Raw genomic sequence first — 57,671 nt, 5'->3', positions numbered from 1 at the left:
CCGGGGTAAGAAAACGCAGCCAACGCATCACCAGCGCGAAGTATGACGCGCATTTACCATTCGGCTACGCTGCCGTCCTCATGACGCCACAGTGGGTTACGCCAGTCCGGCGCGTTTTTACTCAGCTCAATGACTTTGGCTTCGTCAATTTCCACGCCAAGGCCCGGCTTCGTTAACGGTTTAAAGAAACCGCCTTCCATGCAGAAGTCTTCTTTATTTTTCACAAAATCGAGCAGTTCCGCACCCTTGTTGTAGTGAATCCCCATGCTCTGTTCCTGGAACACGGCGTTGCGGGAGACAAAGTCGACGTGCAGACAGGCAGCAAGCGCGATCGGTCCGAGCGGGCAGTGCGGCGCCAGCGCCACATCGTAAGCTTCGGCCATCCCGGCAATTTTGTAGCATTCGGTGATGCCGCCCGCGTGAGAGAGGTCCGGCTGCAGGATGGCAATGCCGCCCGCTTCCAGCACGCGTTTGAACTCGAAGCGCGAGAACATGCGTTCACCCGCCGCGATAGGAATGTGGGTCTGTTCAGCCAGTTTAGGATAGTACTCGGCCTGCTCGGCCAGCACCGGCTCTTCGATAAACAGCGGACGATACGGCTCCAGCTCTTTAATCAGCACTTTGGCCATCGGCGCGCTGACGCGGCCGTGGAAATCCAGGCCAAACTCAATCTCGTTGCCAAAGGCTTCACGGATTTGCGCCACGGTATTCACCGCGCGATCCACCGCGCGCGAGTTGTCGATAATGCCCATCTCTTCGCAGCCGTTGAGCTTGAAGGTATCAAAGCCAATGTTGCGCAGCTGCGTGATGCCGTCGATCACTTCCGCAGGACGGTCGCCGCCGACCCAGCTGTAGGCTTTAATTTTGTCGCGCACCAGGCCGCCCATCAGCTGCCAGACCGGCGCGTTCAGCACTTTGCCTTTGATATCCCACAGCGCCTGGTCGATACCGGCGATGGCGCTCATCAGAATCGGCCCCCCGCGGTAGAAGCCCGCACGGTACATTACCTGCCACAGGTCGTTGATGCGTGCCGGATCCTGACCAATCAGGTATTCACCCAGCTCGTGCACCGCCGCTTCTACGGTGCGCGCGCGTCCTTCAATCACCGGTTCGCCCCAGCCCACAACCCCTTCATCGGTTTCGATTTTCAGGAACATCCAGCGAGGGGGTAAACGGTACGTGGTGAGTTTGGTTATTTTCATTTCACTGCCTCTCGATACGCTTTCACAAATGCTGCCGCCTGCTGTGCGGTACGTTCCACGGACTGCCCGGCGCGATAGAGATCGCTGCCCAGCCCCGCGCCCACACAGCCCGCGCTCATCCACTGGCCCAGGTTTTCTGGCGTTACGCCGCCCACGGCAAAGACCGGCACGCTGGCAGGCAATACCGCTTTCAGCGCTTTGATGTAGTCCGGTCCAAAAGCCGATGACGGGAAAATTTTGAGCGACTGTGCGCCCGCATCCAGGGCAGCAAAGGCTTCCGTAGCGGTGGCGCATCCCGGGCAGACGGTCATGCCGTAACCCACCGCGCGGCGGATCACCTCAGGCTGAATGTTGGGCGTGACGATAAGCTTGCAGCCCATTTTCGCCAGTTCATCCACCTGCTCCGGGTGCAGCACGGTGCCTGCGCCAATCAGCGCCTTATCGCCGAAGGCCTCCACCACGGCCGGAATGCTTTTTTCCCACTCCGGAGAGTTAAGCGGAATTTCCACCGCGTCGAACCCGGCGTCGATAACCGCGCCGACGTGGGCTAACGCCTCATCGGGCGTGATGCCGCGCAAAATTGCGATAAGGGGAAGATCAGTTTGCCACTGCATGAGCGATGCTCCTTATTCCTGCCTGAAATGCCGTGTCGCCGGATACCGTTGCAACATCACGCCCAACGGCGCGGAACGCCTGCTCGTAGCGCGACGTCAGCGATGCGCCGGCGACAATGGTAATGGCCTGCTCGTGCGCGATGAAATCACGCATGCTGGCGACCTCTGCGCCAATCAGCAGGCCGGAGAGAAATTCGCTGACCTGTTCGCGCGGGAGATTTCCCAGCACGTGCGAGGCGCGAACCTCAAAAAGCTGTGGCAAAACGGCAGGGGAAGCGATCCCACGTTCAAGCCCGGCAGCAAACGCCTCTGACGAGGCTTCTTGCTCCGGCAAACCGGCTCCCACCAGTGAATGGTTGAGCAGCAAATGATGCAGCTCGCCGGTCATCACGGTGCGAAAATCGTGGATTTGCTCAGCGTCAGCCTGGACCCACTTGCAGTGCGTTCCGGGCATGACGTAGACAGAAGAAGGAGAAAGCGTGCGCGCGCCAAGCAGCTGCGTCTCTTCGCCGCGCATCACGTTGTGGTTATCGTCGCGAGAGACGCACAAGCCGGGAATAATCCAGATATTGTCGCCAACGGACGTTAACTGCTCGCCAATAGCGGAGAAATGGGCGGGAACCGGCAGATAAGGCGCAACTTTCCAGCCTACGTTACTGCCGACCATACCCGCCATGACCACCGGCGTGGCGCTATCGCGCCAGTTTTGTGTGACCTCTGCTAACACCGCCTCGGGGGATTTACCGTTCAGGCGCGTCACGCCTGCTTCTGATTGCCTGCTCTCCAGGCACTGCTCGCCCTTATAAAGCCAGGCGCGAAGATTGGTCGATCCCCAGTCAATTGCGATGTAGCGAGATGTCATGTGATTTCCTTCAGCCTTCGTGTCGAGCTGGCGATCATGGTAAGTGCCGCCTGCTCTGCCGCATCGCCATCCTGATGCCGTATCGCATCGAACAGCGCTTTATGTTCCTGGAGCGTTTTCGGCATGTTGGCCTCATCGCCCATCCAGGTACGTTCAAATACTGCTCGCTGTAGCGAGCTGATCGCCACGCTAAGCTGCTGTAATACCGGGTTATGCACCGACTGCAGCACCGCTTCGTGGTAGCGAATGTCCGCCTCGTTAAACGCCTCCCGGTTCTGGTTATTGGCGATCATGTCGTTTAAAGCCGACTCAATCTGCGCCAAATCGCCGGACGTTGCGCGCTCCGCCGCCCAGCGGGCGATGGCCGGTTCAACCAGGTTTCGTACCTCGCTCATCGCGCCGATAAGCCGTGGGTCGTAGTCGTTTTCCAGCACCCACTGCAGAACGTCGGTATCGAGGTAGTTCCACTGGTTGCGCGGGGCAACAAACGCGCCGCGGTACCGTTTCATTTCAATCAGCCGTTTCGCCATCAGCGAGCGGAACACTTCCCGGATGATGTTGCGCGAGGTTTCAAACTCCTCACACAGTTCAGCCTCTGCTGGCAGCGGCGAACCGGGAACGTATTTGCCCCCCACAATCTGGGTGCCCAGCGTGATGACGATGCGATCGGTTTTATTGAGAGTCATGGAGAGTCCTTGTGCTCTGTATGTCCATCACTACTTTACCGCGACCGCTGAATTTCACCTCACTTTTGCAGTACAAACGTGAGGGCGTTCGTCTTTGCTGTGGTGGTAATGTAGTACAATCATTTAATGTTGTACTACAATCCAGATCACAAAAAGAACAATTCAATAAATTCAGCGCAAAAAAAAGCCCCGGTTGATAACCGAGGCTGATGATTAAAAATAAGCGTTACTGAAGCACAAACTTCTCGATAGCGTAGGCAACGCCGTCTTCCAGGTTGGATTTGGTCACGAAGTTGGCCACTTCTTTCACCGACGGAATGGCGTTATCCATCGCCACGCCCATGCCCGCGAACTCAATCATCGCGATGTCGTTTTCCTGGTCGCCCAGCGCCATGATCTCTTCCGGCTTGATACCCAGCGCATCAGCAAGCGATTTTACGCCTGTGCCTTTATTGACGCGTTTATCGAGGATTTCGAGGAAGTACGGCGCGCTTTTGAGCACGGTGTACTTCTCTTTTACCTCCGCCGGAATGCGTGCGATGGCTTTATCCAGGATTTCCGGCTCGTCGATCATCATCACTTTCAGGAACTGGGTCGCCGGGTCCATCTTCTCGGCTTCACAGAACACCAGCGGGATCGTCGCGACAAAGGATTCATGCACCGTGTAGTAGCTGATGTCGCGGTTAGCGGTGTACAGCGTGTTACGATCCAGCGCGTGGAAGTGCGACCCCACTTCGCGGGACAGTTTTTCCAGGAACAGGTAGTCATCATAGTTCAGCGCGGTTTGCGCCACCGTGCTGCCGTCTGCCGCTTTCTGCACCAGCGCACCGTTGTAGGTGATGCAGTAGTCGCCAGGCTGATTCATGTGCAGCTCTTTCAGGTAGCTGTGTACGCCCGCATACGGACGGCCCGTGGTCAGGACCACATTCACGCCCTTCGCGCGGGCGGCGGCGATCGCGTTTTTAACGGCTGGAGAGATGGTGTGGTCTGGCAGCAGCAGCGTGCCGTCCATGTCGATTGCAATGAGTTTGATAGCCATGAGATCCCCGGGATAAATGAGTGCTGCCTCATGCTAACGCGATTAAGCCCACAAAAATAGAGCTACATTGCGCAACAGAAACACCCCTTTTACGCAAATCCCGGGGAGCGCTGACTTACTCGCGGGTAAGGACGATTTTGCCAAACGCGCCGCGATCGAGGTGTTCAAACGCCTGTTCAAGCTCGTTAAAACGGTAGCGATGTTCGATCACAGGTTTCAGTCCGGTCACATCCACGGCGCGGACGAAATCTTCCAGCGCCCGGCGGTGTCCTACGCCAATCCCCTGAATGACGGGGGATTTCAGCAGCAGTTCGCCAGCTGGGAGCGTAATCTCCGTCCCGGCCAGCACGCCAATCACGGAGATACGCCCGTGAACGGCAACGGCGCGCAGGGAATGCTTCAGGTTCTCTCCCCCTACGGTTTCGATAATATGGTCGATGCCGCGATCCTGCGTGAGCGCCAGCGTATTTTCAGCCCAGTCGCCCTTCAGACGGTTGATGCCCTGATTAGCCCCCAGTTTTTTGGCCTGCGCCAGTTTTTCATCGCTTCCCGAGGTGACAAACACCTCCGCGCCGTGCGCTTTTGCGATTTGCAAAGCAAAGAGCGCCACGCCGCCCGTGCCCTGCACCAGCACCGATTGCCCGGCGCGCAGCTGGCCGCGCTCCACCAGCGCAAACCAGGCGGTAAGTCCTGCGCAGGGCAGCGTGCTGGCCTCGGCGTCATCCAGGGTCTCCGGAGAGGCCACCAGCGCGTCTTCCTTCACAATCACATACTCGGCCAGCATACCCTGGAAGTATCCGCCGGACGTTTTATAGGGGAGATTGCGCGCGTCCGCCTGCGGTTTACCGTCAATCCACTCAGGGAAGAAGGTTGAGATGACCCGCGCGCCGGGTTTGAAGCGCGTAACACCTTCACCAATGCTGTCCACCACGCCCGCCATGTCAGACGCCGGGGTAAACGGGAAGGAAAGCGGGATCGGCATTGTGCCTTCAACAACCATTTTATCGCGATAGTTAAGCGCAACGGCATTCACCCGCACGCGGATCTCACCCGGGCCGGGCTGTGGAACGGGTTCCTTTATGAGCTTGAGGCTCTCGCGCCCGAGGGCGTCCATAGACCAGCGTTGCATTGTCTCTGTCATTGTCTGTCTCCTGCCATCAGTTGAACTTTAGTAACGACAGTCTACCGTTGACTAAGCGTCGCCAGTGGCGATAAGTTTTCTCTTCATTGACGCCACAATAGATACAATCCATGACCGATACGCTGAAGGATATTCCTGTTTTTGTGGCCGCCGTTGAGGCGGGAAGTTTCGCGCAGGCCGCCATTCGTCTGCATTTGTCACGCTCGGCGGTAGGAAAAAGCATTGCCCGCCTTGAAGAGCGGCTGGGGGTACGTCTTTTTCACCGCACCACCCGCAGCCAGAGTCTGACCGATAACGGCGCGCTTTTTTATGAACGCTGCCTGCGGGCGCTTGAGGAGATTCGGGGTGCGGAATCGCTGCTTGAAACTGGAAAACAGCAGGTTAGCGGCCGCCTGCGCGTTGCCATGCCGGTGCTGTTTGGTCGCCAGTGCGTCGCCCCGCTGCTGATCGCACTGGCGCAGGAACACCCCGGGCTTGAGCTTGAAATGTCATTCAGCGACCGTGTGGTGGATCTGGTGGAGGAAGGGTTTGATATGGCGGTGCGTAACGGCACGCTTCAGGACAGCAGCGTTCTGGTCGCCAGAAGGCTGGGGGAACACCGCATGGTGCTGTGCGCCGCGCCGGAGTATCTGCTGAAGAAAGGCCAGCCACAAAGCGTTGATGATTTACCCCAGCATACGGCAATTAATTATCTGCGCGCAGGCAGAGTATTGCCCTGGCAGCTGATGGATAGCGAAGGAACGTCGCGCACCTTTACACCCCGATCGTCGCTCAACATGGATGATTTGCAGGCGATCTGCGACGCTGCGCTGGCCGGACACGGCATTGCATGGCTGCCCTGCTGGATGGTCGTCAAAGATATTCACCAGGGTAAGCTCGTCCCGCTCCTGAAGCAGGCACCGGATGTGCATTTCGACGTTCATGCGGTGTGGCAGCAGACGCCGCATCTGCCGCTGAGGGTCAGAATTGCCGTCGATACGCTAGCCAGCCGTTTACCGTCAATGCTGTCGCTGGATATGCCTGCGCCCACAAAAAAGCCGCGCTAAAAGCGCGGCCTGTTTTTTTCCGTGTAACGGCATTAAATATCGATGTTCGCCGCTTTCAGGGCGTTCTCTTCGATGAAGGCACGACGTGGTTCAACCGCATCGCCCATCAGGGTCGTGAACAGCTGGTCCGCAGCAATCGCGTCTTTAACGGTCACGCGCAGCATGCGGCGGCTTTCCGGATCCATGGTGGTTTCCCACAGCTGGTCCGGGTTCATTTCGCCCAGACCTTTATAGCGCTGGATCGCGAGGCCACGACGGGACTCTTTCACCAGCCAGTCCAGCGCCTGCTCGAAGCTGGCTACCGGCTGACGACGTTCGCCACGTTCGATGAACGCATCGTCTTCGATCAGCCCGCGCAGCGTCTCGCCGAGCGAGCAGATACGGCGGTATTCCGGACCGGTCACAAACTCGTGTTCCAGCGGGTAGTCGGTATCAACGCCGTGGGTACGCACGCGAATAATTGGCTCGAATTGATGATCGGCGTTCTGCTGAATATCGCATTTCCACATGCTGCCGTGCTGCTCTTTCTCGTTCAGATCGGTCACCAGAGCGTTCACCCAGCGTGTCACGGTCTGCTCGTCGCTAAGATCGGCTTCGGTCAGGGTTGGCTGATAAACCAGCTCCTTCAGCAGCGTTTTCGGATAACGGCGTTCCATACGCGTGATCATTTTCTGCGTGGCGTTGAACTCGGACACCAGACGCTCCAGCGGCTCACCGGCCAGTGCAGGGGCGTGAGAGTTCGCATGCAGGGTCGCACCATCAAGCGCGATCGCGATTTGGTACTGATCCATCGCTTCGTCGTCTTTAATGTACTGTTCCTGCTTGCCTTTCTTCACTTTGTACAGCGGCGGCTGTGCAATGTAGACATGGCCACGCTCAACGATCTCAGGCATCTGACGATAGAAGAAGGTCAACAGCAGCGTACGGATGTGCGAGCCGTCGACGTCCGCATCGGTCATGATGATGATGCTGTGGTAGCGCAGCTTGTCCGGGTTGTACTCATCACGGCCGATGCCGCAGCCCAGCGCGGTGATAAGCGTCGCCACTTCCTGAGAAGAGAGCATCTTGTCGAAACGGGCTTTCTCAACGTTGAGGATTTTACCCTTCAGCGGCAGAATCGCCTGGTTCTTACGGTTACGGCCCTGCTTCGCAGAACCGCCCGCGGAGTCCCCTTCCACGAGGTACAGTTCAGACAGCGCCGGGTCGCGTTCCTGGCAGTCGGCCAGTTTGCCCGGCAGGCCTGCTAAGTCCAGCGCGCCTTTACGACGGGTCATTTCACGGGCTTTACGCGCCGCTTCACGGGCACGCGCCGCATCAATAATTTTGCCCACCACGATTTTCGCGTCGGACGGGTTTTCCAGCAGGTATTCGCTCAGCAGTTCGTTCATCTGCTGTTCAACCGCCGATTTCACCTCAGAAGAGACCAGCTTGTCTTTGGTCTGTGAGGAGAACTTCGGATCCGGCACCTTCACGGAAACCACGGCAATCAGGCCTTCACGGGCGTCGTCACCGGTGGCGCTGACTTTCGCTTTCTTGCTGTAGCCTTCTTTGTCCATGTAGGCGTTCAGGGTACGGGTCATCGCCGCACGGAAGCCTGCAAGGTGCGTACCGCCGTCACGCTGTGGAATGTTGTTGGTGAAGCAGTAGATGTTTTCCTGGAACCCGTCGTTCCACTGCAGCGCCACTTCCACGCCGATACCGTCTTTTTCGGTGGAGAAATAGAAGATATTTGGGTGAATTGGCGTTTTGTTCTTGTTCAGATACTCAACAAACGCTTTGATACCACCTTCGTAATGGAAGTGGTCTTCTTTGCCGTCACGCTTATCTTTCAGGCGAATAGACACGCCGGAGTTCAGGAACGACAGTTCGCGCAGGCGTTTCGCCAGGATGTCGTACTCGAATTCGGTGACGTTGGTGAAGGTTTCATGGCTCGGCCAGAAACGTACCAGGGTACCGGTTTTGTCGGTATCGCCGGTGACGGCCAGCGGTGCCTGCGGCACGCCGTGCGTATACAGCTGACGGTGAATTTTGCCTTCGCGCTGAATAACCAGCTCCAGCTTCTGCGACAGGGCGTTAACCACGGAGACACCTACGCCGTGCAGGCCGCCGGAAACTTTATAGGAGTTATCGTCGAATTTACCGCCTGCATGCAGGACGGTCATGATCACTTCCGCAGCAGATACGCCCTCTTCCGGGTGAATACCGGTTGGGATGCCACGACCATCATCGGTGACGGAGACGGAGTTGTCCGCATGGATGGTGACCACGATGTCTTTACAGTGACCCGCGAGCGCTTCGTCGATAGCGTTATCTACCACCTCGAATACCATGTGGTGCAGACCGGTGCCGTCATCCGTGTCGCCGATATACATACCCGGGCGCTTACGCACCGCATCCAGTCCTTTCAGGACTTTGATACTGGAGGAGTCATAAGAATTCGACATCAACGTTTCTCGCTCATTTCAACTTGGGTTAATCCGTTATTTTACCCTTTTCCACGGTAAACATCTTCGAATTTTCGTCCGACATGTCTATAACGTGTTCAGCGCTAATGGCGCTGACGAAAACCTGCGACTGCGTGGCTTTTAAGCGGCTGGCAAGCAGTCCGCGCCGCGCGTCGTCGAGTTCCGAGGCAAAATCATCTATCAGGTACAGGCAGCGTCTTCCGCTCTCGCGGGTGAGAAACTCGCCCTGTGCCAGGCGCAGCGCACACATCAGGAGCTTGAGCTGCCCGCGCGACAGCGTGTCTTCCACCGGCGCACCGTCGGCACGAATGCGGAAATCCGCCTTGTGCGGGCCGTGCGCGGTGTAGGTCAGCATGCGGTCGCGCTCGAAGTTTCTCTCTAACACCTCGGCATAATCCGTCTCTTTCTCCCAGCCGCGCTGGAAGGAGAAGGTGAGAGAGAATTCGGGTAAAAACTGTTTGCAGGTGTCGGCCATGTCTTCGGCGATACCTGCGCTGTATTCGGCACGCCAGTTGCTGATTTGTTCCGCGAGAGGGATTAATTCCCTATCCCACGGACGCAGCTGGGCGTAGCGTGTAACCTGGCGCAACGCGGCGTTACGCTGCTTTAGCAGGCGCTTCAGGTTGCTCCAGGCGTTAAAGAAACCGGCTTCGTTGTGAAAGCATCCCCAGTCGAGGAACGCTCTTCTGTATTTGGGGCCGCCGTTGAGTAAAGTAAACCCCTCCGGCGTAATCAGCTGCATTGGCATCAGCAGCGCCAGCTCTGCCACTTTATGGCCGTCGGTGCCGTCGATGCGCACCTTGCTGTCGCCCTGCTTGTCTTTGGTCAAGCCAATGGCGGTTTCCCGCTCCGCCCCCTGCAAACGACCGTGCAGAACAAAGGATTCCTGCTCGTGGCGAATGACGCGACCAATCTGCAAACTGCGAAACGCCCGACCGTGGCCGAGCGTATAGATGGCTTCCAGCACGCTGGTTTTGCCGCTGCCGTTTGCGCCAACCAGGAAGTTAAAGCCAGGGGATAAAGCGAGATCCGCGCTTTCGATATTGCGAAAGTCGCGGATCAACAGACGGGTGAGCGACATTACAGTCTCATTGGCATGACAACATAAGCCGCGCTTTGGCTGGCCGCATCTTCAATCTGTACGCTTGAAACGGAGTCGGTCAGCAGAATACGCACGTTCTCGCATTTCAGTGCATTGAGCACATCCAGCACGTAGCTGACGTTAAAGCCGATTTCCATCTCGGTTCCGGCGTAGGTGACGTCCAGAATTTCTTCTGCCTCTTCCTGCTCCGGGTTGTTAGCGGTGATTTTGATCTGGTTTTCACTCACGTACAGGCGCACGCCGCGGAATTTCTCGTTAGAGAGGATCGCGGCACGGGCAAAGGCCTGCTTGAGGCTGTCGCAGCCTGCTTCCAGCGTTTTGTCCGGGTTCTTCGGCAATACGCGGCGATAATCAGGGAAACGACCGTCAACCAGCTTCGAGGTGAAGACAAAATCACCCACGTGTGCGCGGATGTTGTTGCTGCCGATCTGCACGCGCAGCGGCGTGTCGCCACCGTCGAGCATACGCATCAGCTCAATCACCCCTTTACGCGGCACGATCACCGAATGGTTTGGCAGTGAGTCGCCAATCGGCATAGAACAGACCGCCAGACGGTGGCCGTCGGTGGCTACGGTACGCAGCTCTTCACCTTCGGTTTCGAACAGCATGCCGTTTAAATAGTAACGAACGTCCTGATGCGCCATGGAGAACTGCGTGGCTTCAATCAGACGCTTCATCGTCGCCTGTGGCAGGGTGAATTCAACTTCGCTCTGCCAGTCGTCCAGGTTCGGGAAGTCTGCAGCAGGCAGCGTGGAGAGCGAGAAACGGCTGCGGCCAGAACGCACCAGCATGCGGTCGCCTTCCAGCTGCACGGCGATTTCAGCGCCTTCCGGCAGCCCACGGCAGATATCAAAGAATTTACGTGCCGGAACCGTGGTCGCGCCCGCGTCGTGCGGCTGAGTCAGCGTAACGCGTGCGATCATTTCCATTTCCAGATCCGTGCCGGTCAGCGACAGCGTACCGTCCGCGACCTGAAGCAGCAGGTTTCCGAGAATAGGCAGCGTTGGGCGGCCACCTAATGGGCCACTCACCTGTTGCAGCGGTTTTAATAAATGTTCACGTTCAACGGTAAATTTCATAGCGTCACGATGATAATGTTCTGATTAAATTGGAAAAATCTTCTTTTATGTCGTGGCTTTCTTCGCGTAACTGCTCAATCTTACGACAAGCGTGCAGCACGGTCGTATGGTCACGGCCACCAAACGCATCCCCGATTTCCGGCAGACTGTGGTTGGTTAACTCCTTTGCCAGCGCCATCGCCATCTGACGCGGACGCGCCACCGAGCGGGAACGACGTTTAGACAGTAAATCTGCCACTTTGATCTTGTAGTACTCAGCCACCGTCTTTTGAATATTGTCGATGGTGACCAGTTTTTCCTGCAATGCCAGCAAATCGCGCAGCGCTTCACGCACAAAATCGATGGTGATCGCACGACCGGTGAAGTTGGCGTTGGCAATCACACGGTTCAGCGCGCCTTCCAGCTCGCGCACGTTGGAGCGCAGACGCTTGGCAATAAAGAACGCCACTTCACCCGGCAGGCGAATGTCGTTTTCATCGGCTTTCTTCATCAGGATCGCGACGCGGGTTTCCAGCTCCGGTGGCTCGATCGCCACGGTCAGGCCCCAGCCGAAGCGGGATTTTAGACGATCTTCAACGCCGTTGATCTCTTTTGGATAACGATCCGAGGTCAAAATGATCTGCTGATTGCCTTCCAGCAGGGCGTTGAAGGTATGGAAAAATTCTTCCTGCGATCGTTCTTTATTAGCAAAGAACTGGATGTCATCGATCAGCAGCGCGTCAACGGAACGATAGTAGCGTTTAAACTCTTCGATCGCATTGTTTTGCAGGGCTTTTACCATGTCCTGAACGAAGCGCTCGGAGTGCATATACACCACTTTCGCATTAGGCTTGCGCGCCATAATGCCGTTACCCACCGCATGCAGCAGGTGCGTTTTACCCAGACCCGTGCCGCCATAAAGGAACAGCGGGTTATAAGCACCACCGGGGTTATCAGCAACCTGACGGGCCGCCGCGCGCGCCAGCTGGTTCGACTTACCTTCAACGAAGTTATCGAAGGTGTGCTTAACGTTAACGTTAGAGCGATAGGTTGGCTCAGCGGGCGCAGGGACGTTATCCCAGCCCTGACGAGCAGGTGCGACGCGAGGGGCCGGAGCAGGAGCGGCCTGAGCAGGCGCGGCTACGTTCACGGTTTCACGTACGGTTTGGGTGACCGGCTTTGTGCCCACTTCAAAGCGCAGCTGTGGGGCATCTGACCCGCAGAAATCGTTCAGCAGCCCATTGATGTTATTAAGGTACTTGTCCCTTACCCAATCGAGCACAAAACGGTTTGGCGCATACAAAGCCAGCGTGTTATCGCTCAGTTCCGCCTGCAACGGGCGGATCCACATACTGAATTCTGTGGCTGGTAACTCATCCTGCAATCGGGCAAGACACTGCTGCCAAAGCGAAAGTGACACGGCGGACTCCACTCGAACAATAAAAGAAAACTATTGAATATTCATGATTGTTGGCGCACATCGACATGACCCTGTGCAAAAGGGGGATGTGCGAATTGCTATCTGCAATTTAATCCTGACCAGGATCCTGGGATCCCGATCGGGACCGCGGATCATAGCCTAAACTGAGCCAGAGATCTTCTGTTTCTCACAGATTCTTCCCGATTTATCCACAGGAAGATCCGAAACCGGGTAAGTGTAAACGATCCTGACGCGAGTGCCCCACGATTTAGCCCGCATATTGGAAAAATTAATGAGCACAGACAATTTATTGCTTAAATGATCTAACGAAGATCCGGGACGATCCTTGCGCTTTGTTCGGGAGCCCGTATAATCCTCGACCCGGCGCGTGATGCTCATCTTCCTGCGTCGTCCGTTGCTCATTTTCCACGCGAAAACGTGCGGAAATACGCGGGAAATAAGGAAAGAGAATTGACTCCGGAGTGTACAATTATTACAATCCGGCCTCTTTAATCACCCACGCTGAGGCGTTAGTCGTTCGAAACTCGTTCGGGTATACGCAAAAGTCAGTGAATTTATTCAAGTTTAGGTAGAAATCGCCATGAAACGCACTTTTCAACCGTCTGTACTGAAGCGCAACCGTTCTCACGGCTTCCGTGCTCGTATGGCTACTAAAAATGGTCGTCAGGTTCTGGCACGTCGTCGTGCTAAAGGCCGCGCTCGTCTGACCGTTTCCAAGTAATAAAGCTAACCCCTGAGTGGTTAAGCTAGCATTTCCCAGGGAGTTACGTTTGTTAACTCCCACTCATTTCACTTTCGTCTTCCAGCAGCCACAACGGGCTGGCACGCCGCAAATCACCATCCTCGGCCGCCAAAATTCGCTGGGGCATCCCCGCATCGGTCTCACAGTCGCCAAGAAAAATGTTAAGCGTGCGCATGAACGCAATCGGATTAAACGTCTGACGCGTGAAAGCTTCCGTTTACGTCAACACGAACTGCCTTCTATGGATTTCGTGGTGGTGGCGAAAAGGGGGGTTGCCGACCTCGATAACCGTGCTCTCTCGGAAGCGTTGGAAAAATTATGGCGCCGCCACTGTCGCCTGGCTCACGGGTCCTGATAGCCCTCATTCGGGTCTATCAGCGCCTGATTAGTCCGCTACTCGGGCCACATTGCCGTTTCACGCCAACATGCTCAAGCTACGGAATTGAGGCATTGCGCAGGTTTGGAGTGATAAAAGGCAGTTGGTTGACGGTGAAACGCGTATTAAAATGCCACCCTTTACACCCAGGTGGAGACGACCCCGTCCCTCCAGGACCCTTTGATACCAGAGAACACTAACGATGGATTCGCAACGCAATCTTCTTATCATCGCTTTGTTGTTCGTGTCTTTCATGATCTGGCAAGCATGGGAACAGGATAAAAATCCTCAACCCCAGCAGCAGACCACGCAGACGACGAGCAGCCAGGGGAGTGCCGCCGACCAGGGCGTACCGGCCAGTGGCCAGGGGAAACAGATTACGGTTAAGACCGATGTGCTTGAGCTGACTATCAACACCCGTGGTGGTGATGTTGAGCAGGCGCTGCTGTTGACCTACCCGAAAGAGCTGAAGTCTACCGAACCGTTCCAGTTACTGGAAACCACACCTGAGTTCCTGTATCAGGCTCAGAGTGGCCTGACCGGTCGTGATGGCCCGGATAACCCGGCTAACGGTGCGCGTCCGCTGTATACCGTCGAGAGTGATACCTTTGTGCTGGCCGATGGTCAGAACGAACTCGCTATCCCGATGACCTACACCGACGCCGCGGGCAACACCTTCACCAAAACCTTCACCCTGAAACGCGGTGAATATGCGGTGAACGTGGGCTACAGCGTACAGAACGCCGGTGAGAAACCGCTGGAAATCTCGACCTTTGGTCAGCTGAAGCAGTCCATCAATCTGCCGTCCCACCGTGACACTGGAAGCAGCAACTTTGCGCTGCATACCTTCCGCGGCGCGGCGTACTCCACGCCTGATGCGAAGTACGAGAAATACAAATTCGACACCATTGCCGATAACGAAAACCTGAACGTCAGCTCCAAAGGCGGTTGGGTGGCCATGCTGCAGCAGTATTTCGCGACCGCGTGGATCCCGAATAACGACGGTACGAATAACTTCTACACCGCGAACCTGGGCAACGGTATTGCAGCTATCGGCTACAAGTCTCAGCCGGTTCTGGTGCAGCCGGGTCAAACCGGTAAGCTGGCAAGCACCCTGTGGGTCGGCCCGGAAATCCAGGACAAAATGGCTGCTGTTGCGCCGCACCTGGATCTGACCGTCGATTACGGCTGGTTGTGGTTCATCTCTCAGCCGCTGTTTAAGCTGCTGAAGTTCATCCACAGCTTCCTGGGTAACTGGGGCTTCTCCATCATCGTTATCACCTTCATCGTTCGTGGCATCATGTACCCGCTGACTAAAGCGCAGTACACCTCCATGGCGAAGATGCGCATGCTGCAGCCGAAGATTCAGGCTATGCGTGAGCGTCTGGGCGATGACAAACAGCGTCAGAGCCAGGAAATGATGGCCCTGTATAAAGCAGAGAAAGTGAACCCACTGGGTGGTTGCTTCCCGCTGCTGATTCAGATGCCAATCTTCCTTGCGCTGTACTACATGCTGATGGGCTCCGTTGAGCTGCGCCATGCGCCGTTCGCACTGTGGATCCATGACCTGTCTGCACAGGACCCGTACTACATCCTGCCGATCCTGATGGGCGTGACGATGTTCTTCATCCAGAAGATGTCACCGACCACCGTGACCGACCCGATGCAGCAGAAGATCATGACCTTTATGCCGGTCATCTTCACCGTGTTCTTCCTGTGGTTCCCGTCAGGTCTGGTGCTGTACTATATCGTCAGCAACCTGGTGACCATCATCCAGCAGCAGCTGATTTACCGTGGTCTGGAAAAACGTGGCCTGCATAGCCGCGAAAAGAAAAAGTCCTGATTCGGTAAGTTAACGCTAAAATAAGGGCGGTCGATTGACCGCCTTTTTTATTTGTATTGAACGAGACCAACCATGAGCCATAACGACACTATCGTCGCCCAGGCAACCCCACCGGGACGCGGTGGTGTAGGCATTCTGCGCATCTCCGGCCTGAAGGCGCGCGAGGTGGCCGAAGCGGTGCTGGGTAAACTGCCAAAGCCGCGCTACGCTGATTACCTGCCGTTTAAAGATACCGACGGCACGCCGCTGGACCAGGGCATTGCGCTGTGGTTCCCCGGCCCGAACTCCTTTACCGGCGAAGACGTGCTGGAGCTGCAGGGCCACGGCGGCCCGGTTATCCTCGACCTGCTGTTAAAACGTATTCTGACCCTGCCGGGCCTGCGCATTGCGAAGCCGGGCGAGTTTTCCGAGCGTGCTTTCCTCAACGACAAGCTCGACCTGGCGCAGGCCGAGGCGATTGCTGACCTGATCGACGCCAGTTCTGAACAGGCGGCCCGCTCCGCCCTGAACTCGCTGCAGGGGGCATTCTCCGCGCGCGTGAATCACCTAGTGGAAGCACTTACTCACCTGCGCATCTACGTCGAAGCGGCTATCGACTTCCCGGATGAGGAGATCGACTTCCTCTCTGACGGTAAAATCGAAGCCCAGCTCAACCAGGTGATGAACGATCTCGACGCCGTGCGTGCCGAAGCGCGCCAGGGTAGCCTGCTGCGTGAAGGGATGAAGGTGGTGATTGCCGGACGCCCTAACGCCGGGAAATCGAGCCTGCTGAACGCCCTGGCGGGCCGTGAAGCGGCAATCGTCACCGACATTGCCGGAACCACCCGCGACGTGCTGCGCGAGCATATCCACATCGACGGGATGCCGCTGCATATCATCGACACCGCCGGTCTGCGCGACGCGAGCGACGAGGTCGAACGCATCGGTATCGAACGCGCCTGGCAGGAGATCGAGCAGGCCGACCGCGTGCTGTTTATGGTGGACGGCACCACGACCGACGCCGTCGACCCGGCTGACATCTGGCCAGACTTTATCGCCCGTCTTCCGGCCAAGCTGCCGATCACCGTGGTGCGTAACAAAGCGGACGTCACCGGCGAAACGCTGGGCATCAGCGATGTGAACGGTCACTCACTGATTCGCCTGTCGGCGCGTACCGGTGAAGGCGTTGACGACCTGCGTAACCATCTCAAGCAGAGCATGGGCTTTGACACCAGCATGGAAGGCGGCTTCCTGGCGCGTCGCCGTCACCTGCAGGCGCTGGAAGAGGCGGCGAACCACCTTGTTCAGGGTAAAGCGCAGCTGATCGGCGCGTGGGCGGGCGAACTGCTTGCGGAAGAACTGCGCCTGGCGCAGCAGAATCTGAGCGAGATCACCGGGGAGTTTACGTCGGACGATCTGCTGGGAAGGATTTTCTCAAGCTTCTGTATCGGTAAGTAATACCCGCTCAGTCATGGTGATTTCCTCCAGGGAAATCACCATTGTCCAAATGGCAACTCGCCTAATCCCTTTTCACCCCCTATCCTGCATGCCTGCATTTATGGGGGGTTTATGGCTCGTTTTCTGTTTTGTAGTTTCGCGTTGGTTCTGCTTTATCCGTCGGGCATTGATATGTATCTGGTGGGACTCCCCCACATCGCCCGCGATCTGGGTGCCAGCGAAGCGCAACTGCACATCGCGTTTTCGGCCTACCTCGCGGGGATGGCGTCGTCGATGGTGTTTGCCGGGAAGATTGCGGATAAAGCAGGCCGTCAGCCTGTCGCGATAACAGGTGCCATCATTTTTGCCATGGCGTCCATTCTCTGCTCACAGGCGCAAAACAGCACCCTGTTCCTGTCGGGCCGCTTCATTCAGGGCATTGGAGCCGGTGGCTGTTACGTCGTCGCCTTTGCGATTTTGCGTGACACCTTAAGCGCCCAGCGCCGCGCCAAAGTGCTGTCGATGCTGAACGGTATTACCTGCATCATCCCGGTGCTGGCACCCGTAGTGGGCTACCTGATCATGCTGAAATTCCCGTGGCAGAGCCTGTTCTGGACCATGGCGGCGATGGGTGCGCTGGTCTTTATTTTGTCTATCACCGTACTGAAAGAGACCCATCCCGGCTCGCAGAATACGGGCCACACCGCAACCCTTCACCCAGCTGAAAAGCTGCTTAACCGCTTTTTCCTCAGCCGACTGGCCGTGACCACGTTAAGCGTGGCGGTGATCCTGACCTATGTAAACGTTTCCCCTGTCTTGCTGATGGAAACCATGGGCTTCGATCGCGGTCAGTATTCAACGGTGATGGCACTGACCGCGATGGTCAGTATGGCTGTCTCATTTTCTACCCCGTTTGCGCTGAATATCTTTCGCCAGCGCACGCTGATGCTGGCCTCACAGGCATTGTTCCTTGCCGCAGGCGTGATTCTGGCGACCGCGAGTTCGCACGCGGTGATGCTGGTGGGCATCACGCTCATCTGCGCCGGTTTTTCCGTCGGCTTTGGCGTGGCGATGAGCCAGGCGCTCGGGCCGTTCTCGCTGCGCGCGGGTGTAGCTAGTTCGGTATTGGGCATTGCGCAGGTCTGTGGTTCATCGCTGTGGATTTGGCTGGCAGCCGTTCTTGGTCTTAACGCGCTGAATATGCTGATCGGGATTCTGATTGGCTGTAGCATTGTCTGCATTACCTTACTTATGGTCATCCAGCCCGCGGCGCATTATGAAGAAGCCCATCAGCAGTCTCGATCTTAATCTCCTGCTTTGCCTGCAGCTTTTGCTGCAGGAGCGCAGCGTCACCAAAGCCGCGAAGCGGATGAACGTGACGCCGTCTGCGGTGAGTAAATCACTGGCCAAGCTGCGCGACTGGTTCGAAGACCCGCTGTTTGTGAAAACGCCGTTAGGGCTGCTGCCTACCCCGCTGACGGTAAGCCTGGAGCAGGATCTGGCCGACTGGATGCAGATTGGCAATCAGATCCTCGATAAATTTCACCATGACTCCCCGGGCGGGCTGACGTTCGTGCTGGCCGCCGAAACGCCGTTGATGCTGATCCGCTTTAACGCCCTGCTGGAGCAGGTGAACCAGCGCTATCCGCAGGCTACGGTGAAGATGCGCCACTGGGATTACGATTCGCTGGACGCTATTACGCGTGGAGAGGTGGATCTGGGATTCACCGGGCGCGAAACGCACCCGCGATCGCGTGAATTGCTGAAGCTAATGCCGTGGTTTATCGACTACGAGATCCTGTTTAGCGACCGTCCGTGCGTGTATCTGCGTGAGGATCATCCGGCGCTCCAGGAGGAGTGGAACCTGGAGACCTTTCTGCGCTACCCGCATATCAGCATTTTCTGGGAACGCAGCGACACCTGGGCGCTCGACGAGGTGCTAAGAGAGATGGGGCGCGAGCGTAATATCGCCATGAGCCTGCCCGGCTTCGAGCAGTCGATGTTTATGGCTGCACAGCCCGGCCATAACTATATCGCCACCGCACCTTACTACTGCCATCACTACAATCAGCTCCACCAGCGAAAACTGATCGCACTTCCTATTCCCATTGACGAAGCGCAGGCTGAAAAGCTGACCGTGCCCTTCACCATGATTTGGCATAAACGGAACAGCCATAACCCCAAAATCCTTTGGCTGCGTGAAACAATCAAAGCGCTGTACGCCGCTCCAGGTCCTGTTTTTGCCTAAGAAAATGTAAAGTTCGGTCCTAAGTCTTCTCTTACGCCGATTTACTGATTAAAACAGGAGTCAAGTTAAGCGATAATCATGTAACCGTTTAACCGATTACGACCATTATCAAGGAGCGAAAAATGGCAACGCACTTTGCAAGAGGGATACTTACAGACGGACATCTCGTATCGGCCAGAATTTCTTCAGCCTGTCACAGTGAAGCGCTCACGCTTCCGGAGCACCGCAGGACGCGGTTTTTAGCCTCCAGAGCACTTCTCGCTGAGCTTATGTTCATGCTCTACGGCACCAGTGAGCTACCGGACATTATTATCCAGCCAGAAGGCCGTCCGGTCTTCGCTGACCCGGAACTCCCCCGGTTTTCCATCGCCTATACTGGCAACATTATTGGTGTCGCACTCACTACCGAAGGCGACTGTGGACTGGATATGGAACTTCAGCGCGCGACGCGCAGCTTCCACGGTGCTAACGCGCATAACGACTACCCGCTTTCCAGCAATGAAAAGCTGTGGGTACGCAATCAAAACGATCCTGTTGAAGCCAGAGCCCAACTCATTACCCTGCGTCAGAGCATTCGTAAGCTCTGTGGGTGTGCGTCTGACGATGCCAGCCTGTTGCAACTCCTGCCAGGATCGGGACGCCTGCGTGCCACGAGAGCCACGCTGGTTGAAGCGCTCAGCGATGCCGAGGACGTGTTGATCTGGTCCATTGCCGTCACCCCGGCCATCGAACGCATGAAAATCTGGGAATTTGACAGTCAACAGGGATGGCGTAGCCTTCCTGATGTGCCCGAGCGCGCCAACGAGCCCGCCGCGCGCCTGATGCGTTTAACCAGTTTACCGGCAGAAAAAGCAATCACTCTTAGCTGATCCATTCAGGGTCATCATGATGAAACAGGAGTAATCATGTCTGATACGTTGAAAGTTGTTACGTTACTGGGAAGCCTGCGCAAAGGTTCATTTAACGGGATGGTCGCCCGCACCCTGCCACAGCTGGCACCTGCGGGGATGGAAATTAGCGCCCTGCCGTCCATTGGCGATATTCCGCTTTACGATGCTGACGTTCAGCAGGAAGAGGGATTCCCGCAGAGCGTTGAGGCGCTGGCGGAGCAAATTCGCCAGGCTGACGGGGTGGTCATCGTCACGCCAGAGTATAACTACTCGGTGCCGGGCGGCCTGAAGAATGCCATTGACTGGCTGTCCCGTTTGCCTGAACAGCCGCTGTCAGGCAAACCGGTTCTGATCCAGACCAGCTCGATGGGCGCGATTGGCGGCGCGCGCTGCCAGTATCACCTGCGCCAGATCCTGGTGTTCCTGGATGCGATGGTGATGAACAAGCCGGAGTTTATGGGCGGTGTGATTCAGAACAAGGTCGACCCGCAGACGGGTGAAGTGGTGGATCAGAGCACGCGTGACCATCTTTCTGGTCAGCTGACCGCGTTTGGGGATTATATTAAGCGGGTGAAGGCGTAAGCTCATTGCGGCCTGATGCCCTCACCCTGGCCCTCTCCCACGGGGAGAGGGAACAAACATGTTTATTTGGCGTCGATAAACACAATCTTCAGCACAAACAGCAGTGCTACAACGATCACACACGGGCTCAGTTCGCGGAAGCGACCCGTACCGACCTTCATCACGCAGTAAGAGATAAAGCCCAGCGCGATACCTTCGGTAATCGAGAAGCTGAACGGCATCATCACGGCGGTGATAAACGCCGGTACCGCTTCGGTTAAATCTTCCCATTTCACGCGCGCCAGGCTGGACGTCATCAGCACGCCTACGTAGATCAGCGCGCCTGCGGCCGCATACGGTGGAACCATCCCCGCCAGCGGAGAAAGGAAGATCACCAGCAGGAACAGCAGGCCGACGACAACCGCCGTCAGGCCGGTACGGCCACCCACAGAGACGCCGGAAGAGGATTCAATGTAAGCGGTAACAGACGAGGTGCCGATGAAAGAGCCAGCGACGGAGGAGACGCTGTCCACAAACAGCGCCTGCTTCATGCGCGGGAATTTGCCTTTCTCGTCCGCCAGACCCGCTTTGTCGGTCACGCCGATCAGCGTACCGGAGGAGTCAAACAGGTTAACCAGCATGAAGGAGAAAATCACGCCCGCCAGACCGAGGTTCAGGGAGCCCGCCAGGTCAACGTGACCAATAACGGTAGAGACGCTCGGTGGCGCGGAGACGATCCCGTGATACTGGACATCGCCCAGCATCCAGCCCAGCAGCGTGGTGACCACGATGGACACCAGCACCGCCGCGTGAATATTGCGGGAAGCCAGGATCGCGATGATAAAGAAGCCCAGCACGCCCAGCAGCACGCTGTGAGAGGTCAGGTTGCCGATGCTCACCAGCGTTTCCGGGTTCGCCACGATCACACCGGCGTTTTTCAGACCCATCATGCCGATGAACAGGCCGATACCGCTGGTGATACCCACGCGCAGGCTCACCGGGATATTGGCAATCATCCAGTAGCGCACGCGGAAAATGGTCAGCAGCAGCAGGCCAACGGCGCCCCAGAAGATAGCGCCCATGCCAACCTGCCACGGCAGGCCCATCGCCTGAACGACCACGAACGCGAAGAACGCATTCAGACCCATTGCCGGTGCCAGCGCAACCGGCAGGTTAGCGAACACGCCCATCAGGATGCTGCCAAGGGCGGCAATCAGACAGGTGGTCACGAAGACGGCGCTGGTATCCATGCCAGCAACGCCCAGAATTTGCGGGTTAACAAAAACGATATACACCATCGTCAGGAAGGTGGTGAAACCGGCGATCACTTCGGTGCGTGCCGTCGTGCCGTGCTCGCGCAGTTTGAACACGCGCTCAAGCAGACCCTGACCAGATGTCTGGGTTGTGTGTTGTTGACTCATCATCAATTTCCGAACAAGGAGGGAAAATTCGTCGCTATCCTATACCAAAATGCGACAATAGTGGCGGTTATGAGATACTTTTTTCATTGATTTTGCTTATACGGCAACGATTGCGTCTCGTTAAACTGCCGTACGTAAACGTTAAACTTGTTAAAAGGGAAAGGCATGTCCGGAATTGAAGCGGTATTTTTCGACTGCGACGGAACGCTGGTCGACAGTGAGGTCATTTGTTCCCGCGCATATGTGGCCATGTTCCAGGAATTTGGCATTACGCTCGATCTCGAAGAGGTGTTCAAACGCTTTAAGGGCGTGAAGCTGTATGAGATCATCGACATCATTAACCAGGAACACGGTGTGGATCTGGCGAAAGCCGATCTGGAACCGGTGTACCGCGCCGAGGTCGCACGCCTGTTCGACTCCGAGCTGGAAGTTATCGCCGGGGCTAACGCGTTGCTGGATGCGATGACGGTGCCAATCTGCGTGGTCTCTAACGGCCCGGTCAGCAAAATGCAGCACTCGCTGGGCAAGCTTGAGATGTTGCACCATTTCCCGGAAAAACTGTTCAGCGGCTACGATATCCAGCGCTGGAAGCCCGATCCGGCGCTGATGTTCCATGCGGCAAAAGCGATGAACGTCAACGTCGAGAACTGCATTCTGGTGGATGATTCGTCCGCGGGTGCACAGTCGGGGATTGATGCGGGCATGGAGGTGTTTTACTTCTGCGCCGATCCGCACAACAAGCCGATCGAGCATCCAAACGTGACAACCTTTACCGATCTGGCACAACTGCCGGAACTGTGGAAGGCGCGCGGGTGGGATATTACTCGCTGAAAAAACAAAGCCGGATGGCGCTAACGCTTATCCGGCCTACAAGGCTCGTAGGGCCCCGCCACAAACATCACTCTTTCGGATCTTTACCCGCCAGCAGCTTGTCCAGCTCGTCGCCGCCCACGTGACGGAAGTCCTGACCTTTCACGAAGTAGAAGATGTATTCGCAAATGTTCTGGCAGCGGTCGCCAATACGCTCGATGGAGCGCGCGCAGAACAGGGCAGTCAGTACGCTTGGGATGGTACGGGAATCTTCCATCATGTAGGTCATCAGCTGACGCACGATGCCTTCATACTCCTGGTCGACTTTCTTGTCTTCACGGTAAATACGCACCGCTTCGTCCAGATCCATACGCGCAAAGGCATCGAGCACGTCGTGCAGCATCTGCACGGTGTGACGGCCCAGCGACTCCAGGCTCACCAGCAGCGGCTGGTGCTGCTGAGAGAACTTCTCCAGCGCGGTGCGGCAGATTTTATCCGCAACGTCACCAATACGCTCCAGCTCGGCAATGGTCTTGATGATCGCCATCACCAGACGCAGATCGCTCGCCGTCGGCTGGCGTTTCGCGATAATGCGCACGCAGGCTTCGTCGATAGCCACTTCCATCATGTTGACGTTTTTGTCGCCTTCAATGACGCGCTTCGCCAGCTCGCTGTCCTGGTTGTGCATCGCCGTAATTGCATCAGAAAGCTGCTGCTCGACCATGCCGCCCATGGTCATCACCTGGGTGCGAATGCTTTCCAGCTCTGCGTTGAACTGGCCGGAAATGTGTTTATTAAGATTGAGGTTGTCCATGGTTTCTCCACATGCACTAAGGCAAATCAACCGTAGCGGCCAGTAATATAATCTTCGGTTTGTTTCTTCGCGGGCCTGGTGAACAGCGCATCCGTATCGCTGAACTCAATCAACTCGCCCAGATACATAAACGCCGTATGATCGGAACAACGCGCAGCCTGTTGCATGTTGTGGGTCACGATAACAACGGTGTAATCCTGCTTCAGCTCGGTGATGAGCTCTTCAATACGGCCGGTTGAGATCGGGTCCAGCGCTGAACACGGCTCATCCAGCAGCAACACTTCCGGGCGAATGGCGATACCGCGCGCAATGCACAGACGCTGCTGCTGACCACCGGAGAGAGAGTAACCGCTCTGGTGCAATTTATCTTTGGTTTCGTTCCATAATGCGGCCTTGGTCAACGCCCACTGCACGCGCTCGTCCATATCGGCGCGGGAGAGCTTTTCAAACAGGCGCACGCCAAAGGCGATGTTGTCATAAATCGACATCGGGAACGGCGTGGGTTTCTGGAACACCATACCTACTTTGGCACGCAGCAGGGCGATATCCTGGGCCTGGGTCAGAATGTTTTCGCCGTCCAGGATGATTTCACCTTCGGCGCGCTGCTCCGGATAGAGCGAATACATTTTGTTAAAGGTACGCAGCAGCGTGGATTTTCCACAGCCGGATGGACCGATAAATGCCGTGACCTGGTTCTTCGCGATATCCAGGTTGATGTTCTTCAGGGCATGGAATTTGCCGTAGTAGAAGTTCAAATCACGAACCTGAATCTTACCCGGGGCAGTATCAACCATACTCATTGACTCATTTCCTCATTCGGCGCCGCGAGCTGCCGCGCCGTAAAAATTTAACCGTGTTTCTTCTTCGCGAAAATGACGCGCGCCAGAATGTTCAGCAACAGTACGCAAAGGGTAATGATCAGCACCCCGGCCCAGGCCAGCTGCTGCCACTCCGCGAATGGGCTCATCGCAAATTTAAAAATCGTCACCGGCAGGTTGGCGATCGGCTGCATCATGTCCGTACTCCAGAACTGGTTGGAGAGGGATGTAAACAGCAGTGGCGCCGTTTCACCTGCAATACGCGCAATCGCCAGCAGGATACCGGTCATGATCCCGGAGATAGACGCTTTCAGCGTAATCGCGGAGATCATCTTCCATTTCGGCGTACCCAGCGCGTAAGCCGCTTCACGCAGGCTGTCCGGCACCAGTTTCAGCATGTTCTCGGTGGTACGAATGACGATAGGCACCTGCAGCAGCGCCAGCGCAATCACACCCGCCCAGCCGGAGAAGTGTTCCATCTGCGCCACCACGACGGTGTAGACGAACAAACCCACCACGATAGACGGCGCGGACAGCAGAATGTCGTTGATGAAGCGAATCACTTCCGCCAGCCAGGATTTACGCCCATATTCTGCCAGGTAGATGCCCGCCATAATGCCCAGCGGCGTGCCGAAGACCGTCGCCCACAGGATCAGCAGGCCGCTACCCGCCAGGGCGTTCGCCAGACCACCACCCGCCGTGTTTGGCGGAGGCGTCATCTCGGTGAACAGCGCCAGCGACATACCGTCAATTCCACGAACGATCGTCGAGAAGAGGATCCAGACCAGCCAGAACAGGCCGAATGCCATCGTCGCCATAGAGAGCGTTAACGCAATCCGGTTTTTTATGCGGCGTTTGGCCTGCATTTTGCGGCGGGACTCCGCCAGTTCAGCGGTAGCTTGCATTTCGAGAGTTGCCATTAGCGCGCTCCCTCATTTTTAGCGAGACGCATAATCATCAGCTTGGAAATCGCCAGAACAATGAAGGTGATAACAAACAGAATCAGCCCCAGCTCCATCAGCGCCGCAACGTGCAGGCCGGATTCCGCTTCCGCAAATTCGTTTGCCAGTGCAGAGGTAATACTGTTGCCCGGCATGTAGAGCGACACGCTGTCGAGCTGGTAGGTGTTACCGATGATAAAGGTAACCGCCATGGTTTCACCCAGCGCACGACCTAAGCCCAGCATCACGCCCCCGATCACCCCATTTTTGGTGAACGGAAGAACAATGCGCCAGATAACTTCCCAGGTGGTGCAGCCGATACCGTAGGCTGACTCTTTCATCATCACCGGGGTCTGTTCGAAGACATCGCGCATAACCGCCGCAATGTAAGGAATAATCATAATGGCGAGGATCACACCCGCTGCCAGAATACCGATACCGAATGCCGGGCCTGAGAACAGGGCCCCCACAAACGGAATGGCGGAAAGCACGTTACCGACCGGCTCCTGGAAGTACGTTGCGAACAGCGGAGCAAAGATGAACAGACCCCACATGCCGTAAACGATACTTGGAATGGCCGCCAGCAGTTCGATAGCAATACCGAGCGGGCGTCGCAGCCAGCCAGGCGCCAGCTCCGTCAGGAACAGAGCAATACCAAAGCTCACCGGAACCGCAATCAGCAGGGCGATGAACGAGGTCACCAGCGTGCCGTAAATTGGCACCAGGGCTCCGTAGATATCGTTCGGCGCGTCCCACTCTTTAGTCCACAGGAAGGAGAACCCAAATTTCTGGATGCTCGGCCAGGAGGAGAAAATCAGAGACACGATAATGCCGCCCAGCAGCAATAGCACAATCAGCGCAGCCAGTTTGACCAGCGCGCTGAAAATCATGTCACCTTTTTTACCCGGAGGGTTAAATGCAGGCTTGGTTGCAGCCATAAATCACTCTTCTGTTTGAGACGTTTTTACGAATATGCCCGGTGGCGCTAACGCTTACCGGGCCTACAGATTAAACCGTAGGGCGGGTAAGCGCAGCGCCACCCGCCATCTTCGTTAAATATATCCTGTTAGTACAGCGCTTTACCGCTGCTGTCTTTCACGTTGGTTTTCCATGCAGCACGAATCTGCTCAACCACGCTGTCTGGCAGGCTGGCGTAATCCAGGTCGTTAGCCTGTTTGCCACCATTTTTGTATGCCCAGTCGAAGAACTTCAGCACTTCAGTACCCTGCTCTGGTTTCTTCTGATCTTTGTGAATCAGAATGAACGTCGTAGAGGTGATTGGCCACGCGTCGTCGCCTTTCTGGTTAGTCAGGTCCTGCGCGAAGGATTTGCTCCAGTCAGCGCCTTTTGCGGCGTTAGCAAAGTTCTCTTCGGTCGGGCTAACCGGTTTACCGTCAGCTGAAACCAGTTTGGTGTAAGCCAGGTTGTTCTGCTTAGCGTAAGCGTATTCTACGTAACCGATGGAGCCTGGCAGACGCTGTACGAACGCGGCGATACCGTCGTTACCTTTACCGCCCAGACCGGTTGGCCAGTTAACGGTAGAGCCGGAGCCGACTTTAGATTTCCACTCTTCGTTCACTTTCGCCAGATAGCTGGTGAAGACGAAGGAGGTACCGGAACCGTCAGCACGACGAACCACAGCGATATTCTGCGAAGGCAGCTTAACGCCCGGGTTCAGTTTGGTGATGGCTTCGTCATCCCATTTTTTGATTTTACCCAGGTAGATGTCACCCAGGGTTTTGCCGTCCAGCACCAGCTCGCCTGACTTCAGGCCAGGGATGTTAACGGCCAGCACAACGCCGCCGATCACGGTCGGGAACTGGAACAGGCCTTCCTGATTCAGTTTTTCATCAGACAGAGGGGCATCTGACGCACCGAAATCTACGGTGTTAGCGGTAATTTGTTTTACGCCACCGGAGGAGCCGATACCCTGATAGTTAACCTTGTTACCGGTTTCTTTCTGGTAGGTATCTGCCCATTTGGCATACACCGGCGCAGGGAAGGTTGCACCAGCGCCAGTCAGGCTTGCTGCTGCGAATGCAGAGAAAGCGCTCATCGATAAGGTCGCGGCGACAACAGTTGCGACAGTGGTACGCATAACTTTCATAATGTCTCCTGCAAGGATTTCGTAAATCATTGTTTAAGTGGCTACGATGAGCAAAATAGGACAAACAGGTGACAGATAAATGTACGAATTATGACAGTTTTATGACAACGAAAATTTCACTTAAAATTACGTAAAAATTTATATGTATATCATGAACTTAAAGAGGAATGTGACAACCTATTTTCAGTAATATTTTCTTTATGTGACACTGAAAAAATAGCTGAAAATGACAGATTGTCATAAAAAAACTCCACCCGAAGGTGGAGTCTGAAGGGATTATTCTACGGTGACGGATTTCGCCAGGTTACGCGGCTGGTCAACGTCGGTGCCTTTGATCAGCGCCACGTGATAGGCCAGAAGCTGCAGCGGAACGGTGTAGAAGATCGGTGCAATCACCTCTTCAACGTGCGGCATCTCGATGATGTGCATGTTGTCACTGCTGGCGAAACCGGCATCTTTATCAGCGAAGACGTACAGGACACCGCCGCGGGCGCGCACTTCTTCGATGTTGGATTTCAGTTTTTCCAGCAGTTCGTTGTTAGGTGCCACAACGATGACCGGCATATCTGCATCGATCAGCGCCAGCGGGCCGTGTTTCAGCTCGCCCGCCGCATAGGCTTCAGCGTGGATGTAAGAGATCTCTTTCAGCTTCAGCGCGCCTTCCAGCGCAATCGGATACTGATCGCCACGACCCAGGAACAGGGCGTGATGTTTGTCAGAGAAATCTTCAGCCAGCGCTTCAATGCGTTTGTCCTGAGACAGCATCTGCTCAATACGGCTCGGCAGCGCCTGCAGGCCGTGAACGATGTCGTGCTCAACGGAAGCATCTTCGCCTTTCAGACGCGCCAGTTTCGCCACCAGCATCAGCAGAACGGTCAGCTGAGTGGTAAAGGCTTTCGTGGAGGCCACGCCGATTTCGGTACCCGCTTTGGTCATCAGCGCCAGATCGGACTCACGCACCAGCGATGAGCCTGGGACGTTACAGATGGCCAGCGAACCCAGGTAACCGAGCTCTTTAGACAGACGCAGCGCTGCCAGCGTGTCTGCCGTTTCGCCGGACTGGGAAAGGGTGATCATCAGGCTATTACGGCGCACCGCGGATTTGCGATAGCGGAATTCAGACGCGATTTCCACGTCGCACGGCACGCCCGCCAGGGATTCAAACCAGTAGCGAGAGACCATACCGGAGTTGTAGGAGGTGCCGCAGGCCACGATCTGAATATGCTCGACCTTGCCGAGCAGTTCGTTGGCGTTTGCGCCCAGCTCGCTCAGATCCACTTCACCGTGGCTAATGCGCCCGGTCAGGGTATTTTTGATGGCGTTTGGCTGCTCGTAGATCTCTTTCTGCATGTAGTGACGGTACGCGCCTTTGTCGCCCGCGTCGTACTGCAGGTTAGATTCGATCTCCTGGCGTTTTACCTGCTCGCCTTTGGTATCGAATACGGTCACGCTGCGACGGGTCACTTCAGCGATATCCCCCTCTTCGAGGAAGATAAAGCGACGGGTAACCGGCAGGAGCGCCAGCTGGTCAGAAGCGATGAAGTTTTCACCCATGCCCAGACCGATAACCATCGGGCTACCGGAACGCGCGGCCAGCAGTGTAGACGGGTCGCGGGAATCCATGATCACCGTACCGTAGGCACCGCGCAGCTGAGGAATGGTGCGCAGTACCGCTTCACGCAGCGTGCCGCCCTGCTCCAGCTCCCAGTGCACCAGGTGAGCAATCACTTCGGTGTCAGTTTCAGAGACGAAGGTGTAGCCGCGCGTTTTCAGTTCTTCGCGCAGCGGTTCGTGGTTTTCGATAATGCCGTTGTGCACGACCACGATGTGTTCAGACACATGCGGGTGCGCGTTACCTTCAGACGGTTCGCCGTGCGTCGCCCAGCGGGTATGCGCAATACCGGTACCACCGTGCAGCGGGTGTTCTTCCGCGGCCTGGGCCAGCATCTGCACTTTACCGAGACGGCGCAGACGGGTCATATGACCTTCTGCATCAACGACAGCCAGACCGGCAGAGTCGTAGCCACGGTATTCCAGACGACGTAAACCTTCGAGAAGGATTTCAGCAATATCACGCTGCGCAACTGCGCCAACAATTCCACACATAGTTTTAGATTCCGAATTTAGGCATGATGCCTGCGTTGTCGCTGACCTGTATTTACCCTTTCCGGGTGCCCCGAGCCTTGTAGAGAGTGGGGTTATTTTTATGGGTACTGCTTGTGGGGGGAGGATTATATTATCCCCTCACCCCGCCCCTCTCCCCAGAGGGGCGAGGGAGAAAAACACCGCACCGAACGATCCCCTCTCCCCTGTGGGGAGAAGGTGAGGGTGAGGGGGTAAATTTGTTACTTTTTCTTCACCGGGCGTTTCCAGCCCTGCTTGTTGACCTGCGGAACGCGGCTTAACACCAGCTCGTTCGCGGCCACATCGCGCGTAACGGTTGTTCCAGCAGCAATAGTCACGCCGTTACCCACGGTAACAGGCGCCACCAGCTGCGTATCGGAGCCAACGAACACGTCATCACCGATGATGGTTTTAAACTTGTTGGCACCGTCATAGTTGCAGGTAATGGTTCCCGCGCCGATGTTCACGTTGTCGCCAATTTCCGCATCGCCCAGATAGGTCAAATGACCGGCTTTCGAGCCTTTACCCAGACGCGCTTTTTTCATTTCCACGAAGTTGCCTACGTGAGCGCCTTCCAGCAGTTCGGCACCCGGGCGCAAGCGTGCAAACGGGCCGATAGTACAAGCCACATCCAGACGGGCATCTTCCACTACGCTGTACGGGCTAATTTCGCAGTCGTCACCGATAACGCTGTTTTTAATCACGCAGCCGGTGCCAATTTTGACGCGGTTGCCCAGCGTGACGTAGCCTTCAATGATAACGTTAGTATCAATCTCAACGTCACGCCCGTGCGACAGGGTACCGCGCAGATCGAAACGTGCCGGATCGCGAAGCATCACGCCCGCAAGAAGCAGCTTTTCGGCCTGCTCGGACTGATAAATACGCTCAAGACGGGAAAGCTGGAGACGGTTGTTCACGCCGTCCGTTTCGCTGATACGCGACGGATGAACGGCAGCAATTTCACGCCCTTCGTGATACGCCATCGCAATGATATCGGTGATGTAGTATTCACCCTGCGCATTATTGTTGTTGAGCTGAGACAGCCAGCGTTTCATATCCGCGCCGTTGGCAATCAGGATACCGGTGTTAATTTCCGGGATCTGGCGCTGTTCTTCGCTGGCATCTTTGTGTTCTACGATGCCGGTCACCTTGCCGTTTTCGCGGGTGATGCGGCCATAGCCGCTCGGGTCGTCCAGTACGACGGTGAGAAGGCCAATACCGCCCAGGGGTTTAGCTTCACGCAGGCGGGTCAGGGTTTCAACGGAGATCAGCGGGACATCGCCGTACAGCATCAGAATGTCTTCGTCATCGGCAAAGAACGGGGCCGCCTGCTGCATCGCATGGCCAGTTCCCAGCTGTTCAGCCTGAAGCACCCAGTTGAGCTTGTCGTCACACAGCGTCTTTTTCAGTAAATCGCCGCCGTGGCCGTAGACCAGGTTTACCTGACGAGCGCCCAATTCATTTGCTGCATCAATGACATGCTGCACCATTGGCTTTCCTGCCAACGTGTGAAGCACTTTAGGCAGATCGGAATACATGCGGGTACCTTTGCCAGCGGCAAGGATCACCACGCTCATCGCACTGTTTGACATACGCATCCTGACGGTAGTTTGAGTGAGAAGTAAAAACGTTTGATGCTTAAAATTCTACATCTTTTTCATCATGAATTAAGGCAAAAAAAAAGCCAGCCTGGTATCCAGACTGGCTTTTGAGCTTTTCAAGCCGGTGTTACATCGCTTTTTTGGTCAACTCGATAACGCGCAGTTTCGCGATCGCTTTGGCCAGCTCCGCAGACGCCTGAGCGTAATCCACGTCACCATGAGAGCTGCTAATGTGCTCTTCAGCCTTACGCTTCGATTCCAGGGCTCGCGCTTCGTCGAGATCCTGGCCACGAATAGCAGTATCGGCCAGAACGGTCACACTGCCAGGCTGCACTTCAAGAATGCCGCCGGACAGATAGATAAACTCTTCATGACCGAACTGTTTAACGATGCGGATCATACCAGGCTTAATGGCGGTGAGCAGCGGTGCGTGACCCGGGAAAATACCCAGTTCACCTTCACTACCCGTTACCTGGATTTTCTCGACCAGACCAGAGAACATTTGTTGCTCTGCGCTGACGACGTCCAGGTGGTAAGTCATTGCCATATCACCCTCCGATTAAGGCGTTAAAGTTTTTTGGCTTTTTCCACGGCTTCTTCGATGGAACCAACCATGTAGAACGCCTGCTCTGGCAGGTGATCGTATTCGCCTTCCATGATGCCTTTAAAGCCACGGATGGTGTCTTTCAGGGAAACGTATTTACCCGGAGAACCGGTGAATACTTCCGCAACGAAGAACGGCTGGGACAGGAAGCGCTGGATCTTACGCGCACGTGCTACCACCAGTTTGTCTTCTTCAGACAGTTCATCCATACCCAGGATGGCGATGATGTCTTTCAGTTCCTGGTAACGCTGCAGCAGGGACTGTACGCCACGCGCGGTGTCGTAGTGTTCCTGACCAACAACCAGTGGATCCAGCTGACGGCTGGTGGAGTCCAGCGGGTCAACGGCTGGGTAGATACCCAGAGACGCGATCTGACGGCTCAGTACCACGGTTGCATCTAAGTGCGCAAAGGTGGTTGCTGGAGATGGGTCAGTCAAGTCATCCGCAGGTACGTATACCGCCTGAACGGAGGTGATAGAACCGGTTTTGGTAGAGGTGATACGTTCCTGAAGAACACCCATCTCTTCCGCCAGCGTTGGCTGATAACCTACCGCTGAAGGCATACGACCCAGCAGTGCAGATACTTCAGTACCGGCCAGGGTGTAACGGTAGATGTTATCAACGAACAGCAGAACGTCACGGCCTTCGTCACGGAACTTCTCAGCCATAGTCAGGCCGGTCAGCGCAACGCGCAGACGGTTTCCTGGTGGCTCGTTCATCTGGCCGTAAACCAGGGAAACTTTGTCCAGAACGTTGGAGTCGGTCATTTCGTGGTAGAAGTCGTTACCCTCACGAGTACGCTCACCCACGCCCGCAAACACAGAGTAACCGGAGTGCTCGATCGCGATGTTACGGATCAGCTCCATCATGTTTACAGTTTTACCTACACCCGCACCACCGAACAGACCGACTTTACCGCCCTTCGCGAACGGACACATCAGGTCGATAACTTTGATACCGGTTTCCAGCAGTTCCTGAGAGCTTGACAGCTCTTCGTAGGAAGGTGCTGCGCGGTGGATAGCCCAACGCTCTTCTTCACCGATGTCGCCTTTCATGTCGATTGGTTGACCCAATACGTTCATGATACGACCCAGTGTTGCTTTACCTACCGGGACTTCGATCGGGTGCTCAAGGTCTTTGACTTCCAGACCACGACGCAGACCGTCGGAAGAACCCATTGCGATGGTACGCACGATACCACCACCGAGCTGCTGCTGAACTTCCAGCACCAGGCTCTCGTTACCATTCTGTACCTCAAGAGCATCGTACACGCGCGGTACGGCATCCTGAGGGAACTCGACGTCAACCACGGCGCCGATTACCTGGACAATTTTTCCAGTAGCCATCTTGAATCCTCTACGAATTAACCTGGTTATACCGCGGATGCACCACCGACGATCTCGGTGAGTTCCTGAGTAATGCTGGCCTGACGAGCTTTGTTGTATACCAACTGCAGCTCTTTAATCAGGCTGCCGCCATTGTCGGTCGCGGCTTTCATCGCCACCATACGTGCGGCCTGCTCGCTGGCCAGGTTTTCTACAACACCCTGATAAACCTGTGATTCAACGTAACGACGCAGCAGGGTATCCAGCAGCGGTTTCGGATCAGGTTCATACAGGTAATCCCAGGCTTTTTGCTTCAGCTCGTCATCTTCTGATGCCGGTAAAGGCAACATTTGAGTGAGCGTTGGAACCTGAGACATCGTGTTAATAAATTTGTTGCTGACAACATACAGTCTGTCCAGACGACCTTCATCATAGGCCTGCAACATCACTTTAACCGGACCGATCAGTTCGGACAGGGACGGGTTATCACCCATACCGGTCACCTGAGCGACAATGTTGCCACCCACGGAGTTAAAGAAAGAAACGCCCTTAGAGCCGATCATTGCGATATCGCACTGAACGCCTTTCTCGGACCATGCTTTCATATCCGCCAGCAGTTTTTTGAACAGGTTAATGTTCAAGCCGCCGCACAGACCACGGTCGGTCGACACCACCAGGTAGCCCACGCGCTTAACGTCGCGTTCTTCCAGGTAAGGGTGCTTATATTCCAGATTACCGTTCGCAAGGTGACCAATCACTTTGCGCATGGTATCTGCATAAGGACGGCTGGCCGCCATGCGATCCTGCGATTTACGCATTTTGGAAGCGGCGACCATCTCCATCGCTTTAGTGATCTTTTGCGTGTTCTGGACGCTTGCGATCTTACTACGTATCTCTTTTGCGCCGGCCATGAGCTTCTCCTCAATGCCAGGCGGCTTGTCGTGAGACAAGCCGCCGGACGATTACCAGGACTGGGTTGCTTTGAAGGAATCGAGGATAGCTTTCAGCTTGCCTTCGATTTCGTCGTTATAGCCACCGGTCTGGTTGATCTCTTGCATCAGCGGAGCGTGATCACGGTCGACGTAAGCCAGCAGAGCGGCTTCGAAGCTACCGATTTTCGCCAGTTCCACATCTTCGAGGTAACCGCGTTCAGCCGCGAACAGCACCAGGCCCTGCTGAGCAACAGACATTGGCGCGTACTGTTTCTGCTTCAGCAGCTCGGTCACTTTCTGACCGTGGCTCAGCTGTTTACGGGTTGCTTCGTCCAGATCGGATGCGAACTGAGAGAACGCAGCCAGTTCACGATACTGTGCCAGCGCGGTACGGATACCACCGGACAGTTTCTTGATGATCTTGGTCTGAGCAGCACCACCAACACGGGATACGGAGATACCCGGGTTAACCGCCGGACGAATACCGGAGTTAAACAGGTTGGTTTCCAGGAAGATCTGACCATCGGTAATGGAGATTACGTTGGTCGGAACGAACGCAGAAACGTCACCCGCCTGGGTTTCAATGATTGGCAGAGCAGTCAGAGAACCGGTTTTGCCCTTCACTTCACCTTTGGTGAAGTTCTCGACGTATTCCGCGTTAACGCGGGATGCACGCTCCAGCAGACGAGAGTGGAGGTAGAATACGTCGCCCGGGAATGCTTCACGTCCAGGTGGACGACGGAGCAGCAGGGAAACCTGACGATAAGCAACAGCCTGTTTAGACAGGTCATCGTATACGATCAGCGCATCTTCACCGCGGTCACGGAAGTATTCGCCCATTGCGCAACCGGCGTATGGCGCCAGGTATTGCAGTGCAGCAGATTCAGAAGCGGTCGCCACAACAACGATGGTGTTAGCCAGCGCGCCGTGCTCTTCCAGTTTACGAACCACGTTGGAAATGGTGGACGCTTTCTGGCCGATAGCCACGTACACACATTTGATGCCGGAGTCACGCTGGTTGATGATGGCGTCGATTGCCATCGCGGTTTTACCGGTCTGACGGTCACCGATGATCAGTTCACGCTGACCACGACCGATTGGGATCATGGCATCAACGGACTTATAACCAGTCTGCACTGGCTGATCAACGGACTGACGGTCGATAACGCCCGGTGCGATAACTTCGATTGGGGAGAAGCCATCGTGCTCAACCGGACCTTTACCGTCGATTGGCGCACCCAGGGTGTTAACGACGCGACCCAGCAGGCCACGGCCAACCGGCACTTCCAGAATACGGCCAGTACACTTAACCTTCATGCCTTCGGCGAGGTCAGCGTATGGACCCATCACAACTGCACCTACGGAGTCGCGCTCCAGGTTCAGTGCGATAGCGTAACGGTTACCCGGCAGGGAAATCATCTCACCCTGCATACAATCGGCCAGGCCGTGGATGCGGATAACACCGTCACTTACAGAAACAATAGTACCTTCGTTATGAGCTTCACTCACAACATTGAACTGAGCAATGCGCTGCTTGATCAGTTCGCTGATTTCGGTGGAATTCAGTTGCATGCTCCAGTCCCCTTAAGACTGCAAGACGTCTGCAAGGCGTTCAAGACGGCCGCGTACGCTGCCATCAATGACCATATCACCCGAGCGGATGATTACGCCTGCCATTACAGACTTATCGATTTTGCAATTCAGCTTAACTTTGCGTGACAGACGTTTTTCCATCGCGGCGGTGATTTTCGCAAGCTGTTCGGTACTGAGTTCAGTAGCAGAAGTCACTTCGACTTCGGCAGTCGCTTCACTCAGCGCACGTAAGTGCTCAAACTGCTCGAGAACATCCGGGAGCACACGGAGACGACCATTTTCAGCCATAACCTTAATCAGGTTCTGGCCATTGGCATCCAGTTGCTCTCCGCACACGGCGATAAACGACGCGGCGAGGGTATCAGGCGCTAATGCACCAGACAGCAACTCGGCCATTTGTTCGTTTTTCGTCACCTCAGCGGCAAACGCCAGCATATCCTGCCAGCGATCGACATTTTGGTGTTCGACAGCAAAGTCAAAAGCTGCTTTGGCGTAGGGGCGAGCTACCGTAACAAATTCAGACATCAGCCCCTCCCTCCTTACAGTTCAGCGACAAGTTTGTCCACGATGTCGCTGTTAGCAGCTTCATCCACGGAACGTTCGATGATCTTCTCGGCGCCAGCAACAGCCAGAATCGCAACCTGCTTACGCAGTTCTTCACGAGCACGTTTACGCTCAGCTTCAATTTCAGCCTGAGCCTGTGTCACGATCTTAGTACGTTCCTGTTCTGCTTCAGCTTTGGCTTCGTCCAGGATCTGAGAACGGCGTTTGTTAGCCTGTTCAATGATTACCTGAGCTTCAGCTTTCGCTTTTTTCAGCTGGTCTGTCGCGTTGGCCTGTGCAAGGTCCAAATCTTTCTTAGCGCGTTCTGCGGAAGCCAGACCGTCAGCAATTTCTTTCTGACGTTTTTCGATGGCAGCCATTAAAGGCGGCCATACATACTTCATGCAGAACCAGACAAAGAGAATAAACGCGATGGCCTGGCCGAGGATTGTTGCGTTCATGTTCACAGCACAATACCTCTTTAATTTCTGTGGCTTGGGGTTTTAAAACTACTACTACGCGACAGCAAACATCACGTACAGACCCAGACCTACAGCGATCATTGGGATTGCATCCACCAGACCCATAACGATAAAGAACTGAGTACGCAGCAGAGGAATCAGATCAGGTTGACGCGCTGCGCCTTCCAGGAATTTGCCCCCGAGGATGCCGATACCGATCGCAGCACCGATAGCCGCCAGACCCATCATCACAGCGGCAGCCATGTACAGCAGATCCATATTCAGGTTTTCCATGACAGTCTCCAGTTTGTTTCAATTAAAACGTAGTAGTGTTGGTAAAAAATCAGTGCTCTTCAGACGCCATCGACAGATAGACGATCGTCAGAACCATGAAGATAAAGGCTTGCAGCGTAATGATCAGGATGTGGAAAATGGCCCATGGCACATTCAGAATCCACTGTGACCACCACGGCAGAAGACCCGCGATCAGAATGAAAATCAGCTCACCCGCATACATGTTGCCGAACAGTCGCAGACCCAGTGAAACAGGTTTGGACAGCAGGCTAACGCCTTCCAGGATCAGGTTGACCGGAATAAACGCCCAGTGGTTGAACGGCTGCAAGGTAAGCTCTTTCACAAAGCCGCTTACGCCTTTCATTTTGATGCTGTAGAAAAGAATCAGGATAAACACGCCCAGTGCCATCGACAGGGTGATGTTCACGTCCGCAGACGGTACAACACGCAGCGCAGGCAGGCCGAAGATGTGCTCGCCGATGAACGGCAGCAGGTCAATTGGCAGCAGATCCATCAGGTTCATCAGGAAGACCCAAACGAACACGGTCAGGGCCAGCGGAGCAATCAGCTTGCTCTTGCCATGGTACATGTCTTTCACGCTGCCATGGACGAAGCCGATGATCATTTCGACGAAGGTCTGGAATTTCCCTGGTACACCGCTGGTCGCTCGTTTAGCAACACCGCGGAACATGGCCAGGAACAGAAGACCCAAAACCACCGAGAAGAACATGGAGTCGATGTTGATCGTCCAGAAGGTGGCCGGGGGGTTATGTGGATCCACCAGCGAGAATGTACGCAGGTCCAGCTGAAGGTTATTCAGATGGTGACCTATGTAATCCTGCGGCGTCATATTTTCTGAAGCCATGATGCCTTTTACCCTTTGTTATTGATTACAGCTGGAGCCAGAACTTGTACCACCAGCACCAAAACCCACGTTGCTATCAGCGGCATGAATACCACTTTCAAAACCGCCAGCGCCATCACCAGTAGAGCAAAGGTCAGCAACACCTTACACACTTCGCCGAGGGCGAAGGACCAGGCCACGCGGCCTTTGGCGGGTGTATGCGCCTGATGACGCCAGGCAAAAATCATAAACAACACGTTTGGCAGAACCACCGCCAAACCCCCGCACACGGCGGAGATGCCCCAGAAGGGGTCTTTGAGGCTAAACAGCAGTCCACTTGCTATCACAGCCAGAAACTGAATGAACAGAAGCTTACGAGCAACGTTTCTACTCAAGAGCGACACAGACATCACGTTTTTACTCCTGCTCCCTTCGAGGTATGCCGCGTGTCGTATAAAACGTCCTTTAAGGCTCAGAGTCAAGCATCAAAAAGCGGTCAAATTATACGGTGCGCACCCGTGATTTCAAACATTAAGTAGCGAAAAGGTGAATAAATGTTTAAATATTTTTCCCCGCCGCTGTTTTTCAACTTTTGGCGTCCGCGTTGACCTTCAGGCAAAACTGCAAACAGCGCGAAAACGTTGGCGAGAAAGCGTGCACGAGATCACAAAATGCACATTTACGATAAGGTTGTATTTATCAAAGACGTAAATCTGATTATTTCATCCTTATGAAATTAAAGACAAAATATCGCAACTATTTTCAAAACAACCCTGTATACAACAAAAACCTTTTATTGACATTCTTAATAAAAATTTAACATTTATTTCTTGTTGCCACTTTTCACTTTTAGCAGGCTGATATTTTCGTAGTTGATTATCTTAACGGTGAACAATAACCACAACGTTAACTACAAGAAAATCCATGGTAACAACAAGGTTAAATTTAGCTCAGAATAATCCCCGGAAATGCGCTGCTTTTTAACACAACAAGAACAGCACAAATTCCCAATTTTTTATTTAATTTTTAAAAATTGTTTGGCTTAAGAATCACCAGATGACGCTCACCTTCAAGGTGCGGGACCTGTAATTTTTCAATTGATTCCACGGCAAAACCTTCCGGGAGCTGCTCAATTTCGTCCTCAGGGACGAGTCCTTTCAGGGCATAAAAACGCCCTTCCTTCGCAGGCAGATGCTTGCACCAGCTCACCATATCGTTGAGCGAGGCAAATGCACGGCTAATCACCCCATCAAACGGTGGCTCTGCCGGGAACGCTTCTACCCTGCTCTGGACGGGAGTGATGTTTTCAAGCTTCAGCTCGTGCTGAACCTGGCGCAAGAAGCGAATACGTTTTCCGAGGCTGTCCAGCAGTGTGAAATGGCTCTCAGGACGGACAATCGACAGCGGAACGCCCGGTAAACCAGGTCCCGTACCCACGTCGATAAAGCGCTCCCCCTTCAGATACGGCGCCACCACGATGCTATCGAGAATATGGCGTATCAGCATCTCGTTGGGATCGCGCACTGACGTCAGGTTGTACGCTTTGTTCCATTTGTTCAGCATATCGACATAGGCCACCAGCTGGTTTTTCTGGTGATCGGTGAGCGAAATACCTGCTTCATCCAGCAGACGAGAGAGTTTATTGAGCACGGTGGGTACCTGTTTAGAGATTTTTCGCCCGGTGGCGCTGCCGCTTACCGGGCCTACGAATAAGTAGGGCGGGTCAGCGAAGCGCCACCCGCCAAAAACAATGTCAATTACGCGCTGCGGCGCAGCATGCCTTGCTTTTTCAGCCACACCAGCAGAATCGAAATCGCGGCAGGTGTGACGCCGGAGATACGGGAAGCCTGGCCGATCGACACAGGTTTATGATCGTTCAGCTTAGCGATCACTTCGTTGGAAAGGCCCGTTACCTGGCGGTAGTCCAGCATTTCCGGCAGCAGCGTGTTTTCGTTGCGCTGCTGTTTTTCGATCTCATCCTGCTGACGCGCGATATAACCTTCGTATTTGACCTGGATTTCGACCTGCTCGGCCGCTTCAGCATCTTCCAGGCCCGGCGCGAACGCGGTCAGTTTGACCAGGTTCTCGTAGGTCACTTCAGGGCGACGCAGCAGATCTTCGCCGCTGGCTTCACGTGATAGTGGCGCTGTTAAGTGAGCATTCACTTCGGCAGCGGTTTCCGCCTGTGGATTCACCCAGGTGGTTTTCAGACGCTGACGTTCCTGCTCAATGCGTTCCAGCTTCTCGTTAAAACGCGCCCAGCGTTCGTCATCCACCAGACCCAGCTCGCGGCCCATTTCGGTCAGACGGAGGTCGGCGTTGTCTTCGCGCAGCATCAGGCGATATTCCGCGCGAGAGGTAAACATACGGTACGGTTCTTTGGTACCCAGCGTGCAGAGATCGTCAACCAGCACGCCCAGATAAGCCTGGGAACGCCCCGGTGCCCAGCCCTCTTTCTCGGCAGAGAAGCGGGCGGCGTTCAGACCGGCAAGCAGACCCTGCGCTGCGGCTTCTTCGTAGCCGGTAGTACCGTTAATCTGGCCCGCGAAGAACAGACCCTGGATGAATTTGCTTTCCAGGGTTGGCTTCAGGTCACGCGGATCGAAGAAATCGTACTCAATAGCGTAGCCAGGGCGAACAATTTTTGCGTTCTCCATGCCCTGCATTGAGCGAACAATTTGCATCTGTACATCGAACGGCAGGCTGGTGGAGATGCCGTTCGGGTAAATTTCATTTGAGGTCAGCCCTTCCGGCTCCAGGAAGATCTGGTGCTGGTTACGATCGGCAAAGCGCATCACCTTGTCTTCGATCGACGGGCAGTAGCGCGGGCCGATCCCTTCGATCACGCCAGCATACATTGGGCTACGATCGAGGTTGTTGCGGATCACGTCATGGGTTTTCTCGTTGGTGTGCGTGATGTAGCACGGCACCTGCTGCGGATGCTGAGCCGCATTGCCCATGAACGAGAACACCGGCATCGGATTATCACCGTGCTGTTGCGCCAGCACGCTGAAATCAATGGTCCGCGCGTCAATACGCGGCGGTGTGCCGGTTTTCAGGCGGCTGACGCGCAGCGGCAGTTCGCGCAGACGACGTGACAGTGGGATAGACGGCGGATCGCCAGCACGGCCACCGCTGTAGTTATCCAGGCCGATATGAATTTTTCCGTCCAGGAATGTCCCGACGGTCAGCACAACCGCTTTTGCGCGGAACTTGAGACCCATCTGGGTCACGGCACCCACGACGCGATCGTTCTCGACGATAAGATCTTCAACAGCCTGCTGGAAGATCATCAGGTTCGGCTGGTTCTCCAGCGCAGTGCGCACAGCCTGGCGGTAAAGCACGCGGTCTGCCTGTGCACGGGTCGCACGAACGGCAGGCCCTTTACTCGCGTTTAGTATCCTAAACTGGATGCCTGCATGATCGATCGCTTTCGCCATCAGGCCGCCAAGTGCATCCACTTCTTTTACCAGGTGTCCTTTCCCAATGCCGCCAATCGCCGGATTACAGGACATTTGTCCCAGCGTGTCGATATTGTGTGTCAAAAGCAGGGTCTGCTGACCCATTCGCGCTGCGGCCATTGCGGCCTCAGTGCCTGCATGACCCCCGCCAATGATGATGACGTCAAAAGGATCCTGATAAAACATGGTGGTCTGCCTCGCGTAAAGCGGTATGAAAATGGATTGAAGCCCGGGCCGTGGATTCTACTCAACTTTAGTCTTTCGAGAAAGCATTGGGATCCTGGGCTATTAAAAAGAAGATCTTTTTATTTAGAGATCTGTTCTATTGTGATCTCTTATTAGGATCGCGGTCTGTTGTGGATAAGTCCGATCCGGCAAATAAGATCATCAGGTTAGGAAGGATCGTTTGCTGTGAATGATCGGTGATCCTGAAACGTATAAGCTGGGATCAGATCGAGACTTTATACACAGGCCAAAAACATCCCCAGAGTTGTTCTTTGGATAACTACGGGTTAATACGAGCTTTTAACCAGAGTTATCCACATCTGTTCGCGCGATCTTTAATCGTTTTTGAGTAAATTTTTCCAATCTGCTAGCCAGATCTCGGCCGGATCTTCCGGAATGTCATGATCGAGGATGTTGATCTTGAGCGTTTCACCCAGCTGTTTTGCTCCACACGCGGTGACAGCGGCTTCAACTTTCTCTATGGCACCGCAGAAGGTGTCATATTCACGACTGCCCATCCCCACCGCGCCAAAACGGACGTTTGACAGGTCAGGCTGTTGTTCCAGCAGTTCGTCATATAAAGGTTGCAGATTATCCGGGAGATCGCCCGCGCCGTGCGTGGAGGTAATCAGCAGCCAGACCCCGTCAGCAGGGAGATCTTCAAGTAACGGCCCGTGCAAGGTTTCTGTCGAAAAGCCTGCATCTTCCAGCTTCTCAGCCAGATGTTCCGCCACGTATTCCGCACCGCCAAGAGTGCTGCCACTGATAAGGGTAATGTCCGCCATTGATCGCTCGCTCAGATAAAGAGGCGATCATTGTACGCTGTGAGCGAGCTGGGATCTACCTGTGGAAAATGTGGGTATGAGTTTGCCCGATCAGGGGCGAATGGTACGCATGATCGGGTTTTGCAGGGAGATCAGCGTCTCGGTGGACTGAATTTCATCGATTGTTTGGATCTTGTTGATAAGTACCTGCTGGAGGGCATCGATGGATCGGCACATTACCTTTATAAAGATGCTGTAATGCCCGGTGGTGTAGTACGCCTCGGTGACTTCATCCAGCGCGTTCAGCTTCGCCAGCGCGGAAGGGTAGTCTTTTGCACTTTTAAGAATGATGCCGATAAAGCAGCAGACGTCATAACCCAGCTGCTTTGGGCTGACGTCGATGCGCGCGCCGGTAATGATCCCCGCCTGTTTCATCTTCTCTACACGAACGTGAATCGTCCCAGGGCTGACGCCAAATTGTTTCGCCAGTTCGGCGTAGGCGGTGCGTGCATTGGCCATTAAGGCCTCAAGGATGCCGCGGTCCAGATTGTCGATCTGATAATTTTCCATAGCTTTTTCTTATGAAGATTAATGAATCACTCTATTCTAGCGTCTTATTTTAACGAATCAAAAGTGAAGTCGGCTTTTTGTTGATGGGTTATTGAATTAAGTGCCGGTTCTGTTGCTTAATCAGTACCAACAGGACGCAGGAGTATAAATAATGAAAACCGCTTACATTGCAAAACAACGCCAGATCAGTTTCGTTAAATCCCATTTTTCCCGCCAGCTGGAAGAGAAGCTTGGCCTGATTGAAGTTCAGGCGCCAATTCTCAGCCGCGTGGGTGACGGGACGCAGGATAACTTGTCTGGATGCGAAAAAGCGGTACAGGTGAAAGTGAAAACACTGCCAGACGCCCAGTTCGAAGTGGTTCATTCCCTGGCGAAATGGAAGCGTCAAACTCTGGGGCAACACGACTTCAGCGCGGGCGAAGGGCTTTACACGCACATGAAAGCCCTTCGTCCCGACGAAGACCGCCTCACCCCAATTCACTCCGTCTACGTAGACCAGTGGGACTGGGAGCGCGTGATGGGTGACGGCGAGCGCCACGTAGGCACGCTGAAATCTACCGTTGAAGCGATCTACGCCGGGATCAAAGCCACCGAAGCGGCAGTGAGCAAAGAGTTTGGTCTGGCACCGTTCCTGCCGGAAACGATCCACTTTGTGCACAGTCAGGAACTGCTGAGCCGCTTCCCGGGTCTGGATGCCAAAGGTCGTGAACGTGCGATTGCTAAAGAGTTAGGTGCCGTGTTCCTGATCGGGATCGGCGGGAAATTGTCTGACGGCAAACGTCACGACGTCCGTGCGCCGGACTATGACGACTGGAGCACTGCAGGTGAATCTGAATTTGCCGGTTTGAACGGTGATATTCTGGTCTGGAACCCGGTTCTGGAAGATGCCTTTGAGCTCTCTTCTATGGGGATCCGCGTGGATGCGGAGGCGCTGAAGCGACAGCTGGCGGTTACTGGTGATGAAGATCGCCTCAAATTAGAGTGGCACCAGGCGCTGCTGCGCGGTGAAATGCCGCAGACCATCGGCGGCGGTATTGGACAGTCCCGTCTGACCATGCTGCTGCTTCAACTGCCACACATCGGTCAGGTGCAGTGTGGCGTATGGCCGCAGCAGGTACGTGAAAGCGTCGGTTCTCTTCTTTAATTAACGCCGCCAGCGTCTGAGCAGACGGCTACGCAGCCCGGTATCAAAGCGCCAGATATGATCGAAGATGCGCATGATGCCGGGTTTTCCATGCGCGGACATCGCGACGGCATGGAACCGGTGCTGGTGTACCCGCTGTAACTCCTTCACTTTATTCACCACGTCATCCGGCAGCCGCTGGGCGATGAAATCGGAAATCACCACCGCGTCGGCGTCGTACCAGTCACCACCCTGCATACGCTCCACAATGCTGCGAAAACAGCTGGCCAGATCGGTACCGCCGCGAAAACGCTGGCTCAAAAAGCGGATCGCCTGCTCGATCCCCTGCTGGTTCGTCAATTCATAGCCCACCACCTCGCTGGAGAACAGCATGATGAAGCAGCGGCGCCGATCGGCGAGCGCGACGCGCATCAGCGCCAGGCAGAACGCCTTTGCGCACTGCTCGTTAAACCCGCCCATCGATCCGGACGTATCCACGCAGACAATAAAAGGCCCGCGCGGCTGCTCATCAAAGTCCTGATGAACCACTGGACGCTGGCTTACCTTCTCGCGCCAGGCTTCGCCGTGCAGTCGATAGGTGAGGAGCTGCTTTTCCACCAGCCGACGATAGAACTCATATTCCAGCTCGGTCATCCCCAGCGTGCTTAGCTCGGTCGGCAGCAGGCGTAAGATGTCGTCGCTTTGCTGCAATCCATCCACCTGCTCCGGCACGGTGGCCGGTTCGCGGACCAGCGTGCGGAAGGTTTCCATCGGCGCGTCTTTCTTTGGGACCGATTTTGCCTCCCGCGAGCGGCCAAGCTGTTCCGCAAGCTTCATCAGCTCGGGCTGCTGCGTTAGAAAGTCGCCGTACTTCACAATCAGCTGGTAGTCCCCGCGCTTCAGCTGCCCGGCGCTCATGTCCCAGAGGCGTCCGGCGGCGTTTTCATTTTCTACCAGCACCTCTTCAAGCTGGCCGCTCAGCGTCATACGCTCCTGAACTTCGCTGAGCAGCTGTTCACGCTCTTCATCCAGCAGCTGCTGGTTCAGCGTTGTGGCCTGAACCACCAGGCTCAGCCGCCAGCGCTGTAAAAACAGGGTATGCAGCGCGGGGGTAAAGGTGGCGTTATCCGTAACCAGCGCCCGCGCCTGGCTGGCAAACGGAGAGTGGACTTTATCGAGTAACGTCAGGGTTTGCGGTAGCTGGACGATAAACTGCGGTGTCGACAGCCGTTGGCACTGCTGATAGCTGGCGACCTCCTCCGTCAATTCAGGCGGAACTTCCGTCTCCTTAAACCGCTGGCGAAGGCTATCGCGCCAGCGTGGGAGATCGTCGGTCATCGCCTTTTTGAGCCTGGGGAATTTTTCAAAGAAAGCCGCCAGCTGCGGAGAGGCCAGAAGGGTAATGACTACCTCTTCAATCAACCCTTCCTCGCTGACTGCCAGCATCACGTTGAGCGTGTCCAGCGTTAGCATTGACGCGCCTGTTTGATCTGCGCGCTGACGTCCTGCAGGCTGGCTTCGATACGACCTAACCAGTCGCTATGAATAAAGAGGCATTTTTGCTGCTCGCTGAAGCGCGTGTGCTGCTGGTGCCATTCCGTATCCAGCGCTTCCAGCTGCTGCTTGATCTCTTCCGGCACGCTATCCGAAGCGGTGCCCGGCAGCGCCAGACGCGATCCTTGCAGGCTGACATCGCGGATCACCAGATGCTGGCTGCTATCCACTTCCATCGTCAGCGGCTGGGCAAAACCAATACCGTTGAGTTTGCCGCGGATCTCACCGCCCTTATCGAGCCACTGCGCCAGCGTTTCGCGCTCAATCGTAATGTGGACCACCTGCATATCGTGCAGTTTGAGCGGCTGCTGGAGCAGCAGCGTGAGCGTCGTGCCAGTCAGATCGGCAGGAAGCTCATAGTGCGGCTTGCGGGCGAACATGCCACCAAGGCGATTCACTTTCAGCGCGGTTTTATCACTTTGCTGCTGCTGAAGCTGGATGCGCCGCTGGGCAATCGCCCCTAGCTGGTTGAGCATCGCCTGCTGCCCCCAGGCGTGTCCGGTCATCAATACTTCAAGCTGTTGCTGCATCAGGTTCATGCCTTCGGCATCGTGCCACAGGCAGTCTTTTAGCAGGATCAGATCGATTGGTGCAACGGCATCACGACCGCTGAACAAGGCGCTGGCCTGCAACAGACGGATCGCTTTTTTCCAGCGACGGTCAGAGACGTAAGGTGCAGCAGGCAGCAAATCAAGCTGTTGGCGCAGCATGAAGATCAGCTCAAAGACCGCGTCGGGCAGGGTGATTTTGCCGATGTCCTGTTGCCACTGTTGATACTCCTCATCGGTGACCTGCAGCGAAGCAGACACCGGATTCTCGTTCTCATCCTGCTGGCTTATCAGCAGGGAGCGGAAATTTGATTTATCCTGCACTTTGTCCAGCCACAGGCGGATCAGCATGCGGTCATACAGCGCTTCCAGGCTGCTGTCGGCTTCAGGCAGTTCGTTGGAGGCCGCCACCAGCAGGCGCATCGGGATTTTCTCTTCGCTGGCACCGTTGCGGAACCGACGTTCGTTAATCGCCGTCAGCAGGGTATTCAGAATCGCCGGACCGGCTTTCCAGATCTCATCAAGAAAGACAATTTCAGCCTCTGGCAGATACCCCGCCGTCAAACGCTCATAGCGCCCTTCATCTTTCAGCGCCTGAATGGAAAGTGGACCAAACACTTCTTCGGGGGTGGAAAAGCGGGTCATGAGATATTCGAAGGCGCGGGCGTTCTGAAAAGCAAATTTGAGCCTGCGGGCAATCAGGCTTTTGGCTATGCCCGGTGGGCCCAGCAAAAACACGCTTTCACCGCTCAATGCCGCCAGTAGACAGAGGCGAATGGCGTGGCTACGCTCGTAAAGGCCTTTCTCCAGCGCACTGCTAAGGCGGGAAATTCTTTCTGCTAATAAATGTGAGTGAGCCATAATAGTTTTGCATCCTTTCGCCGTCGTGGCGGCCAATTGAAGCGAGTATAGACGTTTCGGTCAGGGCTGGTAATAGACTGAAGTGCGGCGCAATTTACTTTGCGCTACATTAATGCGGTTGCATTTAGGGGTACGATTTTGCAGTGAATCGTGCATACTGTGCGCTTTTTGTGGACCAAGGGACCAGGAACACATTTGTTATTTAAACGAAAAGACTAGTCTATGAGCACTGATAATAAGCAATCATTACCCGCAATTACGCTTGCGGCGATCGGGGTTGTCTATGGTGATATTGGCACCAGCCCGCTGTATACGCTTCGTGAATGTTTGTCCGGCCAGTTTGGGTTTGGTGTTGAACGCGATGCCGTTTTTGGTTTCCTGTCACTCATCTTCTGGCTGCTGATTCTGGTCGTTTCCGTTAAATATCTCTCTTTCGTCATGCGTGCAGATAACGCGGGCGAAGGCGGTATCCTGACGCTGATGTCCCTTGCCGGACGCAATACCTCTGCCAGAATGACGTCGGTGCTCGTGATCATCGGGCTGATTGGCGGCAGTTTCTTCTACGGGGAAGTGGTGATAACGCCCGCTATTTCGGTGCTCTCGGCGATAGAGGGGCTTGAAATTATCGCGCCACAGCTCGAGACATGGGTGGTTCCGCTGGCCATTATCGTTCTGACGCTGCTGTTTGTGATCCAAAAGCACGGTACCGGGCTGGTGGGGAAACTGTTTGCGCCGATTATGCTGGCCTGGTTCCTGATCCTGGCTGCGCTTGGATTGCGCAGCATTATCGCGAACCCGGAAGTGCTGCATGCGCTGAACCCTTACTGGGCGGTGCATTTCTTCCTCGAATATAAAGTGGTTTCCTTCGTGGCGTTGGGTGCCGTCGTGCTCTCCATTACCGGTGTGGAAGCGCTGTATGCTGACATGGGGCACTTCGGGAAACTGCCTATCCGCGTGGCATGGTTTATTGTGGTGCTGCCTTCGCTGGTACTGAACTACTTCGGCCAGGGCGCGCTGCTGCTTACAAACCCAGAGGCGATTAAGAACCCGTTCTTCCTGCTGGCGCCGGACTGGGCGCTGGTGCCGATGCTGATCCTGGCGACGCTGGCGACCGTCATTGCCTCTCAGGCGGTGATTTCTGGCGTGTTTTCTCTGACGCGCCAGGCCGTGCGTCTGGGTTATCTCTCACCGATGCGCATCATCCATACCTCGGAGATGGAGTCCGGCCAGATTTACATTCCTTTCATTAACTGGCTGCTCTATTTTGCGGTGGTGATCGTCATCGTGAGCTTCGAGCACTCCAGTAACCTGGCGGCGGCGTACGGTATTGCCGTGACCGGTACGATGGTGCTGACGACGATTCTCTCCACCACGGTAGCGTACCGTAACTGGCACTGGAATAAATTCCTCGTGGCGATGATTCTTGTGGGCTTCCTGTGCATCGACGTGCCGCTGTTCTCTGCGAACCTCGACAAGATAGTGTCCGGTGGCTGGCTGCCGCTGACGCTGGGTCTGGTGATGTTCATTGTCATGACCACCTGGAAAAGCGAGCGTTTCCGCCTGCTGCGCCGCATGCACGAGCACGGGAATTCTCTGGAGGCGATGATCGCTTCTCTGGAGAAATCCCCGCCGGTGCGCGTGCCGGGTACTGCGGTATATATGTCTCGCGCGCTGAACGTGATCCCGTTTGCGCTGATGCATAACCTCAAGCACAACAAAGTGCTGCACGAGCGGGTGATCCTGCTGACGCTTCGCACCGAAGATGCGCCGTATGTCCACAACGTGCGCCGCGTGCAGATTGAGCAGCTGTCGCCGACTTTCTGGCGCGTTGTGGCAAGCTACGGCTGGCGCGAAACGCCGAACGTGGAAGAGGTGTTCCACCGCTGCGGTCTGGAAGGGCTGAGCTGCCGGATGATGGAGACGTCGTTCTTTATGTCGCACGAGTCGCTGATCATCGGCAAGCGCCCGTGGTATCTGCGCCTGCGCGGCAAGCTGTACCTCATCCTGCAGCGTAACGCCCTGCGCGCGCCTGACCAGTTTGAGATCCCGCCTAACCGCGTGATTGAGCTGGGAACGCAGGTCGAGATCTAATCCTCCGTGCGGGCTGATGCTCTCACGCCGGCCCTCTCCCACAGGGAGAGGGTGCAAACATAAAAAACGGTAACCCTCAGGTTACCGTTTTGCATTTATTTCTCCTCCATATTTGACTTAGCGAAACGTTTCGACGTCGATCACAAATCTGTTACGTCATGATGGTTTTCTGAACACTCTTGCGTCTAAACTACTTTTAGCGAAACGTTTCGCTAGTGGAGCAAGAAAATGAAGAAAGGCACGGTTCTCAACTCAGAAATCTCATCGGTTATTTCCCGTCTTGGGCATACCGATACGCTGGTGGTTTGCGATGCAGGCTTACCGGTTCCGCGCAGCACAACCCGTATCGATATGGCGTTAACGCAGGGTGTTCCTTCGTTTATGCAGGTACTGGAAGTCGTGACGGCGGAGATGCAGGTTGAGGCAGCCATTCTCGCGGCGGAAATCAAACAACATAATCCGCAACTCCACGAAACGTTGCTCGGCCACATTGAGCAACTGCAACAACACCAGGGAAACACCATAGAAATTCGTTACACGACGCACGAACAGTTCAAACAACAAACCGCTGACAGTCAGGCGGTGATTCGCAGCGGGGAGTGTTCCCCGTATGCGAATATCATTCTCTGTGCTGGCGTCACCTTCTGAGGCCATCATGGACGCATTACTGCAACTCAAAGGGATCGATAAGTCGTTCCCGGGCGTAAAAGCCCTCTCCGGTGCGGCGCTGAACGTCTACGCCGGGCGCGTCATGGCGCTGGTGGGCGAGAACGGTGCCGGCAAATCCACCATGATGAAAGTGCTGACCGGCATCTATCAACGCGATGCCGGTTCACTCGTCTGGCTGGGGAAAGAGACCACCTTCAATGGCCCGAAATCCTCTCAGGAAGCGGGCATCGGTATTATTCACCAGGAGCTGAACCTCATCCCTCAGCTCACCATTGCGGAAAACATCTTTCTCGGCCGCGAGTTTGTTAACCGGTTCGGCAAAATCGACTGGAAAACCATGTATGCCGAAGCGGACAAGCTGCTGGCGAAGCTGAACCTGCGCTTTACGAGCGACCGTCTGGTGGGCGATCTCTCGATTGGCGATCAGCAGATGGTGGAAATCGCGAAGGTGCTGAGCTTTGAGTCGAAGGTCATCATTATGGATGAACCGACCGACGCCCTGACCGATACCGAAACCGAATCCCTGTTCCGCGTGATCCGCGAGCTGAAATCGCAGGGGCGCGGGATTGTCTATATCTCTCACCGTATGAAAGAGATCTTCGAAATCTGCGATGACGTCACCGTCTTCCGCGACGGACAGTTTATTGCCGAGCGCGAAGTGGCGACGCTGACCGAAGATTCGCTTATCGAAATGATGGTGGGACGTAAGCTCGAAGATCAGTACCCGCATCTGGATAAAGCGCCGGGTGAGATCCGCCTGAAGGTGGATAACCTCTGTGGTCCGGGCGTGAACGACGTGACCTTTACCCTGCGCCAGGGCGAGATCCTGGGCGTGGCGGGCCTGATGGGTGCCGGACGTACCGAGCTGATGAAAGTGTTGTACGGCGCACTGCCGCGTACCAGTGGTTATGTCACCCTCGACGGTCATGAAGTGGTCACTCGCTCTCCGCAGGATGGTCTGGCGAACGGTATCGTCTATATCTCCGAAGACCGCAAACGCGACGGCCTGGTGCTGGGGATGTCGGTAAAAGAGAACATGTCCCTGACCGCGCTGCGCTATTTCAGCCGTAGCGGGGGGAGCCTGAAGCATAAAGATGAGCAGCAGGCGGTGAGCGATTTTATCCGCCTCTTTAACGTCAAAACCCCGTCGATGGAGCAGGCGATTGGCCTGTTGTCCGGCGGGAATCAGCAAAAAGTGGCGATTGCGCGCGGGCTGATGACGCGTCCGAAAGTGTTGATTCTCGACGAGCCAACCCGCGGCGTGGACGTGGGCGCGAAGAAAGAGATCTATCAGCTGATTAACCAGTTTAAGGCCGACGGTCTGAGCATCATTCTGGTCTCTTCCGAGATGCCAGAAGTATTAGGCATGAGCGATCGCATAATCGTCATGCATGAAGGGCATCTCGGCGGTGAATTCACTCGCGAGCAGGCCACCCAGGAAGTTCTGATGGCTGCCGCTGTGGGCAAGCTTAATCGCGTGAATCAGGAGTAAGAAGATGACTACCCAGGCTGTTTCTGGTCGCCGCTATTTCACAAAGGCATGGCTGATGGAACAAAAATCGCTGATTGCCCTGCTGGTGCTGATCGCGATTGTGTCGACCATGAGCCCGAATTTCTTCACCGTTAATAACCTGTTCAATATTCTGCAGCAGACGTCGGTGAACGCCATTATGGCGGTCGGCATGACGCTGGTGATTTTGACCTCGGGTATCGATCTGTCCGTCGGTTCCCTGCTGGCGCTCACCGGTGCGATCGCCGCTTCAATTGTGGGAATTGAGGTCAACGCGCTGGTGGCCGTTGCGGCTGCACTGGCGGCTGGCGCGGCGATTGGTGCCGTAACTGGCGTGATTGTGGCAAAAGGCCGCGTTCAGGCGTTCATCGCCACGCTGGTGATGATGCTGCTGCTGCGCGGTGTGACCATGGTGTACACCAACGGCAGCCCGGTGAATACGGGCTTTACCGATAACGCCGATCTGTTTGGCTGGTTCGGTATCGGTCGTCCGCTGGGTGTTCCTACCCCGGTCTGGATCATGGCTATCGTCTTCCTGGCGGCGTGGTACATGCTGCATCACACCCGTCTGGGCCGTTATATCTATGCGCTGGGCGGTAACGAAGCGGCAACGCGTCTGTCCGGTATCAGCGTGAATAAAGTCAAAATTATCGTTTACTCCCTGTGCGGTCTGCTGGCGTCACTGGCGGGCATCATCGAAGTGGCGCGCCTCTCTTCTGCGCAGCCGACGGCGGGTACGGGGTATGAGCTGGATGCCATTGCGGCAGTGGTTCTGGGCGGTACGAGTCTTGCGGGCGGTAAAGGTCGCATTGTTGGGACATTGATCGGCGCACTGATACTTGGTTTCCTGAATAATGGTTTGAATTTGTTAGGTGTTTCCTCCTATTACCAGATGATCGTTAAGGCAGTGGTGATTTTGCTGGCGGTACTGGTAGACAACAAAAAACAGTAACTGACGACACTACAGGACATCTTAGATATGAACATGAAAAAACTGGCTACCCTGGTTTCTGCTGTCGCGCTGAGCGCAACCGTAAGTGCTAACGCCATGGCGAAAGATACCATCGCGCTGGTTGTCTCTACCCTGAACAACCCGTTCTTCGTCTCCCTGAAGGATGGCGCGCAGAAAGAAGCGGACAAGCTGGGCTACAACCTGGTGGTGCTGGATTCACAGAACAACCCGGCGAAAGAGCTGGCGAACGTTCAGGACTTAACCGTTCGTGGCACCAAAATTCTGCTGATCAACCCAACCGATTCCGATGCCGTAGGTAACGCCGTGAAGATGGCAAACCAGGCGAAAATTCCGGTGATTACTCTGGACCGTCAGGCGTCTAAAGGTGAAGTGGTCAGCCACATTGCGTCTGATAACGTGCTGGGCGGTAAAATCGCCGGTGACTACATCGCGAAGAAAGCGGGTGAAGGCGCAAAAGTTATCGAGCTGCAGGGGATTGCCGGTACTTCCGCAGCGCGCGAGCGTGGTGAAGGCTTCCAGCAGGCTGTGGCTGCACACAAATTCAACGTGCTGGCGAGCCAGCCGGCAGACTTCGACCGCACTAAAGGTCTGAACGTTATGCAAAACCTGCTGACTGCGCATCCTGATGTGCAGGCCGTATTCGCGCAGAACGACGAAATGGCGCTGGGCGCGCTGCGTGCCCTGCAGACCGCAGGTAAATCTGATGTGATGGTTGTCGGATTTGACGGCACGCCGGATGGTGAAAAAGCGGTAAATGATGGCAAACTGGCTGCGACCATCGCTCAGCTGCCTGAGCAGATTGGCGCGACTGGCGTTGAAACTGCTGACAAAGTGCTGAAGGGCGAAAAAGTTCAGGCCAAATACCCGGTTGACCTGAAGCTGGTCATCAAGCAGTAAAAGGCGAATCAGGCAGTCGCTGGCTGCCTGAGGGACACCAATAAAGAAAAGTGTGGCATACGCCACCGGGTAACACCGGTGGCGCTCTCAGATGGACAACCCAACCATGAAAACCGCAGGCAACCTCGTCGTCCTTGGCAGTATCAATGCCGATCACATTCTTAACCTTGAAACCTTCCCGACACCGGGTGAGACCGTCACGGGTAACCAGTATCAGGTGGCCTTCGGCGGTAAAGGCGCAAACCAGGCCGTCGCCGCCGGACGCAGCGGGGCGAATATCGCGTTTATCGCCTGTACCGGCGATGACGATACCGGTGAGCGCGTACGCAAACAGCTGGCGAGCGACAACATTGATGTTTCGCCAGTGAGCGTAGTCGAAGGGGAATCTACTGGCGTGGCGCTGATTTTCGTCAACGCGGAAGGTGAGAATGTCATCGGTATTCATGCTGGCGCTAATGCTGCGCTGACAACGGAGCGTGTAGAAGCGCAACGTGCAATCATTAGCGGAGCCGACGCCCTGCTGATGCAGCTGGAGTCACCGGTTGAAAGCGTATTGGCTGCCGCCAAAATTGCACATGAAAATCATACCACTGTCGTACTTAACCCGGCTCCAGCCCGTGTATTATCAGACGAGCTGCTGGCGCTGATGGACATCATTACGCCGAACGAAACCGAAGCCGAAAAGCTGACGGGCATCCGCGTAGAAAATGATGACGATGCTGCGCGAGCCGCGGGTGCACTGCATGATAAAGGCATCGGCACCGTGATTATCACCCTTGGTAGCCGCGGGGTGTGGGTAAGTGCCAATGGCGAAGGCCGCCGCGTGCCGGGCTTTAAGGTTAAAGCCATTGATACCATTGCGGCGGGAGATACCTTTAACGGTGCGCTGGTGACGGCGCTGCTGGAAGGGAGAGCAATGGATGAGGCCATCCGCTTCGCACATGCCGCCGCCGCGATTGCGGTGACGCGTAAGGGTGCTCAGCCTTCCGTTCCGTGGCGTAAAGAGATCGATGAATTCTTAAGTCAGCAGGGGTAACGCTTGGCCACAATGAAAGATGTCGCCCGCATGGCGGGCGTTTCTACCTCGACGGTCTCTCACGTCATCAATAACGATCGCTTCGTCAGCGAGGCGATCCGGGAAAAAGTCGACGCGGCGATAAAAGAACTCAACTATGCGCCGTCGGCGCTGGCGCGCAGCCTCAAACTTAACCAGACGCGCACCATCGGTATGCTGATCACCGCCAGTACCAACCCTTTTTATTCTGAACTTGTACGCGGCGTGGAGCGCAGCTGCTTCGAGCGTGGCTACAGCCTGGTGCTGTGCAATACCGAAGGCGATGAGCAGCGCATGAACCGCAACCTGGAAACGCTGATGCAAAAACGCGTCGACGGGCTACTGCTGCTTTGCACCGAAACGCACCAGCCCTCGAAAGAGATCATCCAGCGTTATCCTTCTATCCCAACGGTGATGATGGACTGGGCGCCGTTCGACGGCACCAGCGATCTGATTCAGGATAACTCCCTGCTGGGCGGCGATATGGCGACTCAGCACCTGATTGATAAAGGCCACACTCGCATTGCCTGTATTACGGGGCCGCTGGATAAAACTCCGGCGCGTTTGCGTCTGGAAGGGTATCTCTCTGCCATGGAACGGGCGGGGCTTGCCATTCCTGATGGCTATCGGATCACCGGTGATTTTGAATTTAACGGCGGTTTCGAGGCGATGCAGAAACTGCTGGCGCAAAAGCCGCGTCCGCAGGCGGTGTTTATTGGTAATGACGCGATGGCGTTTGGTGCCTACCAGGCGTTGTATCAGGCGGGGCTACGCGTGCCGGACGATATGGCGGTGATTGGCTACGACGATATCGAACTGGCCAGCTACATGACGCCGCCGCTGACCACGATCCATCAGCCAAAAGATGAACTGGGCGAGCTGGCCATCGATGTGTTGATCCACCGGATGGCGCAGCCCTCGCTGCAGCAGCAACGTCTGCAGCTTACTCCTGTTCTGATGGAACGCGGTTCGGTTTAGCTTTCTCTTTGTGGCGCTCTTTAATCAGGTTTCGGCCGTCTTTCGGTTTTAACAGCATAAAGACCAGCGCCGACACCACGGTGAGTGCGCCCATGGTAATAAAGGTATAGTGGAACTGCTCAACGGTATTCGCGCTGTCGAAGCCTTCATAAAACCGCAGCACCGCCGCACTCACGGCAACGCCCAGACTTATCGATAATTGCTGTGTGACGGCCAGCACGCTGTTGCCGCTGCTGGCGTTCTCGTCAGTCAGGTCGGCGAGGGTGATGGTGTTCATCGACGTGAACTGCGTCGACATCGCCATGCCCAGCACAAACAGCGGCAGGATCAGCATCCAGACCGGCAACGCGGCGGACTGTAATGAGAACTGCGCAATCATCAGCCCGATAAACACCGTCACCCCAACCAGCGTCTTACGATAGCCAAACCAGCGCAGCACCTGCGTGACGGTTGATTTTGCCAGGATCGAACCCATCGCCGTGGGGGCCATCATGCAACCAGCAATCAGGGCCGGGTAGCCGAAACCGACCTGCAGCATCAATGGCATCAGGAACGGTACGCAACCCGTCCCCAGACGTGATGCAATGTTGCCCGCTATCCCTACGGAAAACGTTCGGGTGTTAAAGAGCCCCAGGGAGATTAACGGTGTCGGGTGACGGCGTGCGTGACGTATATAAAGAAGGAATAACAGAATACCGCCGAGGATAACGGAGAGTGCCATCCACGTAGCGACGATCTTCTCGCCAAACAGCTCCATCCCGCTGGAGAACAGCACCAGGCTCAGGCCAAACAGGAAAAAGCCGCCCATGTCGAAGCTGCGTCTTGGCGTGGTGAAGTCCGGCATATATTTGCGGGCATAAAACAGGCCCGCCACACCAATCGGAATATTAATCAGGAAGATCCAGTGCCAGCTTGCCCAGGTGACAAACACTCCGCCGAGTACCGGACCCAGTATCGGGCCGACAAGACCTGGCATAGTGACGAAATTCAACACCGGGAGTAATTCGCTGCGCGGATAGGCTCGCAATAACGCCAGACGCGCGACGGGCATCATCATCGCGCCGCCGATCCCCTGAAGCACGCGGAAGATAACCAGCTCCGTGAGGGAGGTTGAGAGCGCGCAGGCCAGAGAGCCGAGCGTGAAAAGCGTCACGGCCAGCATGAATATCTTACGGGTGCCGAAACGGTCAGCCAGCCACCCGCTCACGGGGATCAGCATCGCGACCGTCAGGGTGTAACTGATGATAGCGGACTGCATCGCCAGTGGGGAACGGTTGAGGCTTTGGGCTATCGCGGGAAGTGCGGTGTTAAGGATAGTGGCATCCAGTGCCTGCATAAAAAACGCCATGGCTGCAATCCACGGCAATCCGGCCATGCTGCGCGCTTTTTTCTTTGTCATTTAGTCACCTGCTGGTGGGTGGGTGCGGCCAGCAATGTCTGACACGCGCTCAGGGCCCGCTGCCCGTCGCTCTCCTGAATGGCGTCTACAATTGCCTGGTGCAGCTCCAGCTTCACCACTTCATCCTGGGTAATAGAGGTAAAGTAAGTGTGGTACACCGAATGGAATAATGAAGCAAAGGAGGTCAGGAACGGGTTGGCGCTCATCGTATAAATATGTTCATGCCAGGCCATGTCGACTTCAACCCAGCGTTCGCGGTTAAAGTGTTTTTTCAGGTAGGCCATCTCTGCCATTAAGGTATTAAGCTGTGCTTTTTGTTCGGCAGTTCCAAGCGTGGCGGCGAGCAGACACGCCTGAGGTTCGAGGCTGCTGCGCATCACCAGAAAATGATCGACGACCTGATGGAAATTATCTTCGGTCATCCACCAGGAGAGTAGCTCCTGATCGAGGAAGTTCCAGTTAGCCTGAGGCATCACTCGCGTGCCAATGCGCGGACGCGGAAGCACCATGCCTTTTGCCGTTAACGTTTTCACTGCTTCGCGAACGGCTGTGCGGCTAACCCCAAACTGTTCTCCCAGTTCAATTTCTCCCGGCAGGATGCTACCCGGGGCATATTTACCCGCTAAAATCAGCTGAGCCAGCTTCTCTGCCAGTACATATGACAGGTTTTTTTGGGCTGCCAGCTGTTGTGCGCTTAAGGGCATCGCTTTTATTCCTTAATGATTCATGCTGATAAGTATGCCACCTCGGGTGTGATTGTGGTTGCAGATACATCAAATAGAACAATTTGTAGCTTGATTTCACCGGTGTTGGTGAAAAAAAGCGCGGATAGAAACTTTTTTTAAATTTCCTCTTGTCACCTCAGAATAACTCCCTATAATGCGCCTCCACTGACACGGAACAACGGCACACACGCCGCTGGGTCAGCAGAGAAAAGCGAAAATAAACGCTTGACTCTGAAGCGGGAAAGCGTAATATGCACACCCCGCGCCGCTGCGAAAAGCGAAGCGGCACTGCTCTTTAACAATTT

General features: G+C 55.3%; 54 protein-coding genes and 1 pseudogene. 20 read left to right on the top strand and 35 right to left on the bottom strand.

What is annotated here, in order from left to right; translation table 11 throughout:
- Window positions 1-53: 53 nt before the first annotated feature.
- The 6 genes from dgoD to ACTJJA_RS17465 form a co-directional block, all read right to left on the bottom strand.
- On the bottom strand, window positions 54-1,202 hold the full coding sequence (gene dgoD / locus ACTJJA_RS17490; RefSeq protein ID WP_023309812.1) for a galactonate dehydratase: 1,149 nt from the start codon (window positions 1,200-1,202) through the stop codon (window positions 54-56).
- Window positions 1,199-1,816 carry a 2-dehydro-3-deoxy-6-phosphogalactonate aldolase gene (locus tag ACTJJA_RS17485; protein WP_440668797.1) on the bottom strand — a complete coding sequence of 206 codons (618 nt, stop codon included), beginning with the start codon at window positions 1,814-1,816 and terminating at the stop codon, window positions 1,199-1,201. The genes dgoD and ACTJJA_RS17485 overlap by 4 nt, the downstream gene beginning before the upstream one ends.
- On the bottom strand, window positions 1,800-2,678 hold the full coding sequence (locus ACTJJA_RS17480) for a 2-dehydro-3-deoxygalactonokinase (protein WP_420985505.1): 879 nt from the start codon (window positions 2,676-2,678) through the stop codon (window positions 1,800-1,802). Before ACTJJA_RS17480 ends, ACTJJA_RS17485 begins: the two co-directional genes overlap by 17 nt.
- A complete protein-coding gene (gene dgoR / locus ACTJJA_RS17475) occupies window positions 2,675-3,364 on the bottom strand; it encodes a D-galactonate utilization transcriptional regulator DgoR (RefSeq protein ID WP_003861109.1) in 690 nt (229 codons plus the stop codon). Before dgoR ends, ACTJJA_RS17480 begins: the two co-directional genes overlap by 4 nt.
- A gap of 226 nt (window positions 3,365-3,590) precedes the next feature.
- Window positions 3,591-4,403, bottom strand: a complete 813-nt coding sequence (gene yidA, locus ACTJJA_RS17470; protein ID WP_120159009.1) for a sugar-phosphatase — start codon at window positions 4,401-4,403, stop codon at window positions 3,591-3,593.
- A gap of 115 nt (window positions 4,404-4,518) precedes the next feature.
- Window positions 4,519-5,544 (bottom strand): zinc-dependent alcohol dehydrogenase family protein, encoded by a 1,026-nt coding sequence (locus ACTJJA_RS17465; RefSeq protein ID WP_440668796.1) that lies wholly within the window; start codon window positions 5,542-5,544, stop codon window positions 4,519-4,521.
- 110 nt (window positions 5,545-5,654) lie between these two features.
- Here ACTJJA_RS17465 and ACTJJA_RS17460 point away from each other — a divergent pair, with 110 nt between their 5' ends.
- Window positions 5,655-6,590, top strand: coding sequence for a LysR family transcriptional regulator (locus ACTJJA_RS17460; RefSeq protein WP_440668795.1), 936 nt, complete (start codon window positions 5,655-5,657; stop codon window positions 6,588-6,590).
- A 32-nt stretch (window positions 6,591-6,622) separates the two neighbouring features.
- Here the strand turns inward: ACTJJA_RS17460 and gyrB are convergent, their stop codons facing one another.
- From gyrB to dnaA, 4 genes are read right to left on the bottom strand one after another with little or no spacing between them, the layout of a single operon-like run.
- A complete protein-coding gene (gene gyrB / locus ACTJJA_RS17455) occupies window positions 6,623-9,034 on the bottom strand; it encodes a DNA topoisomerase (ATP-hydrolyzing) subunit B (protein ID WP_126815755.1) in 2,412 nt (803 codons plus the stop codon).
- 28 nt (window positions 9,035-9,062) lie between these two features.
- On the bottom strand, window positions 9,063-10,136 hold the full coding sequence (gene recF, locus ACTJJA_RS17450; RefSeq protein WP_010426556.1) for a DNA replication/repair protein RecF: 1,074 nt from the start codon (window positions 10,134-10,136) through the stop codon (window positions 9,063-9,065).
- Window positions 10,136-11,236: a DNA polymerase III subunit beta gene (gene dnaN / locus ACTJJA_RS17445; protein ID WP_010426557.1), complete on the bottom strand. Its 1,101-nt coding sequence runs from the start codon at window positions 11,234-11,236 to the stop codon at window positions 10,136-10,138. The genes recF and dnaN overlap by 1 nt, the downstream gene beginning before the upstream one ends.
- Window positions 11,237-11,240: 4 nt before the next feature.
- Window positions 11,241-12,635, bottom strand: coding sequence for a chromosomal replication initiator protein DnaA (dnaA, locus tag ACTJJA_RS17440; RefSeq protein WP_010426558.1), 1,395 nt, complete (start codon window positions 12,633-12,635; stop codon window positions 11,241-11,243).
- Window positions 12,636-12,957: 322 nt separating this feature from the next.
- Here dnaA and ACTJJA_RS17435 point away from each other — a divergent pair.
- The 10 genes and pseudogenes from ACTJJA_RS17435 to ACTJJA_RS17390 form a co-directional block, all read left to right on the top strand.
- A pseudogene (locus ACTJJA_RS17435) lies at window positions 12,958-13,008 on the top strand (hypothetical protein); the annotation flags it as partial.
- A gap of 228 nt (window positions 13,009-13,236) precedes the next feature.
- Window positions 13,237-13,377, top strand: coding sequence for a 50S ribosomal protein L34 (gene rpmH, locus ACTJJA_RS17430; RefSeq protein WP_000831330.1), 141 nt, complete (start codon window positions 13,237-13,239; stop codon window positions 13,375-13,377).
- 16 nt (window positions 13,378-13,393) lie between these two features.
- Entirely contained in the window at window positions 13,394-13,753 is a 360-nt protein-coding gene (gene rnpA, locus ACTJJA_RS17425; protein ID WP_010426559.1) for a ribonuclease P protein component, read from the top strand.
- Window positions 13,717-13,974 carry a membrane protein insertion efficiency factor YidD gene (gene yidD, locus ACTJJA_RS17420; protein WP_001307474.1) on the top strand — a complete coding sequence of 86 codons (258 nt, stop codon included), beginning with the start codon at window positions 13,717-13,719 and terminating at the stop codon, window positions 13,972-13,974. The genes rnpA and yidD overlap by 37 nt, the downstream gene beginning before the upstream one ends.
- A gap of 2 nt (window positions 13,975-13,976) precedes the next feature.
- Window positions 13,977-15,617: a membrane protein insertase YidC gene (yidC, locus tag ACTJJA_RS17415; protein WP_089598331.1), complete on the top strand. Its 1,641-nt coding sequence runs from the start codon at window positions 13,977-13,979 to the stop codon at window positions 15,615-15,617.
- 72 nt (window positions 15,618-15,689) lie between these two features.
- Window positions 15,690-17,054, top strand: coding sequence for a tRNA uridine-5-carboxymethylaminomethyl(34) synthesis GTPase MnmE (gene mnmE / locus ACTJJA_RS17410; RefSeq protein WP_032662070.1), 1,365 nt, complete (start codon window positions 15,690-15,692; stop codon window positions 17,052-17,054).
- Between the two features lie 111 nt (window positions 17,055-17,165).
- Window positions 17,166-18,341, top strand: a complete 1,176-nt coding sequence (locus tag ACTJJA_RS17405) for an MFS transporter (protein ID WP_431139400.1) — start codon at window positions 17,166-17,168, stop codon at window positions 18,339-18,341.
- Window positions 18,310-19,281 (top strand): HTH-type transcriptional regulator YidZ, encoded by a 972-nt coding sequence (yidZ, locus tag ACTJJA_RS17400; protein WP_440668794.1) that lies wholly within the window; start codon window positions 18,310-18,312, stop codon window positions 19,279-19,281. The genes ACTJJA_RS17405 and yidZ overlap by 32 nt, the downstream gene beginning before the upstream one ends.
- Before the next feature lie 122 nt (window positions 19,282-19,403).
- Window positions 19,404-20,150 carry a 4'-phosphopantetheinyl transferase family protein gene (locus ACTJJA_RS17395; RefSeq protein ID WP_172701409.1) on the top strand — a complete coding sequence of 249 codons (747 nt, stop codon included), beginning with the start codon at window positions 19,404-19,406 and terminating at the stop codon, window positions 20,148-20,150.
- A gap of 36 nt (window positions 20,151-20,186) precedes the next feature.
- Window positions 20,187-20,753, top strand: coding sequence for an NADPH-dependent FMN reductase (locus ACTJJA_RS17390; RefSeq protein WP_014833835.1), 567 nt, complete (start codon window positions 20,187-20,189; stop codon window positions 20,751-20,753).
- A 62-nt stretch (window positions 20,754-20,815) separates the two neighbouring features.
- Here the strand turns inward: ACTJJA_RS17390 and adeP are convergent, their stop codons facing one another.
- Complete coding sequence (gene adeP / locus ACTJJA_RS17385) at window positions 20,816-22,153, bottom strand: adenine permease AdeP (RefSeq protein WP_440668793.1); 1,338 nt, start codon at window positions 22,151-22,153, stop codon at window positions 20,816-20,818.
- Between the two features lie 165 nt (window positions 22,154-22,318).
- Here adeP and yieH point away from each other — a divergent pair, with 165 nt between their 5' ends.
- Complete coding sequence (gene yieH / locus ACTJJA_RS17380) at window positions 22,319-22,984, top strand: 6-phosphogluconate phosphatase (protein WP_089598336.1); 666 nt, start codon at window positions 22,319-22,321, stop codon at window positions 22,982-22,984.
- Window positions 22,985-23,051: 67 nt separating this feature from the next.
- Here yieH and phoU read toward each other — a convergent pair whose 3' ends face one another.
- The 20 genes from phoU to asnC form a co-directional block, all read right to left on the bottom strand.
- The gene (phoU, locus tag ACTJJA_RS17375) at window positions 23,052-23,777 is read right to left on the bottom strand and encodes a phosphate signaling complex protein PhoU (protein ID WP_008500182.1); all 726 of its coding nucleotides are present in this window, start codon (window positions 23,775-23,777) and stop codon (window positions 23,052-23,054) included.
- Window positions 23,778-23,803: 26 nt separating this feature from the next.
- Window positions 23,804-24,577, bottom strand: coding sequence for a phosphate ABC transporter ATP-binding protein PstB (gene pstB, locus ACTJJA_RS17370; protein WP_010426574.1), 774 nt, complete (start codon window positions 24,575-24,577; stop codon window positions 23,804-23,806).
- A 47-nt stretch (window positions 24,578-24,624) separates the two neighbouring features.
- Complete coding sequence (pstA, locus tag ACTJJA_RS17365; RefSeq protein WP_010426576.1) at window positions 24,625-25,515, bottom strand: phosphate ABC transporter permease PstA; 891 nt, start codon at window positions 25,513-25,515, stop codon at window positions 24,625-24,627.
- Window positions 25,515-26,474, bottom strand: coding sequence for a phosphate ABC transporter permease PstC (gene pstC / locus ACTJJA_RS17360; RefSeq protein WP_023333924.1), 960 nt, complete (start codon window positions 26,472-26,474; stop codon window positions 25,515-25,517). The genes pstA and pstC overlap by 1 nt, the downstream gene beginning before the upstream one ends.
- A 128-nt stretch (window positions 26,475-26,602) precedes the next feature.
- Window positions 26,603-27,643, bottom strand: coding sequence for a phosphate ABC transporter substrate-binding protein PstS (pstS, locus tag ACTJJA_RS17355; RefSeq protein WP_010426579.1), 1,041 nt, complete (start codon window positions 27,641-27,643; stop codon window positions 26,603-26,605).
- Window positions 27,644-27,919: 276 nt separating this feature from the next.
- A complete protein-coding gene (gene glmS / locus ACTJJA_RS17350; RefSeq protein ID WP_440668792.1) occupies window positions 27,920-29,749 on the bottom strand; it encodes a glutamine--fructose-6-phosphate transaminase (isomerizing) in 1,830 nt (609 codons plus the stop codon).
- Between the two features lie 239 nt (window positions 29,750-29,988).
- Window positions 29,989-31,359, bottom strand: coding sequence for a bifunctional UDP-N-acetylglucosamine diphosphorylase/glucosamine-1-phosphate N-acetyltransferase GlmU (gene glmU, locus ACTJJA_RS17345; RefSeq protein ID WP_440668791.1), 1,371 nt, complete (start codon window positions 31,357-31,359; stop codon window positions 29,989-29,991).
- 136 nt (window positions 31,360-31,495) lie between these two features.
- Window positions 31,496-31,915 carry a F0F1 ATP synthase subunit epsilon gene (locus tag ACTJJA_RS17340; RefSeq protein WP_006177560.1) on the bottom strand — a complete coding sequence of 140 codons (420 nt, stop codon included), beginning with the start codon at window positions 31,913-31,915 and terminating at the stop codon, window positions 31,496-31,498.
- A gap of 20 nt (window positions 31,916-31,935) precedes the next feature.
- Window positions 31,936-33,318, bottom strand: coding sequence for a F0F1 ATP synthase subunit beta (gene atpD / locus ACTJJA_RS17335; RefSeq protein ID WP_003862362.1), 1,383 nt, complete (start codon window positions 33,316-33,318; stop codon window positions 31,936-31,938).
- Window positions 33,319-33,344: 26 nt separating this feature from the next.
- A complete protein-coding gene (atpG, locus tag ACTJJA_RS17330; RefSeq protein WP_010426586.1) occupies window positions 33,345-34,208 on the bottom strand; it encodes a F0F1 ATP synthase subunit gamma in 864 nt (287 codons plus the stop codon).
- A gap of 51 nt (window positions 34,209-34,259) precedes the next feature.
- The gene (atpA, locus tag ACTJJA_RS17325; RefSeq protein WP_028017764.1) at window positions 34,260-35,801 is read right to left on the bottom strand and encodes a F0F1 ATP synthase subunit alpha; all 1,542 of its coding nucleotides are present in this window, start codon (window positions 35,799-35,801) and stop codon (window positions 34,260-34,262) included.
- A gap of 12 nt (window positions 35,802-35,813) precedes the next feature.
- A complete protein-coding gene (gene atpH / locus ACTJJA_RS17320) occupies window positions 35,814-36,347 on the bottom strand; it encodes a F0F1 ATP synthase subunit delta (RefSeq protein WP_010426590.1) in 534 nt (177 codons plus the stop codon).
- A 14-nt stretch (window positions 36,348-36,361) separates the two neighbouring features.
- Window positions 36,362-36,832, bottom strand: coding sequence for a F0F1 ATP synthase subunit B (gene atpF, locus ACTJJA_RS17315; RefSeq protein WP_003862370.1), 471 nt, complete (start codon window positions 36,830-36,832; stop codon window positions 36,362-36,364).
- 48 nt (window positions 36,833-36,880) lie between these two features.
- Window positions 36,881-37,120, bottom strand: coding sequence for a F0F1 ATP synthase subunit C (gene atpE, locus ACTJJA_RS17310; protein WP_000429386.1), 240 nt, complete (start codon window positions 37,118-37,120; stop codon window positions 36,881-36,883).
- A gap of 49 nt (window positions 37,121-37,169) precedes the next feature.
- Window positions 37,170-37,985, bottom strand: a complete 816-nt coding sequence (gene atpB / locus ACTJJA_RS17305; protein WP_100167517.1) for a F0F1 ATP synthase subunit A — start codon at window positions 37,983-37,985, stop codon at window positions 37,170-37,172.
- Window positions 37,986-37,993: 8 nt separating this feature from the next.
- Window positions 37,994-38,374 (bottom strand): F0F1 ATP synthase subunit I, encoded by a 381-nt coding sequence (gene atpI, locus ACTJJA_RS17300; protein ID WP_008500194.1) that lies wholly within the window; start codon window positions 38,372-38,374, stop codon window positions 37,994-37,996.
- 616 nt (window positions 38,375-38,990) lie between these two features.
- Window positions 38,991-39,614, bottom strand: a complete 624-nt coding sequence (rsmG, locus tag ACTJJA_RS17295) for a 16S rRNA (guanine(527)-N(7))-methyltransferase RsmG (RefSeq protein WP_010426599.1) — start codon at window positions 39,612-39,614, stop codon at window positions 38,991-38,993.
- A gap of 107 nt (window positions 39,615-39,721) precedes the next feature.
- Window positions 39,722-41,611, bottom strand: a complete 1,890-nt coding sequence (mnmG, locus tag ACTJJA_RS17290) for a tRNA uridine-5-carboxymethylaminomethyl(34) synthesis enzyme MnmG (RefSeq protein WP_010426601.1) — start codon at window positions 41,609-41,611, stop codon at window positions 39,722-39,724.
- A 374-nt stretch (window positions 41,612-41,985) separates the two neighbouring features.
- Window positions 41,986-42,435 carry an FMN-binding protein MioC gene (gene mioC / locus ACTJJA_RS17285; RefSeq protein ID WP_440668790.1) on the bottom strand — a complete coding sequence of 150 codons (450 nt, stop codon included), beginning with the start codon at window positions 42,433-42,435 and terminating at the stop codon, window positions 41,986-41,988.
- A 90-nt stretch (window positions 42,436-42,525) separates the two neighbouring features.
- Window positions 42,526-42,984: a transcriptional regulator AsnC gene (asnC, locus tag ACTJJA_RS17280; RefSeq protein WP_008500198.1), complete on the bottom strand. Its 459-nt coding sequence runs from the start codon at window positions 42,982-42,984 to the stop codon at window positions 42,526-42,528.
- Window positions 42,985-43,135: 151 nt separating this feature from the next.
- Between asnC and asnA the strand changes: the two genes are divergently transcribed.
- On the top strand, window positions 43,136-44,128 hold the full coding sequence (asnA, locus tag ACTJJA_RS17275; protein ID WP_089598342.1) for an aspartate--ammonia ligase: 993 nt from the start codon (window positions 43,136-43,138) through the stop codon (window positions 44,126-44,128).
- Here the strand turns inward: asnA and viaA are convergent, their stop codons facing one another.
- Complete coding sequence (gene viaA, locus ACTJJA_RS17270; protein WP_348556698.1) at window positions 44,129-45,580, bottom strand: ATPase RavA stimulator ViaA; 1,452 nt, start codon at window positions 45,578-45,580, stop codon at window positions 44,129-44,131.
- Window positions 45,574-47,070, bottom strand: a complete 1,497-nt coding sequence (ravA, locus tag ACTJJA_RS17265; protein ID WP_440668789.1) for an ATPase RavA — start codon at window positions 47,068-47,070, stop codon at window positions 45,574-45,576. The genes viaA and ravA overlap by 7 nt, the downstream gene beginning before the upstream one ends.
- A gap of 222 nt (window positions 47,071-47,292) precedes the next feature.
- Between ravA and kup the strand changes: the two genes are divergently transcribed.
- The 7 genes from kup (at window position 47,293) to rbsR (ending at window position 55,242) form a co-directional block, all read left to right on the top strand.
- Entirely contained in the window at window positions 47,293-49,161 is a 1,869-nt protein-coding gene (gene kup / locus ACTJJA_RS17260; protein WP_420985493.1) for a low affinity potassium transporter Kup, read from the top strand.
- A gap of 228 nt (window positions 49,162-49,389) precedes the next feature.
- Window positions 49,390-49,809 (top strand): D-ribose pyranase, encoded by a 420-nt coding sequence (rbsD, locus tag ACTJJA_RS17255; protein ID WP_010426608.1) that lies wholly within the window; start codon window positions 49,390-49,392, stop codon window positions 49,807-49,809.
- A gap of 7 nt (window positions 49,810-49,816) precedes the next feature.
- The gene (gene rbsA, locus ACTJJA_RS17250; protein WP_440668788.1) at window positions 49,817-51,322 is read left to right on the top strand and encodes a ribose ABC transporter ATP-binding protein RbsA; all 1,506 of its coding nucleotides are present in this window, start codon (window positions 49,817-49,819) and stop codon (window positions 51,320-51,322) included.
- 4 nt (window positions 51,323-51,326) lie between these two features.
- Window positions 51,327-52,292 (top strand): ribose ABC transporter permease, encoded by a 966-nt coding sequence (rbsC, locus tag ACTJJA_RS17245; protein WP_006808742.1) that lies wholly within the window; start codon window positions 51,327-51,329, stop codon window positions 52,290-52,292.
- Between the two features lie 27 nt (window positions 52,293-52,319).
- Window positions 52,320-53,210 (top strand): ribose ABC transporter substrate-binding protein RbsB, encoded by an 891-nt coding sequence (gene rbsB, locus ACTJJA_RS17240; protein WP_023333911.1) that lies wholly within the window; start codon window positions 52,320-52,322, stop codon window positions 53,208-53,210.
- Between the two features lie 106 nt (window positions 53,211-53,316).
- Window positions 53,317-54,246, top strand: a complete 930-nt coding sequence (gene rbsK, locus ACTJJA_RS17235) for a ribokinase (protein ID WP_440668894.1) — start codon at window positions 53,317-53,319, stop codon at window positions 54,244-54,246.
- A gap of 3 nt (window positions 54,247-54,249) precedes the next feature.
- On the top strand, window positions 54,250-55,242 hold the full coding sequence (rbsR, locus tag ACTJJA_RS17230; protein WP_108417221.1) for a ribose operon transcriptional repressor RbsR: 993 nt from the start codon (window positions 54,250-54,252) through the stop codon (window positions 55,240-55,242).
- Here the strand turns inward: rbsR and mdtD are convergent.
- Window positions 55,208-56,641, bottom strand: coding sequence for a multidrug transporter subunit MdtD (gene mdtD, locus ACTJJA_RS17225; protein WP_010426613.1), 1,434 nt, complete (start codon window positions 56,639-56,641; stop codon window positions 55,208-55,210). The genes rbsR and mdtD overlap by 35 nt on opposite strands.
- Entirely contained in the window at window positions 56,638-57,345 is a 708-nt protein-coding gene (locus tag ACTJJA_RS17220; protein WP_010426614.1) for a FadR/GntR family transcriptional regulator, read from the bottom strand. Before ACTJJA_RS17220 ends, mdtD begins: the two co-directional genes overlap by 4 nt.
- Window positions 57,346-57,671: the final 326 nt, after the last annotated feature.

This window comes from Enterobacter sp. 22452, from assembly GCF_052045065.1.
In the GTDB taxonomy this organism is placed as follows: domain Bacteria; phylum Pseudomonadota; class Gammaproteobacteria; order Enterobacterales; family Enterobacteriaceae; genus Enterobacter; species Enterobacter mori.
The sequence above is the reverse complement of the archived record's forward strand: the minus strand, read 5'-3'. Positions and strand labels throughout refer to the sequence as shown.

Coding starts and splice junctions, on each gene's coding strand:
- pstB (WP_010426574.1), bottom strand. CDS start 24,577: ATGAGTATGGTTGATACTGCCCCGGGTAAGATTCAGGTTCGTGATTTG.
- gyrB (WP_126815755.1), bottom strand. CDS start 9,034: ATGTCGAATTCTTATGACTCCTCCAGTATCAAAGTCCTGAAAGGACTG.
- phoU (WP_008500182.1), bottom strand. CDS start 23,777: ATGGACAACCTCAATCTTAATAAACACATTTCCGGCCAGTTCAACGCA.
- atpE (WP_000429386.1), bottom strand. CDS start 37,120: ATGGAAAACCTGAATATGGATCTGCTGTACATGGCTGCCGCTGTGATG.
- asnC (WP_008500198.1), bottom strand. CDS start 42,984: ATGGAAAATTATCAGATCGACAATCTGGACCGCGGCATCCTTGAGGCC.
- ACTJJA_RS17340 (WP_006177560.1), bottom strand. CDS start 31,915: ATGGCAATGACTTACCACCTGGACGTCGTCAGCGCAGAGCAACAAATG.
- ACTJJA_RS17395 (WP_172701409.1), top strand. CDS start 19,404: ATGGCAACGCACTTTGCAAGAGGGATACTTACAGACGGACATCTCGTA.
- ACTJJA_RS17465 (WP_440668796.1), bottom strand. CDS start 5,544: ATGACAGAGACAATGCAACGCTGGTCTATGGACGCCCTCGGGCGCGAG.
- rbsA (WP_440668788.1), top strand. CDS start 49,817: ATGGACGCATTACTGCAACTCAAAGGGATCGATAAGTCGTTCCCGGGC.
- mnmG (WP_010426601.1), bottom strand. CDS start 41,611: ATGTTTTATCAGGATCCTTTTGACGTCATCATCATTGGCGGGGGTCAT.
- ACTJJA_RS17405 (WP_431139400.1), top strand. CDS start 17,166: ATGGCTCGTTTTCTGTTTTGTAGTTTCGCGTTGGTTCTGCTTTATCCG.
- viaA (WP_348556698.1), bottom strand. CDS start 45,580: ATGCTAACGCTGGACACGCTCAACGTGATGCTGGCAGTCAGCGAGGAA.
- atpA (WP_028017764.1), bottom strand. CDS start 35,801: ATGCAACTGAATTCCACCGAAATCAGCGAACTGATCAAGCAGCGCATT.
- asnA (WP_089598342.1), top strand. CDS start 43,136: ATGAAAACCGCTTACATTGCAAAACAACGCCAGATCAGTTTCGTTAAA.
- ACTJJA_RS17220 (WP_010426614.1), bottom strand. CDS start 57,345: ATGCCCTTAAGCGCACAACAGCTGGCAGCCCAAAAAAACCTGTCATAT.
- rbsD (WP_010426608.1), top strand. CDS start 49,390: ATGAAGAAAGGCACGGTTCTCAACTCAGAAATCTCATCGGTTATTTCC.
- atpG (WP_010426586.1), bottom strand. CDS start 34,208: ATGGCCGGCGCAAAAGAGATACGTAGTAAGATCGCAAGCGTCCAGAAC.
- yidZ (WP_440668794.1), top strand. CDS start 18,310: ATGAAGAAGCCCATCAGCAGTCTCGATCTTAATCTCCTGCTTTGCCTG.
- yidA (WP_120159009.1), bottom strand. CDS start 4,403: ATGGCTATCAAACTCATTGCAATCGACATGGACGGCACGCTGCTGCTG.
- rbsC (WP_006808742.1), top strand. CDS start 51,327: ATGACTACCCAGGCTGTTTCTGGTCGCCGCTATTTCACAAAGGCATGG.
- pstC (WP_023333924.1), bottom strand. CDS start 26,474: ATGGCTGCAACCAAGCCTGCATTTAACCCTCCGGGTAAAAAAGGTGAC.
- yidC (WP_089598331.1), top strand. CDS start 13,977: ATGGATTCGCAACGCAATCTTCTTATCATCGCTTTGTTGTTCGTGTCT.
- pstA (WP_010426576.1), bottom strand. CDS start 25,515: ATGGCAACTCTCGAAATGCAAGCTACCGCTGAACTGGCGGAGTCCCGC.
- dgoR (WP_003861109.1), bottom strand. CDS start 3,364: ATGACTCTCAATAAAACCGATCGCATCGTCATCACGCTGGGCACCCAG.
- atpB (WP_100167517.1), bottom strand. CDS start 37,985: ATGGCTTCAGAAAATATGACGCCGCAGGATTACATAGGTCACCATCTG.
- dgoD (WP_023309812.1), bottom strand. CDS start 1,202: ATGAAAATAACCAAACTCACCACGTACCGTTTACCCCCTCGCTGGATG.
- yieH (WP_089598336.1), top strand. CDS start 22,319: ATGTCCGGAATTGAAGCGGTATTTTTCGACTGCGACGGAACGCTGGTC.
- ACTJJA_RS17485 (WP_440668797.1), bottom strand. CDS start 1,816: ATGCAGTGGCAAACTGATCTTCCCCTTATCGCAATTTTGCGCGGCATC.
- atpH (WP_010426590.1), bottom strand. CDS start 36,347: ATGTCTGAATTTGTTACGGTAGCTCGCCCCTACGCCAAAGCAGCTTTT.
- ACTJJA_RS17480 (WP_420985505.1), bottom strand. CDS start 2,678: ATGACATCTCGCTACATCGCAATTGACTGGGGATCGACCAATCTTCGC.
- dnaN (WP_010426557.1), bottom strand. CDS start 11,236: ATGAAATTTACCGTTGAACGTGAACATTTATTAAAACCGCTGCAACAG.
- rbsK (WP_440668894.1), top strand. CDS start 53,317: ATGAAAACCGCAGGCAACCTCGTCGTCCTTGGCAGTATCAATGCCGAT.
- kup (WP_420985493.1), top strand. CDS start 47,293: ATGAGCACTGATAATAAGCAATCATTACCCGCAATTACGCTTGCGGCG.
- yidD (WP_001307474.1), top strand. CDS start 13,717: ATGGCGCCGCCACTGTCGCCTGGCTCACGGGTCCTGATAGCCCTCATT.
- rpmH (WP_000831330.1), top strand. CDS start 13,237: ATGAAACGCACTTTTCAACCGTCTGTACTGAAGCGCAACCGTTCTCAC.
- atpD (WP_003862362.1), bottom strand. CDS start 33,318: ATGGCTACTGGAAAAATTGTCCAGGTAATCGGCGCCGTGGTTGACGTC.
- pstS (WP_010426579.1), bottom strand. CDS start 27,643: ATGAAAGTTATGCGTACCACTGTCGCAACTGTTGTCGCCGCGACCTTA.
- ravA (WP_440668789.1), bottom strand. CDS start 47,070: ATGGCTCACTCACATTTATTAGCAGAAAGAATTTCCCGCCTTAGCAGT.
- ACTJJA_RS17460 (WP_440668795.1), top strand. CDS start 5,655: ATGACCGATACGCTGAAGGATATTCCTGTTTTTGTGGCCGCCGTTGAG.
- glmS (WP_440668792.1), bottom strand. CDS start 29,749: ATGTGTGGAATTGTTGGCGCAGTTGCGCAGCGTGATATTGCTGAAATC.
- mnmE (WP_032662070.1), top strand. CDS start 15,690: ATGAGCCATAACGACACTATCGTCGCCCAGGCAACCCCACCGGGACGC.
- mioC (WP_440668790.1), bottom strand. CDS start 42,435: ATGGCGGACATTACCCTTATCAGTGGCAGCACTCTTGGCGGTGCGGAA.
- rbsB (WP_023333911.1), top strand. CDS start 52,320: ATGAACATGAAAAAACTGGCTACCCTGGTTTCTGCTGTCGCGCTGAGC.
- glmU (WP_440668791.1), bottom strand. CDS start 31,359: ATGTCAAACAGTGCGATGAGCGTGGTGATCCTTGCCGCTGGCAAAGGT.
- recF (WP_010426556.1), bottom strand. CDS start 10,136: ATGTCGCTCACCCGTCTGTTGATCCGCGACTTTCGCAATATCGAAAGC.
- atpI (WP_008500194.1), bottom strand. CDS start 38,374: ATGTCTGTGTCGCTCTTGAGTAGAAACGTTGCTCGTAAGCTTCTGTTC.
- ACTJJA_RS17390 (WP_014833835.1), top strand. CDS start 20,187: ATGTCTGATACGTTGAAAGTTGTTACGTTACTGGGAAGCCTGCGCAAA.
- mdtD (WP_010426613.1), bottom strand. CDS start 56,641: ATGACAAAGAAAAAAGCGCGCAGCATGGCCGGATTGCCGTGGATTGCA.
- adeP (WP_440668793.1), bottom strand. CDS start 22,153: ATGAGTCAACAACACACAACCCAGACATCTGGTCAGGGTCTGCTTGAG.